Annotated in this window: 50 protein-coding genes (2 of these 50 cut by a window edge); 22 read left to right on the top strand and 28 right to left on the bottom strand. The window is 41.7% G+C overall.

Annotation, left to right across the window (positions count from 1 at the left end; genetic code table 11):
• Positions 1–2: a 2-nt sliver of a hypothetical protein gene (locus tag AB3N61_RS05745; protein ID WP_008589780.1), read on the top strand. The gene continues 442 nt to the left of window position 1, outside the view; only 2 of the gene's 444 nt are visible here; its start codon lies off the left edge, out of view; the stop codon is cut by the window's left edge — 2 of its three bases fall inside, at positions 1–2.
• Between the two features lie 159 nt (positions 3–161).
• Here AB3N61_RS05745 and AB3N61_RS05740 read toward each other — a convergent pair whose 3' ends face one another.
• The 3 genes from AB3N61_RS05740 to AB3N61_RS05730 all read right to left on the bottom strand — a co-directional run bounded on the left by AB3N61_RS05740 (position 162) and on the right by AB3N61_RS05730 (position 1,946).
• Positions 162–659, bottom strand: a complete 498-nt coding sequence (locus AB3N61_RS05740; protein WP_367898712.1) for a hypothetical protein — start codon at positions 657–659, stop codon at positions 162–164.
• Positions 660–680: 21 nt separating this feature from the next.
• A complete protein-coding gene (locus AB3N61_RS05735) occupies positions 681–1,082 on the bottom strand; it encodes a hypothetical protein (RefSeq protein ID WP_367898711.1) in 402 nt (133 codons plus the stop codon).
• A 69-nt stretch (positions 1,083–1,151) separates the two neighbouring features.
• Positions 1,152–1,946 (bottom strand): hypothetical protein, encoded by a 795-nt coding sequence (locus AB3N61_RS05730; protein WP_367898710.1) that lies wholly within the window; start codon positions 1,944–1,946, stop codon positions 1,152–1,154.
• Between the two features lie 132 nt (positions 1,947–2,078).
• On the opposite strand from AB3N61_RS05730, the gene AB3N61_RS05725 reads away from it, so the two are divergent.
• The 5 genes from AB3N61_RS05725 (at position 2,079) to AB3N61_RS05705 (ending at position 9,090) form a co-directional block, all read left to right on the top strand.
• Positions 2,079–3,425, top strand: coding sequence for a class I SAM-dependent RNA methyltransferase (locus AB3N61_RS05725; RefSeq protein ID WP_367898709.1), 1,347 nt, complete (start codon positions 2,079–2,081; stop codon positions 3,423–3,425).
• 59 nt (positions 3,426–3,484) lie between these two features.
• Positions 3,485–4,606, top strand: a complete 1,122-nt coding sequence (locus AB3N61_RS05720; RefSeq protein WP_020770934.1) for a SpoIID/LytB domain-containing protein — start codon at positions 3,485–3,487, stop codon at positions 4,604–4,606.
• A 270-nt stretch (positions 4,607–4,876) separates the two neighbouring features.
• Positions 4,877–5,584 (top strand): ABC transporter ATP-binding protein, encoded by a 708-nt coding sequence (locus AB3N61_RS05715; protein WP_367898708.1) that lies wholly within the window; start codon positions 4,877–4,879, stop codon positions 5,582–5,584.
• The gene (locus AB3N61_RS05710) at positions 5,581–8,088 is read left to right on the top strand and encodes an ABC transporter permease (RefSeq protein ID WP_367898707.1); all 2,508 of its coding nucleotides are present in this window, start codon (positions 5,581–5,583) and stop codon (positions 8,086–8,088) included. The genes AB3N61_RS05715 and AB3N61_RS05710 overlap by 4 nt, the downstream gene beginning before the upstream one ends.
• 48 nt (positions 8,089–8,136) lie before the next feature.
• Positions 8,137–9,090 carry a hypothetical protein gene (locus AB3N61_RS05705; protein ID WP_367898706.1) on the top strand — a complete coding sequence of 318 codons (954 nt, stop codon included), beginning with the start codon at positions 8,137–8,139 and terminating at the stop codon, positions 9,088–9,090.
• Here the strand turns inward: AB3N61_RS05705 and AB3N61_RS05700 are convergent.
• Positions 9,077–9,796, bottom strand: coding sequence for a hypothetical protein (locus AB3N61_RS05700; protein ID WP_367898705.1), 720 nt, complete (start codon positions 9,794–9,796; stop codon positions 9,077–9,079). The two genes, AB3N61_RS05705 and AB3N61_RS05700, sit on opposite strands and share 14 nt — an antisense overlap.
• Positions 9,796–10,353, bottom strand: a complete 558-nt coding sequence (gene pyrE, locus AB3N61_RS05695; RefSeq protein WP_020770947.1) for an orotate phosphoribosyltransferase — start codon at positions 10,351–10,353, stop codon at positions 9,796–9,798. The genes AB3N61_RS05700 and pyrE overlap by 1 nt, the downstream gene beginning before the upstream one ends.
• A gap of 176 nt (positions 10,354–10,529) precedes the next feature.
• Here pyrE and AB3N61_RS05690 point away from each other — a divergent pair, with 176 nt between their 5' ends.
• On the top strand, positions 10,530–11,618 hold the full coding sequence (locus AB3N61_RS05690) for an acyl-CoA desaturase (RefSeq protein WP_036090559.1): 1,089 nt from the start codon (positions 10,530–10,532) through the stop codon (positions 11,616–11,618).
• Between the two features lie 518 nt (positions 11,619–12,136).
• On the opposite strand, the gene AB3N61_RS05685 is transcribed toward AB3N61_RS05690, so the two are convergent.
• The 7 genes from AB3N61_RS05685 to AB3N61_RS05655 form a co-directional block, all read right to left on the bottom strand.
• Complete coding sequence (locus tag AB3N61_RS05685; RefSeq protein WP_020770914.1) at positions 12,137–13,042, bottom strand: transglutaminase family protein; 906 nt, start codon at positions 13,040–13,042, stop codon at positions 12,137–12,139.
• A complete protein-coding gene (locus AB3N61_RS05680) occupies positions 13,035–15,551 on the bottom strand; it encodes a circularly permuted type 2 ATP-grasp protein (RefSeq protein ID WP_367898704.1) in 2,517 nt (838 codons plus the stop codon). Before AB3N61_RS05680 ends, AB3N61_RS05685 begins: the two co-directional genes overlap by 8 nt.
• A 33-nt stretch (positions 15,552–15,584) precedes the next feature.
• Positions 15,585–18,008, bottom strand: a complete 2,424-nt coding sequence (locus AB3N61_RS05675) for a TonB-dependent receptor family protein (RefSeq protein ID WP_367898703.1) — start codon at positions 18,006–18,008, stop codon at positions 15,585–15,587.
• On the bottom strand, positions 18,008–19,324 hold the full coding sequence (locus tag AB3N61_RS05670) for an imelysin family protein (protein ID WP_367898702.1): 1,317 nt from the start codon (positions 19,322–19,324) through the stop codon (positions 18,008–18,010). Before AB3N61_RS05670 ends, AB3N61_RS05675 begins: the two co-directional genes overlap by 1 nt.
• A 111-nt stretch (positions 19,325–19,435) precedes the next feature.
• Positions 19,436–22,723: a DUF2126 domain-containing protein gene (locus tag AB3N61_RS05665; RefSeq protein WP_367898701.1), complete on the bottom strand. Its 3,288-nt coding sequence runs from the start codon at positions 22,721–22,723 to the stop codon at positions 19,436–19,438.
• 2 nt (positions 22,724–22,725) lie between these two features.
• Positions 22,726–23,670 (bottom strand): alpha-E domain-containing protein, encoded by a 945-nt coding sequence (locus AB3N61_RS05660; protein ID WP_020770913.1) that lies wholly within the window; start codon positions 23,668–23,670, stop codon positions 22,726–22,728.
• Positions 23,671–23,754: 84 nt separating this feature from the next.
• Complete coding sequence (locus AB3N61_RS05655) at positions 23,755–25,179, bottom strand: circularly permuted type 2 ATP-grasp protein (RefSeq protein ID WP_020770929.1); 1,425 nt, start codon at positions 25,177–25,179, stop codon at positions 23,755–23,757.
• Positions 25,180–25,562: 383 nt separating this feature from the next.
• Between AB3N61_RS05655 and AB3N61_RS05650 the strand changes: the two genes are divergently transcribed.
• Positions 25,563–25,868, top strand: coding sequence for a type II toxin-antitoxin system Phd/YefM family antitoxin (locus tag AB3N61_RS05650; RefSeq protein ID WP_367898700.1), 306 nt, complete (start codon positions 25,563–25,565; stop codon positions 25,866–25,868).
• A 6-nt stretch (positions 25,869–25,874) separates the two neighbouring features.
• On the top strand, positions 25,875–26,312 hold the full coding sequence (locus AB3N61_RS05645; protein ID WP_367898699.1) for a PIN domain-containing protein: 438 nt from the start codon (positions 25,875–25,877) through the stop codon (positions 26,310–26,312).
• A gap of 244 nt (positions 26,313–26,556) precedes the next feature.
• Here the strand turns inward: AB3N61_RS05645 and AB3N61_RS05640 are convergent, their stop codons facing one another.
• The 3 genes from AB3N61_RS05640 to AB3N61_RS05630 form a co-directional block, all read right to left on the bottom strand.
• Positions 26,557–27,462, bottom strand: coding sequence for a hypothetical protein (locus tag AB3N61_RS05640; protein ID WP_020770900.1), 906 nt, complete (start codon positions 27,460–27,462; stop codon positions 26,557–26,559).
• A 1-nt stretch (position 27,463) separates the two neighbouring features.
• A complete protein-coding gene (locus tag AB3N61_RS05635) occupies positions 27,464–28,120 on the bottom strand; it encodes a hypothetical protein (protein WP_367898698.1) in 657 nt (218 codons plus the stop codon).
• Positions 28,121–28,198: 78 nt separating this feature from the next.
• Entirely contained in the window at positions 28,199–29,260 is a 1,062-nt protein-coding gene (locus AB3N61_RS05630; protein WP_367898697.1) for a saccharopine dehydrogenase family protein, read from the bottom strand.
• A 168-nt stretch (positions 29,261–29,428) separates the two neighbouring features.
• On the opposite strand from AB3N61_RS05630, the gene AB3N61_RS05625 reads away from it, so the two are divergent.
• Positions 29,429–30,763 carry a sterol desaturase family protein gene (locus AB3N61_RS05625; RefSeq protein ID WP_367898696.1) on the top strand — a complete coding sequence of 445 codons (1,335 nt, stop codon included), beginning with the start codon at positions 29,429–29,431 and terminating at the stop codon, positions 30,761–30,763.
• A 59-nt stretch (positions 30,764–30,822) separates the two neighbouring features.
• Here the strand turns inward: AB3N61_RS05625 and AB3N61_RS05620 are convergent, their stop codons facing one another.
• Positions 30,823–32,034: an LIC_12337 family protein gene (locus tag AB3N61_RS05620; RefSeq protein ID WP_367898695.1), complete on the bottom strand. Its 1,212-nt coding sequence runs from the start codon at positions 32,032–32,034 to the stop codon at positions 30,823–30,825.
• Positions 32,031–32,216, bottom strand: a complete 186-nt coding sequence (locus tag AB3N61_RS05615) for a hypothetical protein (RefSeq protein WP_367898694.1) — start codon at positions 32,214–32,216, stop codon at positions 32,031–32,033. The genes AB3N61_RS05620 and AB3N61_RS05615 overlap by 4 nt, the downstream gene beginning before the upstream one ends.
• A gap of 183 nt (positions 32,217–32,399) precedes the next feature.
• On the opposite strand from AB3N61_RS05615, the gene AB3N61_RS05610 reads away from it, so the two are divergent.
• The 6 genes from AB3N61_RS05610 (at position 32,400) to AB3N61_RS05585 (ending at position 38,886) form a co-directional block, all read left to right on the top strand.
• Positions 32,400–33,032, top strand: coding sequence for a TIGR04282 family arsenosugar biosynthesis glycosyltransferase (locus AB3N61_RS05610; RefSeq protein WP_367898693.1), 633 nt, complete (start codon positions 32,400–32,402; stop codon positions 33,030–33,032).
• 179 nt (positions 33,033–33,211) lie between these two features.
• Entirely contained in the window at positions 33,212–34,024 is an 813-nt protein-coding gene (locus AB3N61_RS05605; protein WP_020770922.1) for a hypothetical protein, read from the top strand.
• Positions 34,025–34,144: 120 nt separating this feature from the next.
• Positions 34,145–34,729, top strand: coding sequence for an ABC transporter substrate-binding protein (locus AB3N61_RS05600; protein ID WP_412758392.1), 585 nt, complete (start codon positions 34,145–34,147; stop codon positions 34,727–34,729).
• A complete protein-coding gene (locus tag AB3N61_RS05595; RefSeq protein WP_367898692.1) occupies positions 34,729–37,641 on the top strand; it encodes an efflux RND transporter permease subunit in 2,913 nt (970 codons plus the stop codon). The genes AB3N61_RS05600 and AB3N61_RS05595 overlap by 1 nt, the downstream gene beginning before the upstream one ends.
• The gene (locus AB3N61_RS05590; protein ID WP_367898691.1) at positions 37,638–38,276 is read left to right on the top strand and encodes an MXAN_6521/LA_1396 family lipoprotein; all 639 of its coding nucleotides are present in this window, start codon (positions 37,638–37,640) and stop codon (positions 38,274–38,276) included. The genes AB3N61_RS05595 and AB3N61_RS05590 overlap by 4 nt, the downstream gene beginning before the upstream one ends.
• A 328-nt stretch (positions 38,277–38,604) precedes the next feature.
• Positions 38,605–38,886: a hypothetical protein gene (locus tag AB3N61_RS05585; protein ID WP_367898690.1), complete on the top strand. Its 282-nt coding sequence runs from the start codon at positions 38,605–38,607 to the stop codon at positions 38,884–38,886.
• 48 nt (positions 38,887–38,934) lie between these two features.
• Here AB3N61_RS05585 and AB3N61_RS05580 read toward each other — a convergent pair whose 3' ends face one another.
• Entirely contained in the window at positions 38,935–39,852 is a 918-nt protein-coding gene (locus tag AB3N61_RS05580) for an NAD(P)H-dependent flavin oxidoreductase (RefSeq protein ID WP_198289331.1), read from the bottom strand.
• 82 nt (positions 39,853–39,934) lie between these two features.
• Between AB3N61_RS05580 and AB3N61_RS05575 the strand changes: the two genes are divergently transcribed.
• A complete protein-coding gene (locus AB3N61_RS05575; RefSeq protein ID WP_020770927.1) occupies positions 39,935–40,246 on the top strand; it encodes a putative quinol monooxygenase in 312 nt (103 codons plus the stop codon).
• A 122-nt stretch (positions 40,247–40,368) separates the two neighbouring features.
• Positions 40,369–41,376 carry a S1C family serine protease gene (locus AB3N61_RS05570; RefSeq protein WP_020770916.1) on the top strand — a complete coding sequence of 336 codons (1,008 nt, stop codon included), beginning with the start codon at positions 40,369–40,371 and terminating at the stop codon, positions 41,374–41,376.
• A 143-nt stretch (positions 41,377–41,519) separates the two neighbouring features.
• Here the strand turns inward: AB3N61_RS05570 and AB3N61_RS05565 are convergent, their stop codons facing one another.
• The 7 genes from AB3N61_RS05565 to AB3N61_RS05535 all read right to left on the bottom strand — a co-directional run bounded on the left by AB3N61_RS05565 (position 41,520) and on the right by AB3N61_RS05535 (position 49,169).
• Positions 41,520–42,233, bottom strand: coding sequence for a pirin family protein (locus AB3N61_RS05565; protein ID WP_020770919.1), 714 nt, complete (start codon positions 42,231–42,233; stop codon positions 41,520–41,522).
• A 207-nt stretch (positions 42,234–42,440) separates the two neighbouring features.
• On the bottom strand, positions 42,441–42,785 hold the full coding sequence (locus tag AB3N61_RS05560; RefSeq protein ID WP_367898689.1) for a hypothetical protein: 345 nt from the start codon (positions 42,783–42,785) through the stop codon (positions 42,441–42,443).
• Positions 42,782–43,078, bottom strand: a complete 297-nt coding sequence (locus AB3N61_RS05555) for a hypothetical protein (protein ID WP_020770975.1) — start codon at positions 43,076–43,078, stop codon at positions 42,782–42,784. The genes AB3N61_RS05560 and AB3N61_RS05555 overlap by 4 nt, the downstream gene beginning before the upstream one ends.
• A 42-nt stretch (positions 43,079–43,120) precedes the next feature.
• The gene (locus AB3N61_RS05550; protein ID WP_020770962.1) at positions 43,121–44,269 is read right to left on the bottom strand and encodes a DUF445 family protein; all 1,149 of its coding nucleotides are present in this window, start codon (positions 44,267–44,269) and stop codon (positions 43,121–43,123) included.
• Positions 44,269–46,746 (bottom strand): hypothetical protein, encoded by a 2,478-nt coding sequence (locus tag AB3N61_RS05545; protein ID WP_367898688.1) that lies wholly within the window; start codon positions 46,744–46,746, stop codon positions 44,269–44,271. The genes AB3N61_RS05550 and AB3N61_RS05545 overlap by 1 nt, the downstream gene beginning before the upstream one ends.
• 95 nt (positions 46,747–46,841) lie before the next feature.
• Positions 46,842–46,976, bottom strand: a complete 135-nt coding sequence (locus AB3N61_RS05540) for a hypothetical protein (protein ID WP_008589440.1) — start codon at positions 46,974–46,976, stop codon at positions 46,842–46,844.
• Between the two features lie 147 nt (positions 46,977–47,123).
• Positions 47,124–49,169 (bottom strand): PP2C family protein-serine/threonine phosphatase, encoded by a 2,046-nt coding sequence (locus tag AB3N61_RS05535; protein ID WP_367898687.1) that lies wholly within the window; start codon positions 49,167–49,169, stop codon positions 47,124–47,126.
• A 192-nt stretch (positions 49,170–49,361) separates the two neighbouring features.
• On the opposite strand from AB3N61_RS05535, the gene AB3N61_RS05530 reads away from it, so the two are divergent.
• From AB3N61_RS05530 to AB3N61_RS05515, 4 genes are all read left to right on the top strand, one after another.
• Entirely contained in the window at positions 49,362–50,411 is a 1,050-nt protein-coding gene (locus AB3N61_RS05530; protein ID WP_367898686.1) for a sulfate ABC transporter substrate-binding protein, read from the top strand.
• Between the two features lie 110 nt (positions 50,412–50,521).
• Positions 50,522–51,349, top strand: a complete 828-nt coding sequence (gene cysT / locus AB3N61_RS05525; protein WP_367898685.1) for a sulfate ABC transporter permease subunit CysT — start codon at positions 50,522–50,524, stop codon at positions 51,347–51,349.
• Positions 51,346–52,236 carry a sulfate ABC transporter permease subunit CysW gene (cysW, locus tag AB3N61_RS05520; protein ID WP_367898684.1) on the top strand — a complete coding sequence of 297 codons (891 nt, stop codon included), beginning with the start codon at positions 51,346–51,348 and terminating at the stop codon, positions 52,234–52,236. Before cysT ends, cysW begins: the two co-directional genes overlap by 4 nt.
• A 9-nt stretch (positions 52,237–52,245) precedes the next feature.
• On the top strand, positions 52,246–53,319 hold the full coding sequence (locus AB3N61_RS05515; RefSeq protein WP_020770942.1) for a sulfate/molybdate ABC transporter ATP-binding protein: 1,074 nt from the start codon (positions 52,246–52,248) through the stop codon (positions 53,317–53,319).
• Between the two features lie 77 nt (positions 53,320–53,396).
• Here the strand turns inward: AB3N61_RS05515 and AB3N61_RS05510 are convergent, their stop codons facing one another.
• The 3 genes from AB3N61_RS05510 to AB3N61_RS05500 all read right to left on the bottom strand — a co-directional run.
• On the bottom strand, positions 53,397–53,756 hold the full coding sequence (locus AB3N61_RS05510; protein WP_367898683.1) for a fibronectin-binding protein: 360 nt from the start codon (positions 53,754–53,756) through the stop codon (positions 53,397–53,399).
• 98 nt (positions 53,757–53,854) lie between these two features.
• The gene (locus tag AB3N61_RS05505; RefSeq protein WP_367898682.1) at positions 53,855–57,091 is read right to left on the bottom strand and encodes a carboxyl transferase domain-containing protein; all 3,237 of its coding nucleotides are present in this window, start codon (positions 57,089–57,091) and stop codon (positions 53,855–53,857) included.
• Positions 57,092–57,387: 296 nt separating this feature from the next.
• Positions 57,388–57,671, bottom strand: the 3' portion of a protein-coding gene (locus AB3N61_RS05500) for a LysR substrate-binding domain-containing protein (RefSeq protein ID WP_367898681.1). Its footprint extends 634 nt past the window's final position; the window shows 284 of its 918 coding nt (coding positions 635–918); its start codon lies off the right edge, out of view; it ends in the stop codon at positions 57,388–57,390.

Genomic DNA, 57,671 nt, shown 5'->3' with positions numbered 1-57,671 from the left:
AATCCATGTTTGATCAGGAACCTTTCGGAGTTTTAGAGATTGAAAACCTTCTTCCCAACCTAAGAGGTGAAGGTACATTAGGAAAAAGAAAAAGCAATATGCACACATAAAAAAGCCGCCCCAAAAAGAGCGGCCTTTTATTTACTACTAAACCTTAAATCTTAGTATATATAAGGTCCAGGAGCAGGTCCGATTACAGTAGCAGAACGTCCGGTCACTGTGTAACACTCAGAGAACCATCCTTCTTTTACATAGTTATATTTTACATCTAGAAGAACGTCACCTTCTGTCTTTTTCAATGCATCATACATTGCTGCAGAATACGTCCTACTGTATGCGCCTTCGCCAGGAGTTCTTCCATCCACTACCAAAATGTAATATATACCAAATGTAATAACTGAAAGGTATATTTCAAAAACATTCCAAGCCGAGAAAGATGAAATAGATCCAGGCTTCATCCCGTATGCCTTATTCTTATCAAAGACGCTTAAGTCTCCTGAGCAAGCTTTCCCCGAAGTCTCCGGTCCCAATTTATAATCAGCTTTGGCTAATCTTAAATGATAAGTTTGGGAGCCAACCATAGTTTTGGTAGCGTAAGAACATGCTGTGGAAAGAAATGCAAAAACAATTAAAGTAACAAAAACAGTTAATTTTTTCATAGAATTATCCGTTATTGAAACTTACTTGCTTCCGACTGGTCCGTTTTTCAGTTGGATTCCGCGAGCTTTAATAGTTACACAACGATCTGAATAGATCAGATAATTGGTGCCAGTTTCTTCGATCTTAGGATTTAAGATGTAAGTTGCATTTTCTAATTTTGACAATGCATCATAATAAGCGTTTTCGGTAACGAAATCTAAAGTCAATAGACCTGAGCCGTATTTGCTTGTATTACCATGTCTAAAAATCCCGAAAATGTTTCCACCGCAGGATTTTCCACTTGTCTCACCAAGAACGGTATAGTCTGCCGGAGCTAAAGTTACGTCGTCAGTATAAATTTGCGGTGTACTTTTTACTTGATAAGTACAATTTGCAAGAAACGCAGCTGTCAGCAAACATCCAATTGCTATATTTTTTTTCATAATACTCCTCTCAAAATAATGGGAACCATTTCGGTTGGAAAGAGAACAACCAGCAAGTAAAAAAAAAAATTATGGAAAATTTTGCAATAACGAATCTAACGTATTCTCTATAATTTCATTTGAATAAATATTTACTTCACTCACATTATAAATCGAACGCTTTGATTCGATTCTTCTCTGCTCCAGCCCAAAGGAGTATATAATATTCTTTGCTTTTTTAGAAAAAATTAAATATTTTAAAGCGAATCGTACTCCAGCCTGGCATCCCCAGTCTTGTCCCATAAACCAGCCTGCATTATGCACATAAAAACGTTCTACGACAGGGATAAGTAAATAATCTGCAGAAATTTTTTCCAATTCAGTGTCTGAAATGGAGAGATTATAGATATATTCCATTTGGGGTAGATTGATATTTTCAGTGCCTGAATACTTGTCTAAAATATACACAGGCTTAGATGTAATCTTCCAATTTTTTTCAGGAAGGCTATGTTGTGATTCCTTGTAATTTATATTTTTTGAAAGAAGTTTTTCTCGGAAATATTTCTGTATCGCGTCTTCCGCAAGCTCGCGAAACATAGCTTCGCTCTCGAAGGAAATTGTCTTTGTGCTAACTTGATCTCCCAGAGCAGTTTTAACTCTTATCAAACCACCGGAAAAGGAAATAAATCCAAGGTAAGCATTTTTATAATATGCACTTTCTGACGTTTTAAAACCTGCAATATCCTTTAAGAATAAGGGTTTATATAGGTCAATTTTTGCTCCATTTAGATCGGGAGAAGTTCCGGTTTTTGAATAAATTTCGTATCTTCCACCGGAGCAAAAACCCAAAAATAAGCAATATACTACTAAAACGATTTTTTTCATAAGATTAAATGGAGATTATCTGATAACCCCAATTTACAAGAAGTTTCCACAATTATTTCATAAAAAATAATACGTACACAAGCCCCTATTTGGAAAACTAGTGAAAATGAACTTTCAACCTTTTTGAAAATTATGCTACCGGACTCAATTATTCATATCAACAAAAAAGTTGAGGGCATTTCTCCCAATCTTCGAGGTTTTTTTTTCATAAAGGAAAGAAAAATAGAAATCCCTTATTCGCTTCCTGGAGACGTATATAACGTATACAAATTCGGAAAAAGAAAAGTATTCTATAAATGGGATCCTACTCATCTAGAGCCGAGGATCTCTGCTCCTCAATGTGCAAGTTTTGGAGAATGCGGAGGATGTTCCGGCCAACACCTGCCCTATTCGGAACAATTCAAATTAACAACCGAGCCGATCTTAAACGGATTAGAAAATTTTAATCCGAGCCGACTATCTGTTTCTCCTGCGGATTCTTCTTATTCTTACCGGAATCGTATGGATTTTGCAGTTTTTCCCGGTCGAATCGTCGGATTAAGAATGTCCGGAAATTTTAGAAAGATCGTGCCGATAAGGAACTGTTCCATCCAAACGGACTGGGCAAATTCGGAAATGCCACTTTTTCAAAAACTTTTAGAATGTTTTCCTGATTTGGAATATGACCGCAAAAAAGAATCAGGTTACCTGAAATATTTTACTCTTCGCAAATCGGTTTTCCATGACGACTCCATGAGTATTCTTACTTTCACGGAAGATTTCAAAAACGAAGATCTGATGCGGAAAGTTGCGGAAAAGGCGTTAGAAGTCCTAAGCGCGAAAAATATAGTATTTTGTTTCAACCGCAAAAAAGGAGAAATTTCCGCATCGGGAGAAGCGATCGCAATCCGGGGAAATATTTATCTTATCGAAGAGATCTGGGGTAAAAAATTCAAAATTCCTTTTGACGGTTTTTTTCAACCGAACCCGAAAGAGTTCATAAAAATTTTAGAATTTATTAAATCTAAAATTGTCCGTGCGGAAAATCTTGCCGACCTTTTCTGCGGGAGTGGATTTTTTTCGATTCTATTCGGAGAAAAATTTTCTCGGATCTTAGGGATCGATATCGTATCTTCTTCGGTTTCCGCGGGTGAGGAGTTCCTACAGGAGGTTTTCCCGGACAAAAAGATTGAATTTCTGGCATTCGACCTGTTTCACAAAAAGGGATTGGAGAAAATGTCCTCTGCCAATCTACCTTGGAAGGATTCCGTTGTGATCGCAGATCCTCCAAGAAGCGGCCTTTCCCCCGAATTGTGTACCTTCTTAAATTCCAACCCCGTTTCCCAACTTATCTATATTTCCTGTAACCCGGAAAATCTTCTGAGGGATGCAAAACTCCTGGAAGAATCCTACCGAATGGAAGAGTTCCTACTTTGCGACCCCTTCCCTCAGACTCCTCATTTAGAAGCAGTATCCATCTTCTCCCCTAAAAATCGCTGAAGGGAATCCGATTTTTTTTCGATAGTAAGTACCAAAGGTATACGAAACCGAAGGTGCCCATGAAACGACTTTCTTTCATCATTCTATCATTCTTAATTTTGGCGGTTTGGGGCTGTAATACCGTCATCATCCGTCCTTGGAATTCTCCGAACGCTCTCAAAACGTCCGAAAAGATCCGTGTCTTTTTAGGTAAGGCTGAATCCGATCTGATGATCAAAGCGGACGGTGTAATTTTCGTATATGATGTGAACGATCTTCTGATCAAACGTGCTTACGATGCGGTGTCTCTTGATGCTAAAAAATTGAAGGCGCCCATCCGTTTCGTTGCGGACAATCCTGGTCTGGAATATAAAGGAAGAAAGTTCAGAGGAGAAATTTTACTCCAACCTGATAAAAGCGGCAATATTCTGGTGATCAACAGAGTTCCTTTGGAAGAATATTTGTATTCCGTTGTTCCTTCCGAAGTTCCTGCAGGCTGGCCGACAGAGGCTTTAAAAGCGCAAGCGATCTGTTCCAGGACTTATGCAGTTAGAGAGATCTTGAACAAAAAAGATACGGCGTACGATGTGGAATCCACTGTGAATTCACAAGCGTATGCAGGTATGACGAAAGAAAATCCAAGAACCACTCAAGCTGTTCGTGATACGGAAGGTGTTCTTGCCGTTTATGAAGACGATCCGATCCATATGTTCTTTCATTCCAATAGCGGTGGAAGAACAGAAACTCCGGACCAAGTTTGGGGAGGAAAAAGGCTTCCGTATTTGGAATCCGTCGCCTCCAGATTCGATGAAGCCGGGGATAATTTCGTTTGGAAAGAAATTGTAAACCAAGATAAAATGGATCAAACTCTTTCTTCCCTAGGTGTGGGCTCCATTCAATCCATCCAAGTACTTTCTAGAACTCCTTCCGGTAGAGTGGATCTTTTGGAAGTGATCGGCAAACAAGGCACTTCTAAAATGAAAGGAAAAGAATTCCGTAATTTGCTCGGAACTTCAGTGAAGTCTCTTCGTTTCGGTATCAAAAGAGAGAGTGAAGGATTTTTGATCAAGGGAATGGGCGCCGGTCATGGTGTGGGACTAAGCCAATGGGGAAGTTTCGGCATGGCGAAACAGAATTTTACCTATGCGGAGATCATCCGTCACTATTACCAAGGAATCGAATTCGCTAGAATTACTAGGTAATTTTTTCGCACAGAGATCACGGAGAACACAGAGAGTTTTTAATTTAGAAACGTTGAGCACCGAGAGGAGTCGGGTGTTGGAGTTCCCAGATCCTGATATTCCTTCGTGGTCTCTGTGAGCTTCGTGCGAAACCTTCGTTTGTCCTCAAACTTATTTTAAATATATAAAACTATTATATTCTCTCACTACTGCTCCGTCTCCTCTGTGAGCTCCGTGCGAAACCGCCCTTCTTTTCCTTGCCTCCTCTCCTAGAGGATGCAAAATAGGACCATGTCGAATCCGACAAACAAGATCCTGATCCGAAATTTAACCAAGTCCTATATGAATGGAAAACAACACGTCCCGGTCCTGAAAGGGATCAACTTAGAAGTTGCGGATACTTTTTTAACGTTGATGGGCCCATCCGGTTCCGGTAAATCCACATTTTTGAATATTCTATCCGGCATTGACCAAGCAGATTCCGGAGAAGTTTGGATCGGCGGAAAAAACCTTAGCAATTTTACGGAACAAGAACTTACCGAATATCGCAGGAACGAGACCGGGATCATCTTCCAGTTCTTTCACCTTCTTCCTTACTTAAGCGCTTTAGAAAACGTAGCCTTACCTCTATATATCTCCGGTTTCGGAAAATCCAAGGCGAGAGAGATCGCCAAAGAAGCTTTAGAAAAGGTGGATCTGGCTCATAGGTTTAAACATAAACCGGACGAACTTTCGGGTGGAGAACAACAAAGAGTCGCAATCGCCAGAGCGCTTGCAAAACGTCCGAGTATCGTTTTAGCGGATGAACCTACCGGGAATTTAGATACGTATCATGCGCATAAAATTTTGGAACTTCTATTAGAGCTACAAGAGAAGGAAAAGTTTTCCTTATTCATAGTAACTCACGATAGGGAGATCGGAGAAAAAGGAAAAGTCCGACTCAAAATGAAGGATGGACTCATCTTGCCGGAACAAAATCCTGCCCTGGGTCTTGTATGAATTTATACTTCTTATTCCTATACGAATATTTTAAGACACATCTTCCTAGATTCATATTCGCACTTTTAGGGATTTCCTTGGGTGTGGGACTTTTTTTATCCACTACAAGTAATGCAAATAAGGCGGAAAAATCTCTCATCGATTTTTCCATGGGTTACCTAAAAGGAGATTTTAATTTAAAAATTTCTCCAAGTAACTCCGAGCAAAGCCTTAATTGGCGGATCCTTTCCAAAATACAGTCCCATCCGGATCTAAGAAATATTTCCGCGATTAGACCCAGGATACAGAAAGAAGGAATTTCCTCGGACAATCTAAGGGTTTTGTACATAGGAATGGACCTAACCAAAGAATATTTAGGAATTCCCTTGAAGATAGACAATGGATCGGATACTTCCGGTCCATTAGAAAAAACGTATGTATCCAAGTCTCTATCGGAAAAATTCAAAGGTCAACCTTTCACTCTTTTACTAAATGGAAAAACTTGGGAGTTTAAGGATTATACTCCGGTTGATATGGAAGGTGGATTTCTGGTCATCGAAGACATTTCTTTGATCCAAGAAAAAATCCCGGATATAGACGGAGCGGACTATTTACTTTTAAAGTCCTCTTCAGTTGATCTTTCCCGAACGAAAGAAAGTTTACAAAAGTTCTTAGGCTCAAATGTCAAAATAGAAACTTCGGAAGAGATCCAAGAAAAATCGGCGAATGCACTTCGTTCTTTTCAATTAAATCTTCTTATCATTTCTTTTATCTCGCTTTTGATCGCGTTCTTCATGGTTTCCAATACAATGACCGGTCTGTATTTGAGTAGAGAAAGAGAACTGGGAATATTAAGAACCTTAGGATTGGATGTAAGATCTTCTATTTTTCTTTTTTTAAGTCAGTCCGTTTTGTTAGGAAGTATAGGTACCGTCTTAGGGATCCTATTCGGAATATTCTTCTCCGGTTTGGATTTTTTCCGTCCAGAGTCGGGACTCGTGGATAAAAACCTATTATCCACTTATAGTTCTATTTCCCTCATCGATTTGAGCCTCGCTGCCGGACTTGGGATCTTGGGCTCGATCATTTCTTCCGTGTATCCTGCAATCCGAGCAGGTAAGGTCCCTCCCCTTTCCATACTTAGAGATTCCCAAAAAGAAAAAAGACAGATCCCGAACTCAAAACTTGCGATCTACGGTGGAATTATTTTTTTTGCTTCTTTAGGGATTTCTAATCTTCCATCTCCATGGAAGCTTCCTCTGCCCGGTTTACTGGGTGTGGGAGGTGTGACCATCGGGATCACATTCGCTTTTCCTTATCTACTTTCCTTATTCAGTTCGGGCGTGTCCAAGATCCTGGATAAAAGTGATAAAAGTTTTCCTTTTTTCAGAATCGGTTTGGAGGAATTAAAAGAAAATCCTGGAAGGAACACTTTGACTGCGGCAACTGTGATGCTCGCGGTTTCTTTGGTTTTATGTCTGACCATTCTTACGGATAGTTATAAAAAATCTTTGAATGATTGGGTGGATTCCGAATATCCTTCCGACTTTACGATCATAAACGATCGATTTTTCCATTCCGGGATCCACGGCGGAGTTCCGAAAGACCTTCCGGAAAAGATCAGGGATTTAGGTGTAAGCTCTTACCTGGACGGTTTTTTGGTAAATACTTCTTTCGATACCGATAAAGGAAATTTTATCATTCATGCATACGATTTTTCCGTTTATAGGGACAAGCCGGAAAGAATAGAGAATGAGGTAAAGGAAGAAACCGATATTTTAATTTCTTCGAATATGGCACATTTAAAAAAACTGAAAGTGGGTGATATTCTCGTTTCCCAAACTCCTTTCGGTATTAAGAATTTTCATATTAAAGGGATCAAAGAACATTTTTTTTCGGAAAAGGGAACGGTAATGATGGATATCCGTTCCTACGAAAAAAATTTCGAAGTTAAGACCATAAACTCCATTAAACTTTTCTTAAAAAAAGAATACTCGGACGTTTCCGGGATAGAATATTCCAAAAATAAAATTTTGGATTTTCTAAAGTCGGATCCCGAATACAAGGACTTAATCCTCCTGGATTCCGCACAACTTAGGGAAATTTATCTATTCGAGATCAATAAAGTATTCAGAGTTTTGGATTCTCTTAAGGCAACCGCCATTCTGATCTCGGTCATTTCACTACTTTCCTCCTTGGTCCATACTTTATACGATAAGCGAAGGATCTTAGGCCTTCTGAAATATTTGGGAGCGTCTCAGGAGCAACTTGGTATCATTCTAAAAACGGAGTCGGTTTATCTTACAGGATTCGGTGCATTCTTCGGGATCCTCTCTTCTCTTATCATGTCTCCTATCATTTTGTACGTGGTAAATAAGAACGCATTTGGTTGGACTCTTACCTTCTCCTTTTTACCCGAAACCCCGGTCTTCATCCTAATTTTTGCGCCGATCCTGGGTTGGATTTCCGCAATCTATCCTCTACGGATATTGAGAAAAATGAGCTTCCAGCTCAGCCCGGAATGAGGAAAACTATCTTGATTCCCAGCTAGCCCGAAGTAAGTTATTCCTTCGATGGCTACTCAGCTGGAAATTGCCCTGGAACTTGCCGAAGAGATCAAAAAGATCAATCAGCAGGAGGACAATCGGATCCCTACTTCCGATTCTTTTTTGAAGGATATGATCGCATTCTTTTCCAGAGATATGCACGAAATCCGCCAAATCCTGGAAATGCTCCGAGAAGCTCGTTATATTTTTATCATTAAGATCGTTCTTCCGGAACAATCTAAAAATTCCAGGGACCAAGACCAGGGAGTGGACGCATATATCTACGCCGACCTAAACATTGTCACGGAGCTGAAAGGATTTGCGGAGAAAAAACTGGAGAAGGCATACGAGGCCACTTATTATAAAAGAAAATCTCCCTTCCAGATCACCAGAGAATTATTTCCTAAGATCAAAGAACATAATAATACTCCCTTGGGAAGGTTCATCAATATCGCAGTAATGTTGGAAGAATACCAAAGGGTTCTCACCGCTGCCCCCAACGATTATGACGATAATAGGCGCAGAAATTTATTGTCGGAGTTATTGGAAAGGAACGGGGCCCCTGTCACCGTAGCGAGAGATATTCCTGATTACGAAATAACTTCTTTGGGCGGGGGTAGCGGAAATTCCCCTTTGGGATTTAAAAGAGCGGCTGATGCAGTCGCATCTAACGAAGTCGCTTTTAATCCGAAAAGCCCTTGGTCCAGGCTTACTGCTAAATTTTCCGTTGAGTTTTTAGTTCGTATCCATTTGAGAAAGTACGAATTCGATACGGTACGCAAACTAATCTTAGGAGGAAAGTTAGTCAACTTCGACGATCTAAAATACGTTAGGGATAGTATCCAAACTATGGAAAACCATATACATCTGGATCCTATCTTACAAAATTTTACGGAAGAGATGACCGAGCTGAGAAGGCTTGCTCAAAAAAAAATGAATATCCTGAAAGGGATCACCAATTCGGGTTCTATCCAAAATTAATCCACTCGAAATATCGAGCTAGTAAAACGATCAGCAATACCACTAAGATAAAGATATATCTCCTTCTTGCGGAATATCCCGTGTCCATTCGATCTTTTGGAAAATAGATCAGGAACAAAAGTGCATTCGTTATGAACACGATAAATAACGCGTCCTGTTTTTCCTTCCAGTATCCGCTTCCGAAAGCGATTGCCGCACCGATCGAAGGCACAAAAGCAATGAGGGTTTTCCAGGTTAACACCTTCGAATCTTCTTCGAAAACTTTCGCCTTTTTGCCGGATTTTTTTTCTAACTCGCTTAAGAACTGATCCATATTCTCCAAATTTAAGATCGGGATATAGGTTCCTTGTTTGGAGATGAGAAGGATCCTTTCATAACCTCGAAATCTATCTTTTTCGATACTATCCAGATCGCGAAATTCGAATTCCATACATTGGCCTTTCGCGTTCCATTGTTTTAAGGAAGAAGAATCCAATTCCACCTTGGCGCCTTCCAATACTTTTAACTGTCTTCGATAATTTTTTAGAAGAAGCAGTATTAGTACACCGCTCAGGAGCAAATACATGGAAAGAAATGCGGATCTTTTATCCAATTCCACCTGAACGAAACTGACTCCGATAAATATTACGAAAACAGAAAGTACTAGTCCTGTTCGGATCAGTAATTTTTTCTTAAAAACGGGAGAATCGTATTGAAATACGGACATTATTCTAAACTTCCAAATTCCGATTTTTTAAACAAAGGGAAAACCTGGATCCCTTCTTCTTCGATCGCTTTTCTACCGCCTTCTTCCCTGTCTAAAATGCAAATACATGCTTTCACTTCCAATCCGGCATCTCTTAAACTTTTGATCGCCTGCAAGGTGGAACCTCCCGTTGTGATCACGTCGTCCACGACCACACAGGATTTGACCGCGTTTACGCCGCCTTCTACCAAATTTTTGGTGCCGTGATCCTTGGCTTGTTTTCTCACGATCAACGGGAACACGTTCTTGGAATGTTTACGGTATTCCAAAGCGATCCCGAAACAAATAGGATCCGCTCCCATAGTGAGACCTCCAAAGGCCTCTTCCCCGTCCAGACCGGATTCCGGGAGATGTTTTTCCACAATATACTTACAAAGTAATTCCAATCTTTGCGGATGAAGAGTGATTTCCTTACAATTAAAGTAATGCCTGGATTTTTTACCACTGGCCAGTGTGAAAGGTTCCTCTCGGAAACGATAGGCGTGGGTTTGAATGAGTTGAAACAATTCTTCCCTCAAAGCGGATCTCCCTCGGGCAATGCCCGGAATCCCATGATAGTAGAAACTCCTCAGGAAAAAACAGATTTTTGAGCCGCATTGGAGCCGAAGGGAAAAATTCTAAATTTCCGAATTTTTTCGCAACCTGGACCACCGATTCCGCTCTTATCAGAAAAACCAAGACGGGAAAAACCGACATGGAACAAACGAAAAAGAAATACGCGTTGAAGACCACAATCTTCTTATTTGCGACTCCGATCATCGGAGTTATCGGGACGGGTGCCTTATTATTTACCAGAGGCATTCCTTTAAACACATGGCTTGTGTATCTATTTATGACGGCAGCAACCGGGCTTGCAATCACCGGGGGATACCACCGTCTGTTTTCGCATAGAGCTTATAAAGCTTCTCTGCCGGTAAAACTTTTTTATATTCTTTTCGGAGCGGCTGCGTTCCAACAATCCGTGATCGAATGGAGTTCCGATCACAGGATACACCACAGATACGTAGACAAGGAAGAAGATCCTTATGCGATCACAAAAGGTTTCTGGTATGCTCATATTCTTTGGTTATTCGAGAATCGAGATCACAGAACCCCAGTTAACGTAAACGATCTTTACGAAGACAAATGGGTGAAATTCCAAGATGATCATTATTATCCGATCGCAATCTTTATGGGATTTCTTTTCCCCACTCTTCTTTGTGCTCTTTGGGGAGATGCATTAGGCGGACTGTTATTGGCGGGATCTTTAAGAATTGCGATCAACCACCACATGACATTCTTCATCAACTCCTTGGCTCACTACAAAGGTGCTCAACCTTTCTCCGACAAACATACTGCCAAGGACAATTGGATTATCGCTTTGTTCACTTTTGGAGAAGGATATCATAACTTCCACCATGAGTTCCAAGCCGATTACCGAAACGGTATTCGTTGGTACGATTACGATCCTACCAAATGGCTCATCGATACGTTCGCATTTTTCGGTTTGGCTAGCGATAGAAAGACTATCTCCGACGAACAGATCCTTCGCAAAAAGATGGTGATGGAAGAGAAGGCTTTACGTGAAAAACTGGAATCCAAGTCCGAAACCTTAAGCCAAGGATTCGAAGAAAGATTAGAGGCTCTGCGTAATTCCGTTCAGGAAACGCAAGCCAAACTTATCAATTTGAGATCCGTGAAAGAAGAAGTCGGCAAAAAGGCCGTAAAGGAAGCTAAGTCCGATTTCAAGGTGGCATTGAACACTTGGAAAAGATTCGTTTCCGGAGACCTAGCGCCGGTTTGATATTATTCCCAGTACCTGATCCATTGCCCTCCTTCGGGAGGGCTTTTTTCGTATTACGCTCCAATCAGCGAAGCACCATTACCCTTTTTTAATTTAGTAACTTGTGTTATTCGCCATGGTGCATCGCCGGATTTACGCTACGATCTCTGTCGCTTTACTAATTCATGTTCATTATCTTTCTTATCATTTTTTTTCTTTAGCAGCTTTGCGTGCAATACTTTATGTGCTCCGTGAACTCTGTGCGAAACTTGTTTGTACATTTTCGGTTCGCGCAGAGACACTAAGATCACAGAGGTTTTACATCCGCGGCAAGGATGCGAAGGGCGTAAGTCCGGTTTACCGGATGAGCGCGAATGCGCGAACCCGTAGCAGCCTGGTCCGAAGGAGCCGCCCAACGGAAAGAACTTTACGGAAGTGATCCAACCATTTGTAACTGATCTATTTTGTTAACCTTGTCTCGGGTTTGTGCAGTGTAGTGAAGAGAAAAAACTCTATTTGTGACATTCTATTTCTGCAGGTCAGAAATGATTTCCGCCCCCGTTAGGATCTCCTAATTGAGACACATCCACTTCTACTTTCAATTTATGTTTCCCGCCTCCGAATAAGATCCCTTTCAAAGGAGAAACATCGGAAAAATCCCGACCCACAGAAGTGTGAATATACTCGCCTGTGATCGCCTTTCCGTTTGTAGGATCAAAATCGAACCAACCTTCGCCAGGGCAATACACGGAGATCCAAGCATGGGTTGCATCACTTCCCCTCAACTTAGGTTTTCCCGGAGGAGGATACGTTTCTATGTAACCGGATACATATTTGCAAGGCAGACCCATAGAACGAAAAGCAGCTACGGAAAGATGAGTGAAGTCTTGGCAAACTCCTTCTTTTTTTTCTAAAACTTCGTCCAAAGGTGTATAAATATTCGTGCTGCCTGCCTTAAAATTAAAATCTTCTCTGAATCGTTTTACATATTCCAAAACGGCTTCCTGATAGGGACGGTCCATTGGCAGATATTTTTCCAAAAAATTCTTATAAGAAACATTGCGACTCACAAAGGAAGAATCTCCTACGAATTCCATTGCTTCCAGATCTTCCTTTTCGGTAACGGTTTTCAATTTTTGTAATATTTCAAAGGCTGAGATCCCGATACGATCTTTTTTCTTTTCCGGCTCGGAAGTAAAAACTTTCGCCTCAGCAGTTACGGATAAAATATTATGTGGAGTTTCCACAGCGAAAGAATATACGGTATTCCCGAAGTAATCCGTTCTGAATTCCGTATATTTAGGTTTAGGAAATATTTCTATCCGAAACTCTCTGCAAATCTGTCTCTCATTGGATGTAGGACAAAGATGCGCCAAATTTAAACAGTGAGAAACTTCCTTCTCATAAGTATAATGGGTAAGGTGTCGTACGGAATACTCAGCCATAAGGTCCTCCCAATCTGACTTGGTTTTCCACATATCGGAAGTATTTCGTAGCGACTGCGTCGGAGACCGATTTCAATTGCGTAAGGATATCTTCCAGCCATCTGCGAAGCCCTCCTACAGGATCCGCATACTCGAAAATACGTTTTGCATCCTCTTCACCGAATCTGACGAGAACATCCCTGAGTCTTTGGATCTCTTCGGAAATTTCTTCGTCCTTTCCAGAAGAGGAGAATAATGTATTCTCTCTCAATCTTTCCAATTGGAATGCAAGCGAACGCGGATTACTTTCGTCGAAGATCAGAATATCCACGACCGATTCCGCTTCTATTCTATACTTATAACGTCTTCTATAAGTGATCCGTATATCGTTCACATTCAAAAGACTTTCGAACATACTTTTATTATACAAGGAAGCTCTTTCCATCGTAGAAAGTATAAGTCTAACTAAGAACTGTGCTCTCTCCAATCTTTTTCCCATATCCAGAAAGAAGTATCCAGTTTCACGACTCATACTTTCATTCGCAAGTCCGGAAAGAGAAGCGAACAGATTCACAAGTTTTTGCAGGTATTCCAATACTTCATCGTAACTCGAATTTCCGGGAGCTTCGGATTCCAACCTGGAGATCAAATAACGTGTATCGTCTGAGATCCTGTCCCGGACCGCCTTAGTGGTTCCGACAAAAAAGTTCAGATCGTGGCGGATACTTCCGGAAGCATAAGGAGAAGTCGCCAATTGGAATATTTTCTCCCGAATAGTATCCAAAGAATCCAATCCGTTTGTTTCGAAAAATCCAAGACTATATCCCGAAAGTTGGTCCAGAATACCGAGCAACATGGAGAACTGTTCCTTCTCATAGGATTCTTCCGCTTCCAGAATCTTGTGTACCGTTTCTCTTAGGAGCCTCGTCATATTTTCCGCACGTTCCGCATAACGTCCCATCCAGAACATATTGTCTGCGACCCTGCTCGGTATACCGGAACCTTTTCTTTTGATCGGTATTCTTCCGATCTGTCCGGGAAGAAGACTGAATTCCTTCTTCTCTTCGGATGCTAAGATCCAAAGATCTTTGGAAATGGCTCCTCTTTGGTTAGTGATGATCAGTTCGTCCGCTTTGGGAGAGACTCTCACAAGTCCTCCGGGCATAGAAGTGTATCCGTTCTCGGAAAGACAGGTAAAAGTCCTCAAAACAGACTTACCTATCAGAAGTTCCTCGGAATCTCCTGAAAAAATTGGGCAAGTGGAACCGGCGAGTATTTCCTGGGCCACATAACGTTCCGGCCTTGCTTCCACCCTGGCCCTCAATTCCGACATTTCTTTTTCCTTAAGTGTGGAAAGGAAAGCGGAAGAATCCAAAGGAGAACGGATCGCCGGTTTGATCGTATACTTATGAGGATTGGAGAATACTTCATTCCGGGAATTTTCATCCCCCATCCAAAGAGTAGAAACATTCGGAAGGATTAGATCTTCTCCCAAATAAAATTTACATAAGTTTGGAAGATATGCGTGGATGGCCCGATTCTCCAGAAACCCGGAACCGATAGGATTGGCAACCATGACATTCCCCGCTCGAACCGCACCCAAAATACCGGGAACTCCCAAAAGAGAATCTCCCTTTAATTCTAGGGGATCCATGTACCAGTCATCCACCCGACGAAAGATCACATCCACCTGCTGCAGACCTTCTATCGTTTTCAAAAATACCTTATTGTCCCTTACTGTCAGGTCCTCGGCTTGGGCCAAAATATAACCGAGATAACCGGCAAGATATGCATGTTCGAAATAGGTTTCGTTCCCGGGGCCTGGCGTTAGAAGAATGGTAAGCGGTTCCCGATCTCGATTCGGAGAAAATGAATTTAAAGTTTTTCTTAATGCTCTGAAATATAAAGCGACTCTATGTACTTGAGAATCGCGATATAAAGAAGGAAAAATACGGGAAAGAACGATCCTATTTTCCAAAGCGTATCCCGAACCGGAAGGAGCCTGGACTCGATCTCCTATCACATAAAAATTCCCTTGGTTGTCCCTACTGATATCCGTTGCCAAAAATGCCAAACGGAAATTGGTAAAATCATAAACCGGAGCGCATGCTCTTAAAAAACCTCCGGATTGGAACAAAACCTCATGAGGAATTTTTTTTTCGTATAAGGATCTTTTAGGACCGTAGACATCCTTTAGAATTTCATTAAGTAGTTCGGATCTTTGGGCAAGACCTCTTTCGATACCATCCCATTCTTTGCTATCCATGAGAAGAGGAAAAAGATCCAATCCCCAGACCCTTTCTCTCTCGTCCCCGTAAACATTATACGTTACTCCGCTTTCCTTCAGGATACGAAGGCTATCTTCTTTGCGTCTCCTTAATTCGGCTCCGCCCAAATGATTCAGACTGCGAATTAAGAATTCGTATTTTTCCCTGGACTTGCCGTCGGGGAGGCATAGCTCGTCATAGACTCCAGGAGCAGGTGTATATCCGGAAAGAAGATTTGCTGCTTGGGAAGTTCTCTGATTCATCTTCCGAGAGACATTTTCACCCCCCGTCGGATTTTAATCCAGCTTTAAAGTAGCTCCGATATTGATTTGTCTATATGGCCCTTGTTGGATCCCCACAGGAAGTCTTCCGGAAATATACACTCGATCTTCTAAATTTTTTCCGTTTACGAAAACGGACCATCTTCCTCCGGGAGCTTCGTATCCGAAATCAGCATTCCAAATCCCGTATGCCGGAACCACCCCTTGGCTCCCGTCCGTACTTTGGTTTTTCGTATTCTGGAGATCGGAATATTGTTTATCAAAATATTGGTATTCCACTCTTGCGTAAAATCCGGAAGGGTTTTTGACTCCGATTGCTCCTATAAAAACATTCATAGGAACGTATGGCAGATAATTCCCGTTCGTGTTCACCTTGATCAAATTTCCTGTCGAATTGATCTCATACAGCGGTTGGTTAGTGATACTCACAGTACCATCCGCATTCTGCACTGTTCCTACAGGAACGTAAGTGGTTGAGATTGCCTTCGTATAAGAATAAGTAAATTCAAGAGGAATTTCCCATCTCGACTCGGCGAATTTCCCGAAGTCAAAAACGAAGTTACTTTCCACACCCCTGTTTACGGATCTCCCCGCATTAACCGGGACGGCCCCGAGTCCGGAGCCCGCTTCATTCGTATTTACGATTTGATTCGAAAAATATAATGCATACGTGCTGATCTGAGTATAGAAGTAACGGGTGATGTTTCCCCTAAAACCTGTTTCGTAGTTATTGGATCTTTCGGCACTGAGTTTATAACCTAAACCTAATGCGGGGTTTTGTACCGTAGAGAATGTAGGCGGAGAAAACGCTGTGTGAGCTCCCGCAAACCAAATAAATCTCTCCGTAATATCGAATGTGAGACCGATTCCGGGAAGAACCACCTTTGTATAAGTCTCGTTTGCATCATTCACTAAAATGGATTGGCCCACAGTATTCGCATATCCCTTGGTCACATCATCCGCAGTTGCAAGTCTCCGATGAGTATATACACCTTGGAAGATATGTTCGTAACGAACTCCGGGGATCACCTTGAACTTGTCGGTGACCTTAATAGAATCTTGTACATACAAAGCATAAGCTCTTGCATTCCGATTTTGCCTTTGTGTGGTAAGCCCTTTTGTAAGAGTAGGATAAGGAAATACGTTATTTGCAGCATTTACGGATTCGTAATGCATTCTCGCACCGAAAGCGATCTCATGGTCCAAACCGAACGTATTAAATTTACCTTCTATTTTAGTCTCCAGACCTCCCGTCTTAAAGAAAGAATGTCTATTCGGAGTGGAATTTAACATGTAAATCACGTCTCCAGGCTGGTTCCCAATAATATCGGGCGCATACACACCGAACGCATTCTCGGGTGGTCTTGCAGGAAAACCGAATTCGGTCATATTATTATAAGAATAGGATTGCTGACGAAACAAGAAACCCACATTGCTCCAATAGGCTCTTGTGATCATTTTCCAATTTTCATTAAACGTATGATCGTGACCGATAACCGCAGCTTGCCTTTCGATCGACTTTTGGTCGTAACGAGCGGGATTGATCCTAGGGTTTTTCCAATACAATCCTTGGGTCAGTCCCAAATAAGTGGATTGCGCCTCTTGGTGATAGGATTGGTATTTTAGAAAAATGGAATCCTTCTCTCCTAACTTCTGGATCAACTTCAAGTTCAGATCGTTTACTTTAAAACCTTGGTAATCCCGAAAACCGTTCCCTTGATTACGCATATACGAAATATCGTAACCTGTATTCGTAGTTTGGTTGGTCCCACCGTACTGCAAAAGACTAGACGCATAACCGTTTGTTCCGCCGATCACTTTGGCACTAAACGTAGGTTTTTCCGGAGGTTTACGGGTCACATAATTGACGATACCGCCTAAAGTGGTCGGTCCAAAAAGAATAGAGCCGGAACCTTTCACAACTTCTACTCTTTCCATTCGATCAATATGAGGAACAAAATAACTTTCAGGTTGCCCATAAGGACTTAATGAAGTAAATACTCCGTCCTCTAAGATGAGAGTTTTTCTAGATTCTTCGTTACTCACTCCCCTGAACGCGATATTCGGAGTAAGACCCGCTGCATCTTGGTAGCGGATGGTGGCGCCCGGAACCCTGCGTAGGGCTTCCATTGAATCGACCGGATTTGTTTCTTTTAATATCTTTTTACCGATCACATTCGCAGAACCCGGGATTTTTTTGATATCATCGTCCTTCGAACCGATCACATTGATCTGACCGCTTTCCAAAAATCTCCTTTTTTTTTCCGCAAGAGTCTCCTCTTGTTTGGATGTTTCTTTTTTGGGACCATCCTCTTTTTCGAGCTCCGAAGTGTAAGGTCCGTTCGTTCCGGCATTTCCGCTCGGCTGGGAGAAAAGGAGAGAATTAGAAAAAATGAAAATACATAAAATAAGAAAAGAACGGAATCGTTTTATTAACATTAATCTCCGTCCCCTCCTGGTCCACCGGAAACCGGACTCGAGCCTGTTAATGCGGCTAATTCAGTATTCAAAATTATTAATAGTTCATCTAATTCTTTGATACAGGCTTTGATCGCGATAAAATTCGCGGTATTAGAACTTCCCCAAGCGCCGGATGGATCGGAAGGAGAGAGGGAAGGAGTTATATCCCCCAGATGTTCTTCTAATTCAGCGATCTCTTCCTTAATTTCCTCATCCAATTTAGGACTATAGAACTTTACATAATCTCCAAGTCCCGCACCCGTTCCGTTCCCAGTATAGATCGCTTTAAAAATGCTTAAATTATCTATCAAATTCTGGAAAGATTGCCCCGAAAATCTGGACTCTGCCCGATCCGGCTTGGAAGAAGAACCGTTTCCTCCGCCGGAAAGTCCGGCAGGAATTTCCAGTTTTCCATCTTTCATAGTTGTAAGAAGTTGGACTGCTCCTGCAAAAACAGCGTCTAACGCAGCTCCCGAACTGGGAAAGGCGCTGGAAGTTCCGCTACCTGCAGTCGCAAGCTGTGTTCCAAGGGGATTGGAACCGTTCTCGTCCCAGGCAGCCGTCACATTCTGTACATGCCCGCTATATTCTAAAACTAAGGCTTGCAGAAGAAAGGCTCTAGGATACGGATATGGATTAACATCAGGAAAATCCGCGCAAGTCGGAGCAGTTCCTCTGTTCGGCGCGGGCCTGCTAAAAAGAAGATATTCGATCGCGCTAATGCCCTTCTCAAGGTTTTTCATTTGCCCTATAGTTAGTTGAGCATCCGAAAGATCCCCAACTGTAAATGAATCTAATTGATCTAAGCCTGAGGTTAAATCGACAGTACTAATGCTACTAGGTGGAGACAAGGTTAGATAATTGATCAGGAAAGGATCCATCCTGGAAAAATACGCTAGAGTAGTTCCGAAGCGGAACGGTTCCACTTTTTTCAGATCGGATTTATGTGCGATCCAAGCAGCCTGCACTACGCTCAGATTTCCACTCGAACAAGAAGTCAAAGCAAACGTGTTAGTTGCATTTACAAGCGCCAATCTACTCGCTTCTAAATTCACAAAAAGTGGAGGAATGATATTATTTCCTAAATTCTGCAAAAGAGATCTAGGATCGAATGAATTGAACATCTGATAGAAATATCCATTCGTATTCGCTGCAGTGGATGCGGAGTTTTTATGAGAACAAGAAATAAGAATAGAAAGTACCGAGATACTTAGAAAGATCCATAGCCTAAGGATCAGATTTTTCGTCCGGAAAAACCTGCCGAATTGTTCGCTTTTACTAGAATTTTGTCGCATAGTCCCCTCGAAACTGGGCTCTTTGTCTTGAGAATCAGAATTAATTCCCCAGGACTGGCGGCAACTGTTTTTGAGATTTGTTCTCACAAACCGGAATTGATATATCTTATCTTATTCGATCCAACGAAGATCCATTGTATACCCGTTCGTATTCTTCAGTCGTTTCGGTGCAGAACCATCTAAAGCAGAATGACCATCCGCTAAAAATCTGGAGATCCTACGCGACTCCGCTTCATACGAATTCACCGGGAACGTATCGTAAGCTCTTCCGCCCGGATGAGAAACATAATAACGACAACCGCCTAAAGGTCGAGAAGACCAGGTATCCCAAACGTCAAACACCAAAGGAGTATGAACGGGAAGATTCGGATGCAAAGTGAATATGGGATTCCATGCTTTGAAACGAATTCCGGAAACTCCTTCTCCCTTTCTGCCTGTCCCTTTTAGGGGGACCTCGTAACCGTTACAACTGAGAAGATAACGATCACTCCAACCTTCCACCTTTACTTGTAATCTTTCTAATGCCGAGTCCACGGAACGAGAAGTCCCAAAAGAAGAAGATTCTTCTCCTAAAACATTCCAAGGTTCCAATGCCATCCTAAGTTCCAAAAATACCTCTTCTCTTTGGGTTTTACCATACACGGGAAAACGGAATTCGAAAAAAGGAAGGAACTCCTCTTCTTGGAATCTAAATCCATGCTCTTTTAAATCTCTCAAAACGTCCTTAAAATCGTTCCAAACAAAATGAGGAAGGAGAAAACGATCATGTAGTTCCGTTCCCCAGTGAATAGGGGATTGCACATAAGGTTTTTCCCAAAATCTACAGAGTAAGGATAAAACCAGGAGTTGTTGCACAACGCTCATCTTGTAATGAGGAGGCATCTCGAATCCCCGTAACTCCACAAGGCCCAATCGCGGCCCCGAAGGTGGATACAATTTATCGATTGAGATCTCTGCTCTATGAGTATTCCCGGTTAGATCCACAAGCAAATTCCGGAAAAGCCGGTCCACCAGCCAAGGCTTCGGTTCTTTAAATTTATCTAATTGAGAAGAAGCTAATTCATATTCGTATAATATTTCGTCCCTACCCTCGTCCAATCGTGGAGCCTGGGATGTAGGACCGATAAACAATCCTGAAAAAAGATAAGAAAGAGAAGGATGATGCTGCCAATAGCTCACCAAACTGCGAAGAAGGTCCGGTCTTCGGAGAAAAGGGCTGTCTTCCGGGGACATAGCGCCCACTGTGATATGATTGCCTCCCCCCGTTCCGGTATGTCTTCCATCGACCAGGAATTTTTCCGCGCTTAAACCTACTTCCTTCGCTTCTTCATATAAGATGCGAGTCTTTTCTTCCAGCTCCTGGAAATTAGAAGAAGGATGTAAATTCACTTCCAAAACACCCGGATCCGGCGTTATCCGAAACAGGCACAACCTTGCATCCGAAGGAGGTTCATAACCTTCCAAGACGATCTGAACCCCGGCCTTTTCGGAAGCGAATTCCAAGGAAGAGATCAGATCCAACCAAGGTTCTAAACCTTCCACTGGAGGTAGAAATACATGAATAGAACCAAGTCTCGGTTCTATCACCAATGTCGTTCTGATAGGAAGATCTTTACCTTTCGGAAAAAATTTAGGTTCTTTAGAAGATCTTTTTGGTCCAATGGAATCCAGATCCTTGCGGGAGCGTAATTTTTTACCCTTGGATAGATCCGTAAGAACGGCACTCGGCCTGAAATTTTCCGAGATGGAAGAAAACGGCAGTCTAAAACCCGCAGGGCTGTCTCCAGGGATCAGATACAATCTTTCTCTTTTGTATTCCCATTCGGAACTTTCCCATTCCGATTTTGCATAATTAAATTGTAATGGAATAGCGATCGCTTTTTTCAGCTTGAAGTCTCTATCCACCAAGGAAAGGACCTTTTTTCTTTCCAAAGCCTCGAAAGAAAAATCCTCCGAATTAAAATCCTCTCCTTTCGGGTCCTTCCATTCGGGAAGTTGGCCTTCCTTCCATAAATAATAAAAACCATCCTCGAATAAAGGAACTATATGTTTGGGAGAAACTCCCAAAGTTTTACAGATTTCTTCCCCTAGTTTTTCGGATGATCTTAAGTCCTTGTCTAAATCCTGTTTTTCTTTCTCGGAGGAAGAAGATAGTAATCCTTGATTTTTCCATAAAGCCTCCCCGTCCTTTCTCCAAAAAACGTTCATTGACCAACGAGGAAGAGGCTCTCCAGGATACCATTTCCCTTGGGTAACCTGGACCAAAGAACCGGGCGAAAATTTTTTACGAAGCCTGGAAAGAAGTGTTTCACCTAACTCTAGTTTTTCTTTTCCGATAGCAAGAGTATTCCATTGAGGATCCTGTCTGGAAGTGTCGGAAATAAAAGTGGGTTCCCCACCGATAGAGATACGAATATCATTTTTTTTGCATCTAGCATCCAGATCCTTCCCTAATTTTAACATTCTTTCCCAAGTAGGATCCGTATACGGTTTAGTAACCCTAGGAGATTCCTGGAACCGTTTAACTTCCATCCTGAATCCGAACTTGGACTCCGCAGGATCGGAATATCCGAATACGGGAGATGCACTTCCCGGTTCCGGAACGGCGGCCAAAGGAATATGACCTTCTCCCGCAAATAGACCGGAAGTTGGGTCCAGCCCCACCCAGCCGGCCCCCGGTAGGAACACCTCTGCCCATGCATGAAGGTCGGTAAAATCTTCCTTAGCACCAGAAGGTCCATGGATCGAAACTTCATCCGGTTTCAGCTGGATCAGATAACCGGAAACGAATCTAGACGCCAGACCGATATGTCTTAGAATCTGGACCAATAAAAATGCGGAGTCCCTACAAGAACCGGATCTTCTCTCCAAGGTTTCCGTGCAAGTCTGCACACCGGGTTCCATTCTGATCACATAAGAAACATCCTGATATACTCTTTGGTTGAGACCCACCAAAAAGTCCACGGTGCGCTTTGGTCTTAGAATTCCGTCTTTTCTTAAACTTGAAATATAATTGGCGAGTGCATTACTTCCATCCGTAGCGCTCAAGTAAGGAAGAAGTTCCTTTCTCAATGCATCCGAATAAATAAACGGAGTCTCTTCTGCGTCAGGTTCCAGGAAAAAATCAAACGGATTGATGACTTGGATCTCCGCAACTAGATCCACGAGTATTTTTAATTTTTCAGTCTTTTTCGGAAATACCAATCTTGCTTGGTAATTTCCGAAAGGATCCTGCTGCCAGTTCAAAAATTGTTCGGAAGGTTCTACCGAAAGAGAATAAGAAACGATCCTGGTCCTAGAGTGAGGAGCCGGCCTCAATCGAATGATATGAGGAGATAACGCGACAGGCCTATCGTATTCGTAAGAAGTTTCATGGGTGAGAGAGACTAATAAGGACATGATCAATTCCTAAAATAGGTCTCGTCCAATTGTGCCGCAATACCGTTCAATCTCACTTGCAATTGGTCTAAATATTCATGCATCCCGGACGAAAAAATTTCGTCGATGGAGGCGTAGTTCATCTCGGAAAGAAGAACTCCTACCCTTTTCTCCGCCTCGTCGGCGTAACTGTCCCTTTCGGTGCCGCTTAAAATTTTAAGACTGTCGAACGTTTTGGAAAGACAGAACCGGATCGCTCTCGGGAAAATTTTATCCAAGATCAAAAACTCCGCTATATTTTTGGGTGTGATCCTAGTGTAAATACGATTGAACATCTCATGAGCGCTCGCTGATTTCAAAAGAGAAAGCCACTGGATCAGATCCAAGGTGGATCCGACTTCTTCCCTAGAAGGAAGAAGAATAAAATATTTCATATCCAGGATACGAGTAGTTTTATCCGCCCTTTCCAACAATCTTCCGAGTAAAGCGAAATGCCAAACCTCGTCGTGAGAGATTGTAGCTTCTTGGCAACCATAGAATAATAAACATTGGTTTCGGATCGCCTTAAAAAATTCCGCAATTCCGGGCATATCGGATTCTTCAAATTTTCTTTTGGATTTGATGGTAAGATAAAATTCGTTGATCACTTCCCACATCGGAGTGGAAATATTTTCCCGGACGGTCCTTGCGTTCTCTCTGGCACGGATCAAACAATTCATGATCGAGTTCGGATTTTCTATATCCAAACTCATGAAGTGGATCACATTTTCTTTACTTGGAATATTATACTTTCTAGAAAATAATTCATTGTCTCCGGTGGTATACACCAAAGGCATCCATTGCCTATTGGAGTCCTCGTTTAGATCCAAGGAAAGTTGAAAATTCACATCCAAAAAACGTGAATAATTCTCAGCCCTCTCCATATAACGATTCATCCAGTATACGGATTCAGCGACTCGGCTTAGCATTAGGAAACCTCTCTAGTTTTGTGATGTTTTTTCGGTTCCGCTTGGGTTATCCCCTTATTGCCAGTTCTTGATCTTTTTTTGATATTAACCCATCACCCAAGTATCTTTCGAGCCGCCACCTTGGGAAGAATTCACAACCAAGGAACCTCTTCGCAATGCAACCCTTGTCAATCCGCCCGGCATCACATAGATCTCTTCTCCATATAAGATAAAAGGTCTTAGATCCACATGTCTTCCTTCCAACTTATCTTCGATCAATGTCGGGATCCTGGACAAACTCAAAACCGGCTGAGCGATATAATTTCGAGGGTCGGCTTTAACTTTTGCCACAAATTCCTCTTTTTCCGATTCGCTGGCTACCGGGCCGATGATCATTCCGTATCCGCCTGCTCCGTTAGCCGCCTTCACGACAAGATTTCCGATATTCTCGCAAACATATTTCAGGTCCTTCTCTCTAGAACATAAATACGTAGGAACGTTAGGAATAATAGGTTCTTCTCCAAGATAATACTTAATAAAATCAGGAACATAGGAATAGATTACCTTATCGTCGGCGACTCCCGTGCCGGGAGCGTTGGCAAGCGCCACATTTCCTTTTTTAAACACTTCGAATATACCGGGAACGCCCAAGAGAGAATCCTTACGGAAAGTTTTAGGATCCATAAATGTATCGTCTATTCTTCTGTATAGAACATCCACTTGTCTCAAACCTTTAGTGGTCCTCATATACAATTTATCATCTCTTACCGTGAGATCCGTACCTTCCACCAAAGGAACTCCCATACGAGACGCAAGAAAACTATGTTCGTAATAGGCGGAATTATATATTCCCGGAGTGAGGACCCCAATATTCGGATTCGATTTGTCGGAAAGATTTTCCAACATCCCGCGAAGTCGGATGGGATAATCGTAGATCGGCCTTACCGAAAGACTCGCAAAAAGTTCCGGGAAGGTCTTTTTCATTACTTCACGATTTTCTAATACATAAGAAACACCGGAGGGACAACGTAAATTATCCTCAAGGACTAACATCTGCCCATCCCCGTCTCTCACAAGATCGGTTCCGGTAATATGGATCCAAATTCCTTTCGGAGGTTTGATTCCTTTACATTCTTTTAAATAACCGGAACTGCTATAAACGATCTCGGCAGGGATCACTCCATCCTTTATGATCTTCTCGTCTCCATATATATCTTGGATGAAAAGATTTAAGGCGCGGATCCTTTGTTTGAGACCTTCTTCCATTTTTTTCCATTCGAAAGAAGTTACGATCCGAGGAATGATGTCGAAAGGCATAATCCTTTCTTCCTCTTCCTCGTCTCCATAAACATTAAAGGTGATGCCTAAGGAAAGAAGCGCCTTCTCTGCGGAAGCTTTTCGCTTCAATAATTCCTTATCATCCATGCCTTCGATCCTGGATTTTAAGATATGATAACTCTGTCGGATCCCTCCCTCTTCAGAGAACATTTCGTCGTAAAAGGAATCCGTTTGGTAATTAGTCAGGAGCATAGAATTCTCCCCCCATCTTTCTGAAGGAGACTAATTTTGCCCCTAATAAACAAGCAGAAATTAAATTAATCGCTTATTTTTTATACTGATTATTTATCAATGCCTAATTACTAAACATTTTAATAAAATAATAATCCAAGTGTTCTGAAAGAAATCCAATTTTGATCCGAAAATCCAATAAATCAGCCATAGCAAATGTGGAGTGGTTTTCGGGATTATCCCGACACGCGAGTATTGCCTAGTCACCTAACCCCGGACACCTTTTAAGCTCCAAAAGAGGTAAAGATATACATGAGCAGAAAAGGAAAATTGCAAAAAAAGTAGAATGATTTTTCGATTTATTATCACTTGACGAAAGTAGTCATAGTAGTCACAATTTATTCATGATATCAGTTGGAATCCGAGAACTAAAGTCCCACCTTAGCCAATATATTGAACTAGTTAAAAATGGAGAAAATGTTCTGATTACTGAACACAACAAAGTTGTAGCTGAACTAAAATTCCCTGAAAAAGAAAATTCCAACAATAAGATACAAGAAGTATTAAATAAACTTACTTCTGAAGGAAAATTAATTCCAGCAAAACGTAAATCTACGCTAATCAATAAATTAACTAAACTGAAATCGAATGAAAAAAAACAAGTAGATTGGTGGGCTATCTACCAAGAATCAAAGGAAGATAAATTTTAATTTAGTATGGTCTACTATATTGAAACTAGTATTATTCTTTCTATAATCTTAGGTGACCATTTTCATGATAAAGCCGTAAAAATATGGAATGCTCCTAGTGAAAAAGTAAGTTCAATTTTAACTCTAATTGAAGCTACTATCGTACTCAGACGATTTTTTAAAAATCAAAAGAAATTTCTTTCATCACAATGGCTCTCTAAACATGAAAAACAACTCAAAGGACTACTTTCCGAATGCTATTTAATGAAAATTGATGAGAGTATTCAATCCATTCTAGAATTAAAGAAAGAAATTGCCGATTGTAGATCTTTAGATGGTATTCATGTCGCTACTGCAATCTTTCTAAGAGATGCTATGCATTCTTCAAATTTTGTATTTCATAGTTTTGATAATAGAGTAAACGAAGTTGCTGGAAAATTCGGTTTAAAACCGCACATCGTCTAACTAGGAGTTAGGTGACTACCGTATATACTCACTATGGCCCATCGTAAGTGATGGCGGAGCCTAAATGCGGTCTGGGTCGAGGGCAAGCTGACCTCCAGTGATGTGTATAGATAATACAATGGCAAAATTTTACAGGGTTTGTTGAGACATTCACGCATCGACCAGAATCAAGGTCAACGGGGCAGCAACTAAGCACTCCGAAATGACTAGCAAGACGGAAACCTTACACGCGTTCTCAGCCCCCCTACTTCTTCTTCTCCAACTCTGCTGCAATCATACATTCTTTCGGGATCCATTCCTTCTCGACTTGTTTTTCACGAACATAACCGACGACATGCCCGGTGCTGGCCGCTACTGCGAGAATGGAATACGTATATAAAAGTGCATAAGGAGAACTTGGAATTAGATCGGATACACCGCCCCCCACGTAAGATCCGTAAGCCGGATACAATGTGCGATATGCGGTCATTTCTTCGGTTTTATCACAACGATATCTGAAATATCGGATTGCATCATCCGACGCTCTCGCTTCCGGGTAGAAGGCTCCCAGGATCGGGACGGCATAACCTAATGCGTATAAAGAACGATATTCTCTTTGGGCAAAATCTTTTGAGTGACCGCCTTCGTGTATCACTACGGCAGGAATATCCGAATAGATATGAATCGTATTAGAGTACGGATTATAATGGTCGCCGCCAAAAATACGACCGACCAAAAGTACGTCATTCACTAAGTAAGCGAACACACCTATGGTCCATTTTAAAAGTGGATTTACAGATTTAGAATGCCAAAGCCTCCTTAAATCGTCCCAAGGAGCGTATTGATTAAAACGTATCTTAACATCTTTCAGGTTATTATCGCGGATATAATCCATCAGATATTTTTTCGTTTCAAAAGATATCTTGTGATTCTGGATCCTTCGATCCCAGATCATGAGTTTTCCGAGTAAACTTTCGATCCAAATCCAACTTCCTATAAAATCTAATACTGAATAGGGTTCTCCTTCTTCAAATTGCGGATCCTTTTCATCAAAATACAGTTGGTCATTCGGATCGTACGGTTGAGCGACGGTGTATCTTTTTTCGGTGGAATAATAGCAGGATTGAAAAACCGAACAGAGAAGTAAGAATATTAGAATTTTCCGTTTCATCTTACTTAATCCCTTTTTTATTCGGAGAATGTTTTTTGATCTCATCCAGAAAATCCAGAAGGGCCACTCTTCCCATTTGGTTGAGTTGATCCTCTCTGCTCCCTCGATGCCCTATGTATGGAAGGTGGATGATCCATCCAAGGAGGATCGGAATGGTTGCAAGTGTGGCCATACAATCCGTAACTCTGGATTCTATCCCATCCTTATATTGGTAATGCCATGTTTTTCCGGAAGAAACGATTTCCGCTTCCATCTCGACATTCACTTGGTTGTAACTGCAATGATCTACCGATTCTAATCTGAACTTTTGAATGACAATCTTATGTTTTCCCGGATATTCTTCCTTATGGTCGTTCAACTCTTTTCGGATCAGTTTCGAGATCGGTCCGTACACATTGGCGTAATCTTTTCCCCGACCGGTCCAAGAAGTGAACCCATCTTCGAAATATACGAAACGATCGGCATCCTCGCTCGGGAATTCCACCTCGAAATCCGGATCTTTGGAATCGTAATCAGGTGCGCCGGATTTCACCTCCATCCAATGTTCTTGGATCTCATGAGCTCCGGAAAGCGTTTTAGGAATATGCACCTTGATGGAAACACAAGTGCAAAGAAATATTAGAAAAAAAGATAATACAAACCTAAGAAAATAAGACATGGTTTATAGCTTTGTAATCTAAAAGTATGGAGAAGAATGTAAAGAATAAATTCCAAACCGAAAGAAAGGGACCTCCGTTCAATTAGAAATATCTTTCCATTTTGACCCGGGAATTTCCAAAACGAATTCGGAACCGAATGCAAGACTCGGGGTCTTAAATCCTTTTCCCCCTTTTCCGGAAAGAACCTTGGAAACCGCTGCTAGAGATGATTCCACTGTGAATTCGTAACCTTCTTTACATTCCAAAACTTTGGTGGATTTTTTTCCATCTTCGGATCGAACTTCTCCCCAGACAGTCGTTTTGACCAGGGTCCTTGTCCTTTCTCCAGGGCCTTTGATCGTTTTTCCTACCAAGGCCTGGACTCCCCTTAATACGAAAGGAATTTTTAATAAAGAAATAATCGGTTTAAAATAGCGTAACGCATTCACTTGACCGGAAGGAATATCCGTGTACACATCAATATTCGGGATACCTGTAGAAATATACGCCGTAAATACATCTCCCCAAGGGATCCCGTACACTTTATAGGTTTTCCCGCCTGCGGTTACTTCTCTAGTTCTACTCAGATGAGGAACTCCAACCATTTTTCCGTCCTTTCTGATCTTGGAACCGTAAGGCAATTGTGCGAGTGCACTTTTCATTGTGCCCGGAGAAACCTCGCTTAAGCCCACAAATGCAAGTTCCAAATACTTAGGTTTTGAAAGTGATTTTTTTAGAGAAGCAGCCAGACAATCGGTAGGAACAATATCAAAACCTACACCGGGTAAAAGAAGAACTCCTGCTTTCTCTGCTTCTTCCCCTAAGGTTTGCAGAGATTCGTAAACGGGAATTTCTCCGGTAATATCCAAATAATGGACTTTTTTCGAAATACATGCCTTTGCCATCGGAACGGAAGTTTGGACGAAGGGCCCCGCACAATGTAGAACCAGTTGGAATCCTTGGATATTGGAGCCGATCTCGTTCGGATCATTTAAATCGAAAATTCTATATTCTAAACGCAGTTCGTTTGCCAGCTCTTCTATTTTGTTTCGGTTTCTTCCAGCAAGTACAGGTTTTAAACCTCGGGACACCGCTCTTCTTGCGATCAGTTCTCCTGTGTAACCGTTCGCTCCATAAATCATCCACTTTGATTTTACCATACGGTAGGAACTAAGACATCGTTCCAAATTACGTCAACCTGCATACCTTGAACGAGTTAGTTTTTTTCACACAATTGATAGGTAAAAAATTTCCGTTTTGGAGTCCGTTTTAGTTTTGGATTGACCTTGTTACGGAACGAAGAATGATAGAGGCTACCGGCTTGTATTATGGAAAAAATAAATCTTATCACAATCGCAATTCCGTTTTTCTTTTTGCTGATCGGGTTAGAGCTCGCATTCTCCTGGTATCATAAAAGAAAACTGTATCGTCTGAACGATTCTATCAACGATCTTAGCGCTGGGATCGCTAGCCAAATTTTCGGGATCATTTTTAAGACGTTCACATTTTTCGCATATCTTTGGGTTTATGAAAATTGGAGAATATTCAATCTTCCTTCTTGGCCAAGCGAACCAGTTTCTTGGATGCCTTCTTCCGAAGTGCTGGGTCTTTCCGCTTCTACTTGGGCTTGGACAATCGTTATAGCAGTTTGGATTAGCTGCTTCGTTCTTTACGATATGGCATATTATTGGCTGCACCGATTGAGTCATGAGGTCAATTTCCTTTGGGCCGGACATGTGGTTCACCACCAAAGCGAAGAATACAATCTGACGGTGGCATTACGTCAGGCAAGCTTTCACGGATTATTTACCTGGATCTTCTATATTCCTCTAGCGATCATAGGATTTTCTCCGATTGTGATGGTCCTGAACGGACAATTAAATTTGATCTATCAATTCTGGATCCACACAAAGGCGATCGATAAATTCCCGAAATGGTTCGAAGCGGTATTCAATACACCTTCCCATCATAGGGTCCATCATGGTATCAATCCTAAGTATATCGACAGGAACCATGGCGGGACATTGATCGTTTTTGATAAATGGTTCGGGACATTCCAAGCAGAAGAAGAAACTCCCGTTTACGGAACCGTCAAACCTCTTCGCAGTTTCAATCCATTATGGGCGAATGTTCATTATTGGGTAGAAATGTGGGAGCAGGCAAAACAAAGCCGTCGTTGGTCCGATAAGATCAAAACATTCTTAGCAGTGCCAGGATGGAGACCTCAGGATCTAGGAGGGCAATATCCTATCCCTGAAGTGAACGAAAAAACATTCAAAAAATATGATGTATCCGTTTCCAAAGGTTTAACGGTATACGCGGTGACTTGGTTCGTTCTCACATTAGTCGGGACATTCTCCATGCTCGTAAAAGTGAATTCCATTCCGACAGGTTTATTATATCTGATCTTCTTCTTCAGTTTATTCTCCTTAACGACTGTAGGAGGGATCTTAGATCTAAAACGTTGGACCCTGTATCTGGAACCGGTCCGGATCACACTTTTAGTAGGAACCGCTTTTCTTTTAGGATTTTCCACCGGAACAGCGTTTATCGTGGCAGGATTGGGCGCAATTTCCCTTGCCTGGTTTCTTTCCCAAAGACATGTTTTTGCAGAATGGAAGGATATAGATCCGGCAAAAGAGATCCAAAGCAAAGCCGCTTGAACAATAAAAAAACCCCCGAGGACCGGGGGTTTTTGGTAAGTTGAAACAGATAGATGCTCTTATAAAGCGGGAGAATTTTCGAATACTATATCCAAAGCGTCAATGGTAGACTTTCTTAAATCGTCCCAAAGAACTCCCTTATCATCTCCTGAATTTCCGGACTTACCGGAGGTTCCAATCCTTGCATAAAGGCCATCTACACGAGTAGCCTGGACGTAATTGGAAGGAATATCCGAAGAATCAACAAAATCATTAACGAAACCATTCATATTAAATAGCCCGTAATTCAAAGAGACAGGAGTCCCACAAAGGCTTCCGTCTCCAGGAGTCAGATCCGAAGCAGGTTCTTCCCATCCGGACTTTGCGGTAACTTCCAGATTACCTGTAAGTTTTTGGCTGTAAGCTAATTTATAATATTCGTTATCAGCAGAAGCATTATTACAGAATCCTTCATTCGGATAAAAATCTGGAACCAAGTTTGCAGCTCCCAGAATTCTAACCACGGTCTTGAAGCAGAATACTGTACGATTGTCCATTTCTTCCAGGATCACTCTTCCTTTTGTTGCATTATTTCCTATCTCTGTATCGTTAGCGAGCTTATTGTCCCACGAATATACTTGGACAAGTCCCTGGTTCGGAAATCCTGCAGTATCATAAAAACCGCCGGCTGTTACATCCGGAGAATATACATAACTTTCGATATCGGCAGATGATCCTCCGTCTTGTGAAGGATTTAACATTTGCAAACGGTATCTCACAAGAGCTCCGTCTTGGCTAGAATCCCTAGGATTATCATCCCAATAGAATTGTAACGCGATATCTGCAGTCCCCGTCGTTCCCTCGTTTCTCAATTCCAAATAATTGGAGAAAGTTTTTGAACCGGTATACGCAGTGGAAGAAGCAGTAAATGATCCTCCCAACTTGATAGAGATCGTAAAGTCTGTCCCGGAAGTTGTGGAAAAATTATCCTGCACAAGTCCGCCAGGCTGGCTTGCAAGAAAAACAATCCCTGGATTTGACTGAATGGAACCAATCACATCATCCATAAAGAGAGAGTTCCCACGAGCCCAGGTCGCAGATCCTCTTACAAAACCCCATTGGTCCGCAGTTGCATGCAACGGTCGAAGTAGAGAAACATTTAAAGAAAACGGAATATGATTTTTTTCCTTCTTGGCCCCGGAGTTAAATTTAAAACCTGCAGTGATCCCGAAAAAAACCAATAAAGCCAAAACGACTTTAGGAAGTATAAAACGACGATTATGTAATTTCACTGTGCAATTCCTCTTGGAACGATGATAAAAAATCCGGTTTTACTTTTTTCCAATTGGTATCCGAAATTGAAGAGAGGGATGAAAGGGTCTTTTCCTCCCGGAGCACAGGCAGTCCCGACTAATCCTATCAGGATGATCCCTAAGCTAATAAGCAGAATCCCTCTTTTTAGATTTAAGATCATAAATATCTCCTTATAAAATAATGAACATTTGAGACTTTATTTTTTTCATATAGCTTGTATTTAAAGAGCTTGTTCTAATTATTTCTTCCGAGTGTTCAAGGATAGCTTTATTTCGGTAAATCCTTGGAAAAAACATCCCCCAAGGAATAGATGCCTTAAGATTATAACTTCCCGGAGTCAAAAATGAAAGGACCCATCTTGAATATATTTCTGAAAAACCCAATCCCGGGAAAAGTGAAAACACGCTTGGCAAAGAATATTGGAGAAGAAGCAGCTCTGGAAGTATATCAGGCCTTGGTTGAAAAAACCAGATCCGCTTGCAAAGACCTAGACGTTCCCAAAGTTCTTTGGTTCGATTCTTATCTTCCCAATCCATCCGATCTCGGAAGTTGGGGACATTCACCATTGCTTATCCGTAAACAAGAAGGAAAAGATCTGGGGGAAAAGATGAGAAATTCATTCTTATATTGTTTCCAGAACGGTTCCGGCCCGGCATTACTCATCGGAAGCGATTGTCCGGAACTGGACCTTCTACATCTAAAGGAAGCTTTTCATATTTTAGATCATAAGGATGTGGTCTTAGGCCCGGCAAAAGACGGAGGTTATTATTTGGTAGGACTGAAAGCGGATACTCCCGAACTTTTTCACGGTATAGAATGGAGTACAGAGACCGTCTTTGCGAGAAGTTTGGAAAAACTGCAATGGGCCAGAAAACAGGTGGGACTTCTTCCCGTCCTTTCCGATCTGGACGAAGTCCAAGATTTGGAATATTTCGAATCCAAAGGGATCTTGGACTGGAAAAAGAGCGGTCCCTGATCCAATAGTCGCTCGAAATAACTTATACCCTATACATTAAATAAATAGAATACAGTCTATAGACTTCGGTCTCGACCTAAGTCCGGATCAAAATGTGACTTTTTCTTCCTCATATTGTAATTATTTGATTACTTATAAAAAATCCGGGGTCTCATATATGTAATTGCTTGATTACATATATGAGCAGCAAAACTAACTTTGTTTTTCTGAAATTTTTGGCGCTTGGAATTTTCGCTTATTTCCTGTCTTCTTTTGCTCCCTTGAGAGCTTTCGGGAAGAAAGGCCCGCATACCCATACCAGCATCACACAGGAAGCGTTTTTAGAATTTGCGAATATAACGGATTGGGACCTAAGAGCGGATTGTATGGAACTGATCGTTCAAGGAAATCTAAGGGCCGATGCCGCTTTTATGAACAATGACGCGTATCATTGTGATAATGATAATATTCTCGGATGTGCCGATCGTTTTAGGACGCTAAAGGACGACTCCTACAGAGAATCCAATCATATCACAGGATTAATTAAATTAGGGATGGCATTACATATCGCTCAGGATTTTTATTCGCACTCCAATTGGGCGGAGAATTATCCGATGGTGAGTATACTTGCTCCCATAGAACATCCTTGGATTTTTTTAAGTATGAAAGAGATCCAAACAGGTTATTTTAATCTTCTGCCGATCATTGAACATACCGAGGAAGCTGGAGATTGTTTCGATGCGGAAGCAGGTCTTCATGGTCATTATTCATTTGCAACCCATGCATGCCTAAACAAGGATTCCTCCGACAGTCATAGAAGTCTTAGCACGGTTTTACCCGGAATACCCGTAACCTATCATGATTGGGCGGCAAACCTTGCGAAGGAACATACTACCCAAATTTTAGTGGAACAATATAAAGCGAAACATCCTCTCATCTTAAGTTGCCTAACACCGAAAGTTTTATCGTTTTCTTGCGGAAGCCAAGCATACGATTTTCTCCGCCCGAATTAAGTCTAATTTCCGTTGACTTACGCGTTCCACTTCCATTACTGTAAATTTATCCGGCCAGCATGCAGTCTATTTTTACCTGATTGTAAAATTCCGGGATCGATCCTTCCTTAGGTAATATCTGTGAAACTATTTCAAATTTTATTATTTTGTTTACTTTCCTCGGGTTTTATTCATGCCCAGGATACTCAAACCGCTAACGAGCCCCAAAATACTCCGCCGGAAGTTTCGGCGGAAGAGCAGACGTTATCCGCCGTTAAAAAATTAATAGGCTTTATTCGTTATAAAAAGAACGACAAGGCGTTGGCATTGGTGCATGTCGGGAAATTTTCCGAAAAACTCATCGGAGATCATAAAATTTCCGCATTGGAAAGAAAAGAGTTCGAAGAGGCAATCTCCGAATACATAGTAAACAAGGCATTCCCTATCGCATTAAAATATTTTGATAAGATAGATATTACTTACGACAAACCTACCCTAAACGGTAAACAATCAAGGATCGGTTCTTCTATTCTTTACAAAGGTTCCGATCAGATCAAGTTCGCTTGGATCCTTTCCGAATATGAAGGCACTTGGTATATAAGCGATTTCGAGACAGAAGGTAAACTCGCCACCGATATCAATCGTACTAAAAACATAGAACCGTCTATCAAAAAAAACGGGATCAAGGGTACGATTGCCCTTATACAAAAAGCAGCTAAGAACTGATGAGAAAATTTCTATCTAAAGCGACCGAGTTGGTTTTGACCAAACCGGCCGCTTCTTCCGCTATCCTATTTTTTTTCCTGGTTATCTCCGCACTTTTAGCCACTAGGCTTTCGATAAACAGCGATAACCTACAACTTCTTCCTTCCGATAACCCTTCCGTTGTCCAAACAAAACGTGTGATCGAAATGATCGGGGGAAGCGGTTTTTATACCGTAGCTCTCAAATTCCAAGACGACAAGGGAATGACGGAACATCTTACAAAGGCATTCCAAGCCAAACGTAACGGTGATCCTGAAACCCAAAAGAAAGAATTGGAACTGGCTGACGAAGCAAAACGTAAGAACATCGCCTATTATAAAGCCAAAGAAATCGCGCTCAAAAAAGCATCCGACAAACTTGCAAAGGAAGTTTTAAAGGACAAAGAACTGGTGCGTTATGTTTCGTATCGATATAATGTTTCCTTTTTGCAGGACAGGCTTCCTTTATTCCTAAAAACGGAAGATCTAAAGGAGATCCGCAAAAGAGTAAAAAGAAAGATCGACGAAGAGATAGAAAAGGCAAATCCGTTCTTCATCAAGCTTACCGACGAAGAATATAATCCGGACTTCACCGATATTATTTCCAAATATCAAAAACTGGCCAAAAGAGATATATTCGACGAATATAATATTTCCCCCGATAAGGGAATGCTCATCGTTCTTATCAAACCTACCGGTTCTTTCGTAGACATTGAGTTCCTCGAAAAAATAGATAAAAAAGTCCAAGGTTTAGTAAAAACCCTAGGAATAGAACAAGAAGGAATTTACGCAGGTTATACGGGAGCTTATAAACTCAACCAAGACGATTACGAGACCTTAGTCAGAGCATTAAAACCGATCGGGATCGCCTCTTTATTAGGAATAGGACTTCTACTTTTATTATTTTTCCGTAATCCGATCTTTATAATGATCCTATTATTCTCTCTACTCAGCGGATTACTCATGACATTCGGACTAACGGGGCTCGTAATCGGTCAGCTGAACAGTATCACGAGTATTATCGGTTCAATCCTAATGGGGCTCGGGATCGACTATGGGATCCAATTTTTATACAGGTTCAGGGAAGAATTTACTAAAAAGCAGGATATCGTACGAGCGATCAAAGATACGATCTATCATACGGGGATTGCTTCCTTTAGTTCCGCATTAACCACTACTTCCGCGTTCGTGGTCCTTTCCTTTTCGGAATTTAGGGGATTCAGCGAATTCGGAATTATCGCAACTTATGGGATCGTTCTGATCGCGATCGCGATGTACGGAGTGACTGCGCTACAGATCGCATTACTTTTAAAGTGGTTCCCTTCTCTTTCCAAGGCATTTCTATTAAACGAGGCGCAACAGACTCCTTCCGGTCTATTAAGGAAATTTTATTCTAGACCTGGGATATTATCCATTTGCGTTTTAGTCTTAGTACTATTGTTCGGGGTTTTTGCCCCAAAAGTACAATTCGACGTGAACGGAAGGAACCTTTTAGTAGAAAATTTAGAATCCGTAAACTTATATGATGAGATCGCGGACCGTTTCGATATTTCCTCGGATCCTCAGGCAATCGTTGTAAAAACTTTAGAAGAATCGGAAGCAGTATTCGATTATCTAAATCCAGTCCCCGAATCGATTGCGGGCTCCGTAGATCAGGTGGTTTCTCTCTGGAATTTTGTCCCACCTTACTCTCAACAATTAGAAAACCGTAAAGTTTTGGACCAACTTGCAAAAGATATGAAGCCCGTAAAAGCTTCTTTCTTAAAGCCGGAGCAGAGAAAATATTTGCCTAGAGCAAAATTATTCTTATCCGTCAAACCTTACGATTATACCGCTATACCCGATTACTTCTCCTCTCAATTCAAGGAAGTGGCAAGTTCCAAAGAAAAAGGACATCTATTATTTCTCTATCCTAAAGTAGCCTTATGGCATGGCGGAAAATTATTGGAGTTCTTTGCAGCAGTAGGAAGATTAGAAGTCCCGAAAATTTCCAGAAGGACATTAAATGCGATCCTTTACTCCACAGGGACATTAAAAGAATCCGAAATCGATCCGGTGAAAGAAAATTATTCTCCTTCGGAAACTAAAACTCTATTGAACGCTTTGAATACGTATTCAAAGGAAAAACTTCTCTCCATCAAGATCCTCCCTGGGACCGTGGACACCATCTTGGAGCATAGACCTTATAAGGATATTGCCCAAGCCAGATCCTACAAATTCCAAACGGATACGGCGGGAAGTTTGATGTTATTTGCTCAACTTATTCTGATCGTAAAAAGAGAAGGAATTACCGCATTTTTCATCACTTTGGTATTGGTAATCATCGTTCTGATACTATTCTACAGGGCGTTCTTACCCGCGATACTTTCTTTAATCCCTCTTTTATTAGGGATATTGGTCACCGTAGGCGTCATGTCGATCATAGACCTTAAATTAAATTTTATGAATGTTTTAGTGTTCCCGGTCATCATAGGATACGGGATACAGAACGGGATCTATATATATTATAGATTTAGGGAAGACCATGATATAGTAAAAGCGATGGCAATGGTTGGACCTGCGGTGATTGCATCAACATTGACCACTTTGGTGGGTTGGAGCGCTCTACTTCTTGCAGACCAGAGAGGACTACATTCCATCGGGAAAGTGGCAACGATCGGTATCGGTGCGTGTTTGCTCATAGCACTCACACTTCTCCCCGCAATTTTGGAATTGGCCTATAGAAGTCGCAAACAAGAAGAATCGGAAGCGGTACCTCTTGGTTTAGGCCCCGAAGAAGATGAACCGGAAACAGTTTCCGAATTCGTAATGGAAGAACTTTCTCCCAAGCCTAAGATCCAAAAAACCGCCAAAAAAAAGACAACTTCCAAAAAGAAAACCGGAAAGAAAAAATGAGATCTAAATTTCTTCTTCTATTCTTAATTTCTATTTCTTTTGTAAATTGCGCCGTAAAACAAATTAGGATTTCCCCGAATTTCCAACCTTCATTGGACAAATTCAAAAGACTAACTGTGGCGATAGATTCCAGCTCTAAGGTAAACCAGGTCGAGGCAATTCTAGTAAAATCCATGGCGGAACAGGAATTGGCTCACCATAAAGAATTTATCGTTTATCCTGACCCATCCAGCAAAAACCAAAATTGTAAATCTCCGATAGGTAAATCACAAGGAGTTCTTACACTCAGACTGGAAGAAACCTTAAAAGGGACCACACCGTCTTTTTTCGTTTGGTTGAATCCTGCGATATTCGGTCCTTCATCGGAAGGGATCAGAATTTCCATTGAAGCCCAAATTCAAAAATGTGACACAAAGGAAATCCTCTGGGAAGGGTATGCTTCTTCTTCTTATTTTATGGGAGGAGATGAAGAAACCACACTTAGAACCAGTTATGAAAAAAAATTCGGAACATCAGTCGGTCCTAAAGTTTTACCATATTACGATATTCTAAAGTTACTGTTGGATAAGATCGAAAGCCCGGTTTTAAACGAAGCGGAACAAGACGAAAAAATAGAAGTAGAATCTGGTTCTTAAAATATAGATATCGGAAATCGGATTCCGCATTCAGGGCCATTTTGGGGGAAAAGTCGGCCCCCGCCCGAGTTTTGGGTGGCGGAGGAGGGCCCGTGGGAAACCCCTGGCCCCCTATATCATAATATCTTCATATTCCCAATTCATATCCGATTTTTACCCGGAATTCTCATTCTAAGTTCATGTTAGGGACAATCTGCAAGTCTTAGGAACTCATTTTCTTTTTGTATATAACGAACATTGTTCCTAAAAGTTCCTCCAGAAACTTCTTCTTGACCAAATCCTCTGTATCGATTGCTATACTCGGAATCGTTTTTTCGAGAGGAAAAGAATGAATCTAGTGAATAATATATCCAAGGCTTCCACTGCCGCATTTTGGCTTTTATGGTTGGGAGTATTGAGCGGAATCGTACAACTCGTAAATTTACATCCAAGTCTGGATTGGATCGTGCTCACTCTAGGTTGGGTGATCTTAAGTATCCATATTTTGGAAGTCGGGATCTATTCCTTCCGGGCAGGAGATAGAGGAGGATTCAAAATTTCGGACGCCGCTCAGGTTTTCGTGTTCGGAGTATTCCACCTAATTCCTGTAAGCTTTTCTGATAAAAAGTAAATATTACAAAAAACCCCCGGAACCGGGGGTTTAGAATATTCTAAAATATTAAACCGGTCTTGGCAGTTTATTTACGATATCCACGTATTCTGCGGCCATACCTTTTACTACGTCACCGGCAGGAAGTATGGAATCAATCTGTGCCACTCCATGACCTGCAGACCAAATATCTCTCCAACGTTTGAATTCCTGGTCTATATCCGTACTTCCTTCGTTATGGAAATTATCTCCGGCCTTTTCAACGGAACGTTTGAGCCAGTTTGCAGGGATTCCGGAAATTTTTTCGGTATAAACGATCTCCTCCGGCGCTGATTGAACGATCATCTCTTTGTATTCTTGAGAAGCTGCTGCTTCCTTAGTGGCAATAAGCCTCGTTCCTATATAGACCGCGTCCGCACCTAAGGACATAGCTGCCGCCATTTGTGCTCCACCACTGATCGCACCTGCCGCAATAACTGGAAGACCGATCTCTTTTTTTAAATAAGGAAAAAGAGAAAAAGGAGAAATATTTCCGGCATGTCCGCCCGCACCTTGAGCAACCGCTACCAGAGCGTCCGCTCCGGACTTAGCAACTATATTCGCATGTTTTAATGTAGTTACGTCACAGAAAACTTTTGTACCCACCGATTTTGCCTCATTGATAATGGAACGAGGACTCCCCAAACTGGTGATGATCAATTCTACTTTGAATTCTAAAAGTATTTCCAAGTGTTTCGCCCAGTTAGGGTTATGAGCCTTATGTAAAATTAAGTTCACCCCTATCGGTTTTTTGGTCCTGGATCGGATATCTTCCAAACCTCTTCTTAATTCCTCTAAGGTTCGATAGTTTTGGGAGGGAAATGTTCCAAGGCCTCCGGCTTCGGAAACTGCGACGACTAGATCAGGGTATGAAACGAGAAACATGGGAGCCCCGATGATGGGCAGATCGATTCCAAGCATCTCCGTTACGGGAGTTTTTATTTTCATAAGGGAAAAGCTTTCATTCCGATCCGATTCCATCTATCTTTTTTTTCTGGTATAAGAAAATCGGATCTTGAAACTGTGAACTATGATCGTTACAGTCTCTTCTTACAAAATACTTCCGGAAAGGATCCAAGAATTTCTGGAGATCAGCAGCGAACTTTCCCGGGAATCTCTCAAAGAGAACGGTGTTCTTAGATTCGATCTGCTACAGAACGATGGAGACGAAGGCAGATTTCTGATCATAGAAGCTTATGAAAGCGAATCCAAACGTAAGTCTCATCTAGAAACCCCGCATTTCGTGAATTGGAGAAGGACTGTGCCGGAAATGTTTTCCCAAGGAACTACTACCGTTTATTATAAACCGCTATCTCCTAAACCGGAAGATTGGAAAAAATAATCGGAAAATAAGATCCTCAGATCCTTTTGCGATAGATTCGCTCATACAAGGAAACCTCATTTTTTTAAACCGAATTCCGCTATTTTGGGACTTTATTTTTGGACGCGGAGTCCAAAAATATTATGGTTCTACTTTCAAATACAAGCGCGCATTTTATCTCTTCTCTCGGTCAAAATACTCATCCTAAAGATACATCCGAACTCCACGAGGCGGAAATTTTAGACGCGTATTCCAAATCTGTTATACAAGCCGTGGATTCGGTAGGCCCAAGTGTGGTCCATCTACAAGTTACGAACAAAAATGGAGAAGGAGGAAGCGGCTCCGGATTTTTTCTCACACCTGACGGATTTATCGCAACCAATAGCCATGTGGTGGATGGCGCGGTTAGAATTAAAGCGAAACTCTCCGACGGTTCCAGTAAGGAAGCGGAACTTGTAGGGAACGATCCGCATACGGACCTTGCCGTCTTGAAAGTGCATGGAGGATTATTCCCTCACTCCGGTTTTACGGATTCCAAAAAACTGAAAGTAGGACAATTGGTAGTGGCGATCGGAAATCCATACGGTTTCGAATCCACAGTCACAGCGGGAGTGGTAAGCGCCTTAGGAAGAACATTAAGATCTCGTAATGGACGTCTGATTGACAATGTGATCCAAACGGACGCCGCCTTAAATCCGGGCAATTCGGGAGGACCATTAGTGGACTTCCAGGGTAGAGTTGTGGGGATAAACACAGCGATCATTCTGCCTGCCCAAGGTATATGTTTCGCAGTAGCCTCGAACACGGCAGAATATGTGGTCACTCGTCTGATTACAAGCGGAGCAGTCAAAAGAGGATATTTAGGGATTGCAGGCCAAAACCAAAAGATCCCAACATTCACCAAAAATCTCAACAAGGTCGGGTCAGAATCCGGGATCTTAGTCTTATCTTTGGAAAAGGGATCCCCAGCGGACCGTGCCGGGATACGTAACGGAGATCTAATCATCGGTTTGGATGATAAGGAGATTCAAACGATAGACGATCTTCATAAGATCTTGGATGAGACCTCTATCGGCAAAAAATTAGGAATTCGTTTATTAAGAGAAGGTTCTATTAGGAGTTTTTTCATCGAACCCGGAGAATTAAAATAGAGACACAAAGTTGAGAGAGACATTGAGGTAATAACACACAGAGGCACGAAGACTCAGAGGATTTGTAATCAAAAACTTTAAACTCTGCGTCTCTGTGACTCTGCGTGAAAAAGCTCTGTGCCTCTTCTTACCTCTGCGCCTCTTTACTGGATCTCAGGAACATCCATCAAAAGAAGTTCAGAATCTTCCAAAGCGTTTACCTTCAAAAGGTCCGCTCTAGGAAAACCGGCACCGTCTCGCGTGGAAAGTTCGGTCCCGTTAATATTCACTTTTCCTGATATTAGAAAAGCGTAAACTCCCCCACCCTTATTCCTGGACTCGTATTGAAGCTCCTTTCCCGCCTCTGCATTGCCCAAGGAGAACCATGCATTTTGGTTGATCCAAAGACCTTCTTCGGATTCCTTCGGCGCCACGACCACTTGGAAGCGGTTCTTCCTATCTTCCGGAAGGAACTTTTTCTGGTCGTATCGAGGTTGGGCCCCTCTTTTATCCGGTATCACCCAGATTTGTAAGAAGTTCACGGGATCCGTTTCGGAATGATTGTATTCCGAATGAACAATCCCTGTTCCAGCGGACATTACCTGAACTTCTCCGGATGTGATCACTCCTGAAGTTCCGATACTGTCCTTATGCTCCAAGGCGCCTTCGATCGGTATCGAGATGATTTCCATATCTTGGTGAGGATGCGGATCGAAACCTCTGCCAGGGGCAACGATATCGTCGTTCAATACACGCAAAGAACCGAATCTGATCCTTTCCGGATTCATATAGCTTCCGAAAGAAAATGTATGATTCGATTTTAACCAACCGAAATCGACTCTTCCTCTCGTGTTTGCCTTATGAACTACCGCTTCCATTTGTAATCTCCTTTCCCGTTTTCGGGATGAATATCTTTTAGACCGACCTGATCTTTAATAGTTCAAATATAAAGTATTTATGGTCGGCCCATAATAAAATTTGCATCCTCGAATAAAACCGTAACTCGGGCTCGAAGAGCCCTAAGATACGGAACAGGTTCTTATCATAATTTAAAGGAAGATGGTTAAAAAGTAAATTTTCGAACACTAATCGAAACTTGGAGTTCCCGATACCACGATACAACGGAACAAAAAGATCGGAGGAAGATACAGACCTTTTGTATAAACTTCCCCGTATGCAAGAGATTGGGTCCCGGAAGGTGCCTTTTCCATCGCATGATTGTATGCGCTTTGTAGATCAGGAACATATCTCGCAAACATGAAAGGAAAAATTTGCACCACACAGTCTTCTCCCTCTACTCTTTTAGGAGAAAAGACAGGTCTTTCCTTTGCGGGCACAACCCTTTCTATCCTATAGATCTGTGTTTCTGCGCCGCTGCAATAAACGAATAATAATAAAAAAAGGAAGATGGTTCCATGAAAAACTTTCATTGAGAGATCTCCAAACCGTAATAGAGTCGATAACAGGCATCGAACAAACCTTGGTCATATTGGAAGATCTCCAAATCGCGGATATGGGTGGCTGTAGGATTTTTTTCAGGAATTCTCTGTAAAATCGTACTGATCTTTTCTCCACATCCTTTTTCATTCTGTTTGTATAAACTTTGCTCCACCTGAGGAGGAAGAGGTTTCATTCGAAGATTCTGAAAGAAAAAGATGGTTCTCGAATAACATCCGCTAAATACGATACAGAGAAGAATAGTATAGATCCGCTTTAATTTCATGATCCTAAATACTTAACAAATACCTACAAATAATGCAAGAGATTATAATCCTAATTTTCCTTCGAATAATAAGACGATACAACCTATCGCAGACCCGACTAAAAAACCTAATAAACTTCCGTTGATCCTAATCCGCTCTAAGACCCTTCTTGTTTTTAGTTCCAAATTTACCCTGAATTGTTTGGGTTCCAATAATTTCAGGCCTTTAGAGATCTGCTCTCCCACATATTCCGAAACGGACTCGTTCGTTTTAGAACTTAAGAACTCCAAGAAAGAACGAATAGGTCCGTATTCTCTCAGATTTTCCAACTTGGAAATTTCTTCCTTATGTGTGAGTACTACCTCGCTGATAAGCCTATTTAATTGTTCTCTGCCGAAATCGGCTAAGGCGCGGACCGCCTCTTCTCTTTTGGAAACAGGCAGGTCGTTCCAGGAGCCGATATATAATTCCGCACATTCGGAGAATACTGAATATAATTCAAATAGGACTTCTTCCTCTTCCGTTTCGAAATCCTTTCCTTCCTTTAAACCTTCTCCGAATTCCTTGATCCTTTTTCGGGGATCGATGAGCCAGATCAAAGGTTTAGCGAGAAAAGAAAGTCCTTTAGTGATCCTTTGGATCCTTTCCCCGAAATCATCATGGTCTGAAACTTTCACCAAGGTTTCTCCCACCAAGAATCGAACCGTAGAAAGGATTTCCTTACGACTATTCAATTCGTGTAATATTTGTTTGTCCGCTCCTGAGAACTTAAAATTAGAAACATATAATACGATATCCTCTTCTATTTTGTCCCAGATCAAATTCAGGAATTCTCTGACTTCTTTTTCTCCTTTTAAATGTTTTTCCAGAAGATCCTTAATCGCTTGGATGTTTTCTGGCTCGTCCAAAATACCGTCTAAATACGATCTTAACTTATGTTCGCTGATCAGATCGGAAGATACCCAGTTACCTATTTCTTCCGCGATAGTCTCGCTTTCGGATTCGACCGCTTTATAGGTTTTCCAAACAGCGAACCAATCACAAATCGCTCCAACAAGTCCACCTTCCAAACCGTGAACAAAAATACTTCCCCAAATATAGAGACTCCACTTTTGCCAGAGTCCCCAAAGAAGAATAGTTCCGAACAACACCAACAGTGAATTCGAAACGAATTGAAGTTTAGAGTACGGTTTATTGCCGTACAGTCCCATTAACGGAAAAACCACCTTCCTTTAACAAAGGAGGAGAATATAAAAAGGACCGGTAAAAGAAAAAGAATGATAGTCAAAAAAACCGAATTCCCTTTGAAAAATTTCAGATCTGAACTCTGTTTTTGGGAACAGACCAGGATCTCGTTTCTTTGAGTTTGGAATAATATTCCGCCTTCCGAATCTTCCCAACTAGGAAAAAAGGATCTTCGCACCAATTTACAATTATGATTTTCTAATGAATTTTTTTCCTGCTTTTGTGCGGACGAAATTTCAGGACCGGCGAAAACTTCTTCATCCGAAAAAATACGCGGCAATATAGGAAGTTCAGCCAATGAAGTAGGCTCTTTCGGTTTTTCTTTTACCGGAAAAAATCCGCCTAAAAATTCGTTTCTATCCAAGAAAGGAAGATCTCCGTATTCGGATCTGAACTCTTCCTTCCAATTATTATGCTCTTTGGGAACATTTAAGACCAGCAAACCTTGGAACCACTTATTGTAATTAGGTCCGATTATTTCTATCTCCTTCTTACCGATCCTAGCGAATACGATCCCTGCATCCAATCCTTCGTGTAAGATCGCTTCGTTCGTATTATATAAGAACCTTTTGGGACGAAGAGATTTTCCTCCGTTCAACTCCTTATAATCCGCGACCCCCCAAGGTTTTTCCGTCATAACTGCGACATCAGCCCCAGGATTTTTCACCTTGAATAGAAATAAGAACGATTTATTTTCAAGTTCCTTTTCATAGGTCTCGGAAGGAAAATCGTTCGTGCGCAACCCTTCTTGGTTCACCCAACCTTTCAATAATTCGAAACGACTAGGATTTAATTTTAGGATTTTATAAAGTTTTTCAGTGGAGCCGATAATGTAAGAAGTCCCGTTGGCTTGCAGAAAACGATGTAATCCGATGCCTGCATCTTCCGAAGAAAGTTCCTCTTCATAGCCGGGATTTTTTTTCCAAGCAGTCCAAGGAAGATAACGACTCAAATAAGGTTGTAAGGCCAAAGATGTCAAAGACGCATCCGCTTCCATTCCCAATAAATTTCTATGTCCTGCCCTTCTGATCAAAAGCCCCAAAGTAAAAGGGCTGTCTCCCCATTTTCGATGAGAATCAATTTCCGGGAAAATTTTGGAATCTTTAGGAAGTTCCGAAAGTGCAACTTCCACATCTTTCATTTCCAACGCGGAGAAGCTGTCTTTTAAGAATGTAGTATTCTCCTTCCATTCCAATTCAGGATGCCATAAGAAAAATCTTACTAGTGCAAAGAATAGCAGAGCGGAAATCGAATATTGAGCGGTTAAAGAAGAAGTTTTGTTCTTCAATAAATGAACTGCGGTTTCCAAACCGGAAAGTGTTAAAAATAGTAAAGATAGGTCCAAGGCTCTATACCAGGGAAATCCTAAACCGGGAAAAAATTTTGAAAGAGAAGTATCCACTCCGATCCAGTAAAAGATCAAACTGGCAAAAAATACGAACCTGGAAGCCGGAGGAAAAATTTTACGTTTTAAAATGGAACGAATTCCTAATAGGAACAAGGCAGGGAATACCACTTGGGTCCAATGTAACCCTATGATAAAATTCCAAAGGAAAGCGATCACACCGCTTCCTTCCCAAATCGGTCTCAAGGCTTCCGATCCTAAAATGGAAATGAGTCCGGGAGTAGTATCCATCGGGAAAGTTTCCGCGCGGTACGAGGAATATTTCAGAAAATTCCACCAAACAGGTGCGGCCACTAACAACGGAATGAAGAATGCGATGGAAAACGCTCTTTTTCCCAACTCTTCTCCCAGAAATAAAAAATAGATGAGAAGAGATACCAAATAGAATAAGGAAGAAGGTAGATCAGTATAATAAACGCAGGCGCTGACCACTAAATATTTGGAAAGAGAGGATAATTTCCCGGTAGTCCGATATTTTTCTAAATAATAAAAACCTAATAAACTCCAGCCAAGCCCGAAAAATCCGGTTACGGAGCCGCTGAATAGTCCCACTAAGGAAAGCCCGAACGGTTCTTCTCCTGCGCACAAGAAGAAGAACAAAAGTCCGGACATCGCTAACATGACCGTATTTGCCCTATGATTGGTCTCACTTAAGAGTAAAAGGCTGAATTTGATAAACGCATACGTAAAAAGTAATATAGAAAGAAGTATCCCTATATTGAAGGAGAGAGAAAGTGAGGACCAAAAGAATACGGTTTTATGTAGGACTGCGACCAAAAAATAGAAAAACGGCGGTTGGAAATAGAAAACAGGCATCCCTGAAAACCAGCGGGTATCATAACCTAAGGACTGACCGTTATTTAAAAATGAATCGTAAATTTCCGCCAAGTGGGTTTGGGCATGAAGACTCCAGCCTGAAAGAGTATCCTCGCTGAATAAAAATCTGAATTTGATGATTAAAACTAAAAATGAGGCGAGTAATAATAACGGTCTTCGCCAAGCAGGAGCAAGTCTCCATTTTTTCTGAAAAAAAGGCATGCCGAGAGGGTACGGAAAACCCCTGGAATTGACAAGCAAAACAGGATTTACGCGGGAAGGATCTACCCTTGAGGATCGGGGAAAAAAGAGGAATACTATTCCTCTTTTACATTCTCCTGAACATACTTTCTAAATTCAGCTTCGCTCATCTTGTCCGCATACAATGGATACAGAGCCGTAATCAACTCTTCCAAGGTGGGGAATTTTGCCCCGTCGAGCTTGAATGCCATAGGGTCCTCTACAAGGTAACGATTTCGGGATCCATTCCGAAAAGTTTGGACCCGTTCACCTTCTCTCTAACCATGATTTTCGGGGTGCAATACAATAAAACTAGAAAACGATCCCGCTTTCCCGAAAGAAGAAATTGTTTTACCGGTTTAGGAACGTTGGTCTTCCATTCCCAAGATTAGTATATCGTCCTTAGGCTCCGAACTTCCTAAAAATCTAAGCAGATCGTCTTGTATGTCTCTTAATAATTCTTCTAAACTTTGAGAGTCTCCAGTTCGGACCGTAGCCAATACTCTTTCTATCCCGTAAAAATCTCCGGGCAGTCTGGAAGATTCCGTAAGTCCGTCGGTAAAACAAAGGATTCGAAAACCTGGAGTGAGCAGGACCTCCTTATCCTCAAAATGAAAATTTTCCAAAAGACCCACTAACGGATTTTCACATTCGACCACATGCTCTTCGTCCTTATTTCGGATTAAGACTGGAGGAGATCCTGCCAAAGAAAGTGTGAGTTTTTTTCCGTCCGGAGAAATTTCTAAAATGGATGCGGAGAAGAATGTGGACACATTTCCATACTTTCCGTAAAACTGAGAGCCGATTGCAGAGAGTAGCTTTCCTGGACTTTCTTCTTTTAATCTAAGGTCTTCGTAAATGTTTCGGATCAGGATCGTAATGAGGGCGGCTTGTATTCCATGACCTGGAGCATCCGCTAAAAAAATACGGAGCTTTCCGTCCGGCAATTCGGTAATATCATAAAGATCACCTCCTACTTCCGCCAAAGGTTTATGCCAGATCCCAAATTTGATTTTACCGATCTTTTTTTCTGCCGTTTCCTCCAGATTTAAGAGTCCCTTTTGGATCTCTCTTGCGACATTCAAATCGTTTTGGATGAGACGAAGCGCATTTCTAAGTTGTTTAGTCCTTTCTTCCACCCTCCTTTCCAAATTTCTGGAAAGGTCTAAAAGTCTATCCAAACTTTCGGAACTTCTGATGGATAAGAATACGGACTGTGCCACTATGAATACGAACGCCCCTATATTCGTAAAATATCCGGTATCCAGATAGAAGGTCGCATATAAAATATCGTGGATCATTGCGGCATACACGAATACGAAACCGGCGAGAATTATAAGAGCCCCCTTTCTTCTTCTTAAAGCGGCCTTAGTAAGAGAGAATAATCCGAGTGTGCCTGCAAGAAAAGCCACCAAGTAATAAACCGTGATGGTGAATGTGAATATTCTGACAGGGAATACTAAGACTACGATGCAAGCTCCGACTGCTATCCACCAGACCAGATCCACGAGTATTCGTTTTAATTCCCGAGGAAAGACGGAAAGTATATAACTTAAAAAAACAGGAATGGCTAGATAGAATGTAACGTATTCAATCCTGACATAATGATGATATTTTAGAAAATCAAGATATTCTGAAATGATCCTGGTCCCGGAAAAAAGTCCCCGTGCCGCCATAATCACACAATACGTCCCGAAATACATCGAGGCCGCTTCTCCCCGTCTCACAATCGCGTAAATTAGATGGAGTAAACCTATACAGAAAAGTCCTCCCGCTAAGAATAGATCCAGAAATCTTTCCGCATTCCAGGTTTTCTCCAGACTGGAAGAAGTTCCGAATCGGATCGGAGCCCAAAATCCTCCCAGTCTATGATCCCTGTTTGCGATCTGCATATCTATTTGCAGCTCTTCTCCCTCCGGAGTGAATTTTACGAGCTTATTACACCAGGCAGGTCGGACTTCGAAAATGGTGATATCCGAATTGGAAGGAAATTCCACTTCTCCGCAAGAGGCTAAAAGTTTGCCGTTCACATACAAAAAGTAAGAAGAACTTTGCTCCTGTAGGATAAACGCGAGTTCCCCGTAATTTCGATTTAATTTTACGTTAAGTTCATAGGTTCCGTAACCTTCTCCAAGTCTTGCTCCGTTCTTTCCGTTCCAAGAAGAAGGGATACTGACTATTTCGTAGGAATTTTGGCTTTCTAAACCGGAACTTTTCCAATACAACCATCTGAATTTCCATAACCCGGAAAGAAGAATTGGTCCTTGTTCCTCCAGATCATAATTCTTGAACTCCATTGTTCCTTGTACAATTACAGGATGTTCTACTTTCGCGGTAGAATCGTTACATCCCGAGAAAAGGAATTGTAGAAAGCTTAAAGTTAAGAGGGTGAATACCTTTTTCATTTGGAGGAAAATCCGCTTTAAACGAATTCTGAGGGATTGAATCAAAAAAGCGTTCAAAATAGGAAAAAAATATCCTAAAATATAAAACCATTCTTGACAAAAAGAAAGCAATTCTGACTATAACGGATAAATATCTAATTTATTGGATAAAAATTCCGAGTTTCCGTTGAAAGGGACGTAAAAGTGAACCTTATGAAAGCAAAATCTACTCATTCTATACTACAGTCAATTGCCAAAGGAATTGGCGCTCTGGCTTTAACCGGTATCTTCTCCTTATCCGCGTATGCGAGCGATACCCTGTTAAACGTTTCTTTCGACCCAACCAGAGAACTCTACGAAGAAATTAACAAAAAGTTCGTGGAATCTTGGAAGAAGAAGTCCGGCAAAGACCTTACCATCCAGCAATCCCACGGTGGATCCGGAAAACAAGCGAGAGCGGTAATCGACGGATTAGAAGCGGATGTAGTCACTCTTGCGCTTGCTTATGATATCGATAGTATTGTTAAAAATGGTGGATCCGTTTCCAAAGATTGGGAGAAGGCATTTCCAAACCATTCTACTCCATACTATTCTACTATCGTTTTCTTAGTCAGAAAGGGAAATCCTAAGGCGATCAAAGATTGGGATGATATCGTAAAACCGGGCATCGGAGTGATCACTCCAAATCCTAAAACTTCCGGAGGAGCTCGCTGGAACTATTTGGCAGCTTGGGGTTTCGCAAAGAAAAAATACAAAACGGAAGAAAAAGCGATCGAGTTCGTTAAAAATCTCTATAAGAACACCTCCGTTTTGGATACGGGTGCCAGAGGATCCACAACTACATTCGTCCAAAGAGGGATCGGTGATGTTCTTCTTGCTTGGGAAAATGAAGCGGAACTTGCTCTGTCCGAGTCCAGAAAAGCAAACGGGGGTGTAGCGGCATTCGAAGTCGTTTATCCAAGCACGAGTATTCTTGCGGAAACTCCTGTTGCAATCGTGGAAAAAGTGGTAGCTAAAAAAGGAACCAAAGACTTAGCAAAAGCTTACTTAGATTTTTTATATACGAAGGAAGGCCAAGAAATCATCGCAAAACATTTTTTCCGTCCGAACGATACTGCCGTCCTTAAAGCGAATGTTGCTAAATTCCCGAAACTCCAATTATTCGATGTGAGGAGTATAGAAGGTTCCTGGGCAGCAGCTCATAAAAAACATTTCGCTGACGGAGGTCTTTTTGACTCCATCTACGGCGAAGCAAAGAAATAAGCAGAAACTTAAACTTGAAACTCATATACAAAAAGAGAGCCACCGTCCAGTGGCTCTTGGTTTGACGAAATAGGGTGTTTCTCAAGAATCGACTCGGGAGGGTTTCCCGTTTGAAACTGATTTTCCGTCCCTATTCGAAAACAAGCTTCGGTCTGTCTTTAGGACTCACAACCTTCTACCTGAGCTGCCTAGTCATCATTCCATTATCCGCATTATTTTTTAAATCTGCGACCTTAGGTGTTTCCGGGCTCTGGGAAGTTTTTTCAGAGGATCGGATCCGGCAGGCTCTGCTTTTAAGTTTTGGAGCGGGAGGAGTTGCAGCAGTCATTAATCTATTCGTAGGATTTTTATTCGCCTGGGTTTTGGTGAGATACGATTTTCCCGGCAAAAAGATCTTGGATTCACTTGTAGATCTTCCATTCACTCTTCCTACGGCGGTGGCAGGGATCGCGTTGACCACAATTTATGCTCCCAACGGTTTTATCGGAAAATATCTGACACCGTATGGGATCCAGATCGCTTACACTCCGATCGGTATCGTGATCGCATTAGTATTTATTGGATTTCCATTCGTTGTCAGGACCGTCCAACCCATTCTGGAAGATCTTCCTAAAGAACTGGAAGAGAGCGCGTATTGTCTAGGGGCCAACAGACTCCAAACTTTCACTAAGGTTATCCTACCTGAATTAGTTCCTTCCTTACTCGCAGGGACCAGTATGGCATTTGCAAGAGGGATAGGAGAATACGGATCAGTCGTTTTTATCTCGGGGAACCTTCCGGGCAAAACGGAAATCCTTCCGTTGCTTATTGTCACTAAATTGGAGCAATACGAATACGCAAAGGCAACCGGGATCGCAGTATTGATGTTAGTTCTCTCCTTTACTATCATGTTCGGGATCAATTACCTGCAAAACAGAGCCTCCAGGAGACTGGGATGAAAGAAAGAGAGTCCGTTTGGATCCGCATAACTTTGATCGTTGCGGTCCTTCTTCTTGCATTCATCATTCTGATCCTGCCGATTACGGTGGTATTCTTAGAAGCCTTCGCCCAGGGTTGGGAAGCATATTTCCAGGGATTGCAGGATAGCGATACCATCTCCGCGATGTTGATGACATTGAAGGTAGCAGGGATTGCTGTTCCTTTAAATACCGCATTCGGATTGATCGCCGCATTCCTTTTGACCAGGTTCGAATTCCCCGGAAAAAATATTCTACTTACCATCATAGATTCTCCATTTGCGGTCTCGCCGGTTATCTCGGGTCTGATCTTCCTATTACTTTTCGGAAAGCAAGGTTGGATGGGAGATATATTAGAAGAATGGAATATAAAGATCGTATTTAATACCCCGGGACTTGTGATCGCAACCGTATTTATCACACTCCCGTTCGTTGCAAGGGAGCTTATTCCGCTCATGCAAAGCCAGGGAAAAGAGGAAGAGGAAGCCGGTATCTTACTCGGAGCCTCTCTATACCAAACATTCATTAAAATTATCATCCCGAATATCAAATGGGGACTCTTGTACGGACTTATCCTATGTAATGCGAGAGCCATGGGAGAATTCGGTGCGGTTTCCGTTCTTTCAGGACATATCCGTGGGAAAACAAATACATTACCTTTACAGATCGAAATGTTATATAATGAGTACAATTCTGTGGGAGCATTTTCCGCGGCATCAGTGCTTGTGTTCCTTTCCTTACTTACCTTACTTCTAAAAACCATCTTAGAGAGAAATCTTCATAGAAAAGAAGAGATTATCATTCCGGAAAAACCCGCTAATGAGAAGAAAGCGAAAAAAAAGAAGGATCCTCAGGATTTCCAAATCTAGGAGAATAGAATGTCTATTGAAATTCGTAATGTGAGCAAACGATTCGGAAAATTCCAGGCCTTGGATCAAGTGGACTTAACCATCCCGCAGGGAAATTTAGTCGCATTATTAGGACCTTCCGGAAGCGGCAAGACCACACTTCTTAGGATTATCGCAGGCTTAGACACCCCTGACGAGGGAGAAGTATTATTCAATGGGGAAAGATCCAAATCCAAAAATTCAAAGGACCGAGGGGTAGGATTCGTATTCCAACATTATGCGCTCTTTAGACATATGACGATTTTTGAAAATATCGCATTCGGCCTAAAAGTTCGCCCAAGATCGATAAGACCTTCCAAAGAAGAGATCCGGGAAAAAGTATTCCAACTTTTGAAATTGGTCCAGTTGGAAAACTTCCATGCAAGATTTCCTTTTGAATTATCCGGAGGGCAAAGACAAAGGGTGGCCTTGGCAAGGGCCCTGGCGATAGAACCTAAGTTTTTACTTTTGGACGAACCTTTCGGAGCTTTGGATGCAAAGGTCAGAAAAGAATTACGCACCTGGCTTAGAAGACTACACGACGAGATCCATATCACGAGCGTATTCGTGACTCACGACCAGGAAGAAGCTTTAGAAGTCAGTGACTCCATCGTAATTTTAAGATCAGGAAAGATAGAACAGATCGGCACTCCCGACGAGGTGTATAATAAACCGAAAACTCCTTTCGTTTTCCACTTTTTAGGAGATGTAAACTTATTTCATGGAAGGATCCATGAAGGGACAGCAAAGATCGGTGATCTAAATGTGGAAACTCCGGAACATTCCGACGTGGTAGACAAGGAAGGGGTTGCCTACGTTAGACCATACGATGTGGAAATTTCCAGATCTTCTTCCCAAGGAATACCTGCGGAGATCCAATACATCCATTCTACAGGTAGAAACGTACGGATAGAATTGAAACGTTTAGATTCCGGAACTTTGATCGAGTCATTACTGGACCAATCTACTTTTAAAGAGTTAAATCTGCTACCTGGCGAAACCGTGTATCTCAGGATCAGAAAAGCGAAAGTGTATGTGGAATATATGGAAGATTTTTCGATATAGTCGGAAAACATTGGAAAAGAATCGTAAAAAAATCCCCGTATTAACGTAACGGGGATTTTTTTGGATTAAAGTTTCTCTCATTTGGTTAGGATCTCGGTGCCTGTCCCGTTCCCCCAAGTACCTTCCAATCTATTTCCTCCATTCTTTACGGTGTAGATCACAGGATGTGTATCACCCCAATCCACCGTTAAAGTGTTTCCGCTCAAAGTACCTGTTCCGGAAAAACTATTTCCTACGGACCATTCAAAATTATAGGATCCATCCTCATTCAAAGTAATCGTTACACTTCCTTTATATTTGCTTCCATTAGGATTTGTACCCGTTACTTTATAAGTCCCGTAAACATTCAAAGTTTGAGCGCCCAAATACGAGAAGGAAACGGTCAAAGCGATCACGGTAAATAAAGCTATAATTTTAGCTTTCGGATTTCTAAACATGAATACCCCCATGTGAGTGGAAAATAAAAGCACAGATCCCGATCTAATCAAGATTTTTACAGGGGCTCAGAAAACATTTATTTCCAAATGGAATCTGTTTAAATACAGGAATTATAACCTCTTACGATCCATTTTCTGGATTCCACCGGGTCGATCACCGCATCTATTTCCAGATAGGAAGCCATATTGATAGCCTTTCCTCTTTCATACGCCTCTTTGATCAAACGTTCGAATAAAATTTGTCTCTCTTTCCAATCCTTGATTTCTGCGAGTTCTTTTTGATATCCCGTTCTAATTTCACCTTCTATACCCATTGCCCCGAATTCTCCAGTCGGCCAGGAGATCGTAAATACAGGAGAATGAAAACTACCGGCTGCCATTGCCATCGCGCCCAAGCCGTATCCTTTCCTAAGAACGATAGTAAACACCGGCACTTGTAAAGAGGCGCCCGCTTCGAAAAATTTGGCAGCTTTACGGACAAGTCCTTTCTTCTCGGCTTCCGGCCCGACCATAAAGCCGGGAGTATCACAAAGAAATAATAGTGGAAGTTTGTTCAGATCGCAGAAGGCGGCGAATTCGGAGGCCTTCTCGGCCCCTTCCGCATCGATTGCCCCGCCCAAATGAGTAGGATTATTCGCGATCAAACCTAATGGTTTACCTTCTATTCGAATAAGCGAAGTAACGATCCCCTTTGCAAAATCCTTCCTAAACTCCAGAACGGAATCCGTATCTGCCAAGGAAGATATTACGGAACGAATTTCGTAGGACCTCAAACGGTTTTCCGGAATGAGAGTCCTTAGTATTTTTTGGTCCCTATATTCAAATTTTTTGATATTTCCCTGAAAATATGAGAGAACTTTTTTTGCAGTAAAGACTGCCTCTTCTTCATTTTTCACCAATATGTCTATCACCCCGTTTTTGGTTTGTGTCTCTGCAGGACCGATCTCTTCCGCGGAAAAATTGCCGAGACCTCCTCCTTTCACCATTACAGGGCCGCCCATTCCTATATTAGAATCTTCCGTTGCGATCCTGATATCGCTTGCACCGAACAAGGCGGCATTTCCAGCGAAACATCTACCGGAAGCGATCGCGATCCTAAGGCTTTTTCCTTTTAAACCTGCGTATGTTCGAAAAGTATACAAATCCAAACCGGCAACCGCAGGCACATCGACTTCTCCTGGACGACCACCCCCACCTTCCGTAAAAAAAACAAGAGGAAGTTTTTGGCTTTCTACCATTTCCAAAAATCGATCCGTCTTTTTATGATTCATGGCACCTTGCGTTCCCATAAAGACCGTATAATCGTAAGCGAGTACGGAAATTCTTGCCAAATGAGAATCGAATAATTCTGCGTTCACTGTTCCAAGTCCTACGATTAGTCCGTCTGCAGGACTCAGTTTGATCAACTCTTCTAAGGACCTTCTTCTCCTTTGGGCCGCGATTGCAAGACTTCCGTATTCGATAAAACTTCCGGTATCACAAAGATCCGCCACATTCTCTCTGGCGGTCCTTTGTCCTCTTTTATGGCGTTTTGAAACCGCTTGGGGTCTGGATATGTCTTCATTCAAAAGTAAACGATCTAAGACTTCTTTCAGATCCGGACGGATTTTGTCCGGATCGATCTCTTCTGGCTGAAGGAGTGAAGAATGTTCCAAATCTTCAGGCCGGATCCAAATCAATGTTTCACCTTCGGATACGACCTTCCCGGGTGCGATCAAAACCCTTTCTATAATTCCGGTAGTCTCCGAATGTAGTAGATGTTCCATCTTCATGGAAGAAAGAAGTGCAATCTTTTCTCCTTTTCGAAGTAGCTCCCCTTCTTTGTAATAAATTTCGATAAGGTTCCCTGTCATGGGAGAATGGAAAGCGATCAATCCCTCGGGAACCTCTTCTTGTATTTTAGAATTTTCTAAATCAACATTCTGCTCCGATTCAAAATTAAATTTTTTATGATCTTCTTGAGTGGAAACGAGAAGCTCTCCGATATTCTCCTCCAGGAACTTTGTCCATACCGAATAGGTTTCGAGTTCTTTTCTTTTAAATAAGTTCAGTAAAAGAGGAAGATTCGTTTTAACACCTTCTATCCTAAATTCGGATAATGCGCGGTAAGCTGAATAAATGAGTTTGGAAAATTCAAGGCTTTTAGAATGAACGATTAATTTTGCAAGTAAAGAATCGAAATTAGGACCTACCTCATAACCTGAATATGCTGAACTGTCCACTCTGATCCCTGGCCCGAAACTGGGTTCGAATACTTTGATTTTTCCGGAAGAAGGTATAATCTCCCCTTTTTGGTCCCAGGTCTCCGAATTGATCCGGATCTGAATTGCATACGTTTTGGGAAGATCTATATTCCTTTCTTCTAATCCAATCTCCCGGAAAGATTTTCCCGAAGCGACCTCCAACTGAGCTTGTACAAGGTCCACTCCAGTGATCTCTTCCGTGATCGTATGCTCTACCTGTAATCTAGGATTACTTTCTATGAAATATATCTCGGATTTAGGACTGATCAAAAATTCGAAGGTGCCTAAACTTTTATAAGAAAGATGGGAAGCCATCAGCAAAGAATAAGAGATGATCCTATCCCTGAGTTTCGAATCTAAAAAAGGAGCGGGCGCGATCTCTAATAATTTTTGGTTTTTTCGTTGGAGAGAACAATCTCTGTCCCAAAAATGGAGGATCTTTCCTGAACCGTCTCCTAAAATCTGAACTTCCACATGCCTTGCGACAGGAAGATATTTTTCCGCATACAAATTAGGATTCCCGAAAGAATGTAGGGCTTCTTCCGAACAATTTTTGAACTTTGCCTCTAATTCTTCGGTACCATTAATGATACGGATACCTCTTCCACCTCCTCCAGCGATCGCCTTTAAAAGAAATATTCCGTTTTTGGAATAGAATTCCTTTGCTTCTTTCAGATCGATCACCTTGCGAAGTCCTGGCAAGGTGGGAACTCCTAAGGATTCTGCGAGTAGTACCGCTTTTAATTTATCTCCTAAGATCTCCAAAGTGATGGGATCTGGACCGACAAATTTGATTTTTGCGTCTTCACATCTTTTTGCAAATTGGGAATTCTCACTTAAAAATCCGTATCCCGGATGAATGGAGTCGCAACCTTCTCTTTTTGCAATGGAAAGTATTTCTTCCTTATCTAAGTATGCCTTAACCCCTCTTCCTTTCAGAGGAATCGAAACATCAGTCGCTAATCTATGCCTGGAATTAGAATCGTCTTCCGAATAGATGGAAATTGTAGGAACTCCTAAACTGGAAGCAGCCCTTGCGATCCGAATGGCAATTTCTCCCCGGTTCGCTATTAATAATTTCGATAATTTCATAATTTGGAGGACGTTTTAAACGAAAAGTCCCTAAGGTCATCCAGTTTCCAAGCCCCCTCTAAATTTTGAAAGAGTTCATAATATATCGCATATTCACATAAATCATTTTCCATAATAACGATTTTTATTCCGATATATAAGACACATAATCGAAAGTAAGAGAATACTCGATCGAAGTGGTTTTAATTAAGGTTGTCCCGAAAATTTCAAAAAGGTAGGTCCTTCGAAAAACGGAAGTTTGGAGTGAAATGTTTAAAAGCAGAGGATAAAAAAGATAGTACTAGGACGTAATAATATCAGAGCCTCAGTACGTCCATGAGGCATTCGGCATGTTTATTTTTTATAAAACTACTTTCCGACACAAAACTCAAAAAAGTTTTTAAGGAAGGATTTTGATTTTCGGGTACGTAAAAAACGGAAACCGGCAAATATAACTGTTTGATCGGAACAAATTTAGTCTCCGCAGGAGCGAAATTTTGTGCGCCCAGGATAGTCAAAGAAACCCCTTTACCTGTAGCGACTAAAATGGGACAACTTTCTCTTTCATTCTTGATATAAACTTTAGGTTTGATCCCGCTTT

Origin of the sequence: Leptospira sp. WS58.C1 (genome assembly GCF_040833995.1) — a bacterium.
GTDB lineage: Bacteria > Spirochaetota > Leptospiria > Leptospirales > Leptospiraceae > Leptospira_B > Leptospira_B cinconiae.
The sequence above is the reverse complement of the archived record's forward strand: the minus strand, read 5'-3'. Positions and strand labels throughout refer to the sequence as shown.

Coding starts and splice junctions, on each gene's coding strand:
- AB3N61_RS05595 (WP_367898692.1), top strand. CDS start 34,729: ATGAGAAAATTTCTATCTAAAGCGACCGAGTTGGTTTTGACCAAACCG.
- AB3N61_RS05505 (WP_367898682.1), bottom strand. CDS start 57,091: ATGAAATTATCGAAATTATTAATAGCGAACCGGGGAGAAATTGCCATT.
- AB3N61_RS05720 (WP_020770934.1), top strand. CDS start 3,485: ATGAAACGACTTTCTTTCATCATTCTATCATTCTTAATTTTGGCGGTT.
- AB3N61_RS05510 (WP_367898683.1), bottom strand. CDS start 53,756: ATGTTTAGAAATCCGAAAGCTAAAATTATAGCTTTATTTACCGTGATC.
- AB3N61_RS05690 (WP_036090559.1), top strand. CDS start 10,530: ATGGAACAAACGAAAAAGAAATACGCGTTGAAGACCACAATCTTCTTA.
- AB3N61_RS05705 (WP_367898706.1), top strand. CDS start 8,137: ATGGCTACTCAGCTGGAAATTGCCCTGGAACTTGCCGAAGAGATCAAA.
- AB3N61_RS05555 (WP_020770975.1), bottom strand. CDS start 43,078: ATGAAATTAAAGCGGATCTATACTATTCTTCTCTGTATCGTATTTAGC.
- AB3N61_RS05560 (WP_367898689.1), bottom strand. CDS start 42,785: ATGAAAGTTTTTCATGGAACCATCTTCCTTTTTTTATTATTATTCGTT.
- AB3N61_RS05590 (WP_367898691.1), top strand. CDS start 37,638: ATGAGATCTAAATTTCTTCTTCTATTCTTAATTTCTATTTCTTTTGTA.
- AB3N61_RS05545 (WP_367898688.1), bottom strand. CDS start 46,746: ATGCCTTTTTTTCAGAAAAAATGGAGACTTGCTCCTGCTTGGCGAAGA.
- AB3N61_RS05685 (WP_020770914.1), bottom strand. CDS start 13,042: ATGGCTGAGTATTCCGTACGACACCTTACCCATTATACTTATGAGAAG.
- AB3N61_RS05655 (WP_020770929.1), bottom strand. CDS start 25,179: ATGCTCCTGACTAATTACCAAACGGATTCCTTTTACGACGAAATGTTC.
- AB3N61_RS05550 (WP_020770962.1), bottom strand. CDS start 44,269: ATGGGACTGTACGGCAATAAACCGTACTCTAAACTTCAATTCGTTTCG.
- AB3N61_RS05670 (WP_367898702.1), bottom strand. CDS start 19,324: ATGCGACAAAATTCTAGTAAAAGCGAACAATTCGGCAGGTTTTTCCGG.
- AB3N61_RS05735 (WP_367898711.1), bottom strand. CDS start 1,082: ATGAAAAAAAATATAGCAATTGGATGTTTGCTGACAGCTGCGTTTCTT.
- AB3N61_RS05725 (WP_367898709.1), top strand. CDS start 2,079: ATGCTACCGGACTCAATTATTCATATCAACAAAAAAGTTGAGGGCATT.
- AB3N61_RS05665 (WP_367898701.1), bottom strand. CDS start 22,723: ATGTCCTTATTAGTCTCTCTCACCCATGAAACTTCTTACGAATACGAT.
- AB3N61_RS05530 (WP_367898686.1), top strand. CDS start 49,362: ATGAAAGCAAAATCTACTCATTCTATACTACAGTCAATTGCCAAAGGA.
- AB3N61_RS05625 (WP_367898696.1), top strand. CDS start 29,429: ATGGAAAAAATAAATCTTATCACAATCGCAATTCCGTTTTTCTTTTTG.
- AB3N61_RS05640 (WP_020770900.1), bottom strand. CDS start 27,462: ATGAAACGGAAAATTCTAATATTCTTACTTCTCTGTTCGGTTTTTCAA.
- AB3N61_RS05535 (WP_367898687.1), bottom strand. CDS start 49,169: ATGAAAAAGGTATTCACCCTCTTAACTTTAAGCTTTCTACAATTCCTT.
- AB3N61_RS05580 (WP_198289331.1), bottom strand. CDS start 39,852: ATGAAAATAAAAACTCCCGTAACGGAGATGCTTGGAATCGATCTGCCC.
- AB3N61_RS05645 (WP_367898699.1), top strand. CDS start 25,875: ATGGTCTACTATATTGAAACTAGTATTATTCTTTCTATAATCTTAGGT.
- AB3N61_RS05540 (WP_008589440.1), bottom strand. CDS start 46,976: ATGGCATTCAAGCTCGACGGGGCAAAATTCCCCACCTTGGAAGAGTTG.
- AB3N61_RS05700 (WP_367898705.1), bottom strand. CDS start 9,796: ATGTCCGTATTTCAATACGATTCTCCCGTTTTTAAGAAAAAATTACTG.
- AB3N61_RS05675 (WP_367898703.1), bottom strand. CDS start 18,008: ATGTTAATAAAACGATTCCGTTCTTTTCTTATTTTATGTATTTTCATT.
- AB3N61_RS05660 (WP_020770913.1), bottom strand. CDS start 23,670: ATGCTAAGCCGAGTCGCTGAATCCGTATACTGGATGAATCGTTATATG.
- cysW (WP_367898684.1), top strand. CDS start 51,346: ATGAAAGAAAGAGAGTCCGTTTGGATCCGCATAACTTTGATCGTTGCG.
- AB3N61_RS05650 (WP_367898700.1), top strand. CDS start 25,563: ATGATATCAGTTGGAATCCGAGAACTAAAGTCCCACCTTAGCCAATAT.
- AB3N61_RS05605 (WP_020770922.1), top strand. CDS start 33,212: ATGAGCAGCAAAACTAACTTTGTTTTTCTGAAATTTTTGGCGCTTGGA.
- AB3N61_RS05615 (WP_367898694.1), bottom strand. CDS start 32,216: ATGATCTTAAATCTAAAAAGAGGGATTCTGCTTATTAGCTTAGGGATC.
- AB3N61_RS05565 (WP_020770919.1), bottom strand. CDS start 42,233: ATGGAAGCGGTAGTTCATAAGGCAAACACGAGAGGAAGAGTCGATTTC.
- AB3N61_RS05570 (WP_020770916.1), top strand. CDS start 40,369: ATGGTTCTACTTTCAAATACAAGCGCGCATTTTATCTCTTCTCTCGGT.
- AB3N61_RS05585 (WP_367898690.1), top strand. CDS start 38,605: ATGAATCTAGTGAATAATATATCCAAGGCTTCCACTGCCGCATTTTGG.
- AB3N61_RS05630 (WP_367898697.1), bottom strand. CDS start 29,260: ATGGTAAAATCAAAGTGGATGATTTATGGAGCGAACGGTTACACAGGA.
- AB3N61_RS05610 (WP_367898693.1), top strand. CDS start 32,400: ATGAAAGGACCCATCTTGAATATATTTCTGAAAAACCCAATCCCGGGA.
- AB3N61_RS05515 (WP_020770942.1), top strand. CDS start 52,246: ATGTCTATTGAAATTCGTAATGTGAGCAAACGATTCGGAAAATTCCAG.
- AB3N61_RS05635 (WP_367898698.1), bottom strand. CDS start 28,120: ATGTCTTATTTTCTTAGGTTTGTATTATCTTTTTTTCTAATATTTCTT.
- AB3N61_RS05575 (WP_020770927.1), top strand. CDS start 39,935: ATGATCGTTACAGTCTCTTCTTACAAAATACTTCCGGAAAGGATCCAA.
- AB3N61_RS05680 (WP_367898704.1), bottom strand. CDS start 15,551: ATGAATCAGAGAACTTCCCAAGCAGCAAATCTTCTTTCCGGATATACA.
- AB3N61_RS05710 (WP_367898707.1), top strand. CDS start 5,581: ATGAATTTATACTTCTTATTCCTATACGAATATTTTAAGACACATCTT.
- AB3N61_RS05740 (WP_367898712.1), bottom strand. CDS start 659: ATGAAAAAATTAACTGTTTTTGTTACTTTAATTGTTTTTGCATTTCTT.
- AB3N61_RS05730 (WP_367898710.1), bottom strand. CDS start 1,946: ATGAAAAAAATCGTTTTAGTAGTATATTGCTTATTTTTGGGTTTTTGC.
- AB3N61_RS05715 (WP_367898708.1), top strand. CDS start 4,877: ATGTCGAATCCGACAAACAAGATCCTGATCCGAAATTTAACCAAGTCC.